We start from the raw sequence: 55,925 nt of genomic DNA, 5'->3' as shown, positions 1-55,925 counted from the left end.
GGCTGAGAAGAGAGACAGCAAGTACACGAGAAATCATGACCAATCTCCGATAGTGCTTTATCTTTCATAAATTAGCTCAGATTAAGTTGATTAAGACTCACTGAAAAAGGGTATTTGTTGATACTTTACGCGATGTGCAACTAATTTGCCCTCCTCACGCAGTGGGGCGAAGCCCTCCCAACCCTTCTCCTTGGGGAGAAGCGATTATCTTAAAAGTCAAGCGAATCAGGCAGACGAGTCAGAGAAACTAGGCAGATTAGAGAGATGACCCTAGCTTCTCCACGATGTCGAGCATCCAAGGGCTGGCGGTCTATCTCTCTACTCTTAAGATACAAGGGTTGGGCAAAACTCTCGCCCCACTGCGTGAGGAGGGCATTTCATATCTGTATTCAGCAATGCCAAAAAAAGTTTGTAGTAACCTTGCCCGATCGCCAATCACGACGAGTATCTTGAAGGCATCGGCTACCACTGTTTACGAAGGTGAGTGCAAATGATCGGGAAATCGGCACTGTTAGAAACGATCGCGGGCAAAAATCGAGGGCTGTTGACGACCGAGCCACAAAAGCAAGCGATTTTATCGGCGATCGCCCAACTTGAAGATCGCAACCCAACTCCGCGACCGATCGAGGCTCTTGACCTGCTCGAAGGAGATTGGCGGCTGATCTACACTACGAGTCGCGGCATTTTAGGCATTGATCAAGTTCCGTTTCTCAAGCTGGGGCAGGTTTATCAATCGATTCGGGCTTTAGAAGCCAAGATCTATAATATTGCCGAGGTGTATGGAGTGCCTTTTTTGGAAGGCATTGTCAGCGTGGCGGCACGGTTTACCCCTGTTTCCGAGAAGCGAGTCGATGTGAAATTTGAGCGATCGATCTTAGGATTTCAGCGCTTTTTAAATTATCAAACGCCCGATCATTTTATTCACCAGATTGAGTCAGGGCAGAAACTGACGGCGATCGAGTTCAATCTTGACAATCGCGATCAGCAAGGCTGGCTCGACACAACCTATCTCGATCGAGATATGCGAATTGGGCGCGGCAATGAGGGAAGCGTCTTTGTTTTGACGAAAGGATAGAAAATTATGCGTCTCTCTCAAGGACAGCTAAATCTGCTCGAAACCTGTCCCCGCAAGTTTCAGCACACTTATTTAGAGCAGTTGGCATCCCCGACCACTCCAGACCAGCAAGAACGGTTGATATTGGGAAGTCGGTTTCACCTGTTGATGCAGCAGAGAGAAATGGGGCTGCCGATCGAGCCATTCATTCAGGAAGATGATCAGCTAAGACAGTGGTTTACGGCGTTTGTAGGAGCGGCTCCAAAAATTCTGTCCCTAAGTGAAGCGAGTCCAGCTTTGCGTCAAAGCGAGCATCAACGCACCCTAGAATTTGAGGGGCATTTGATTACAGTTGTTTATGACTTGCTGATTTTAACTGAGCAACAGGCACAGATTCTAGATTGGAAAACGTATCCAAAGCCTCAAAAATCTGGACGGTTGGCAGAAAACTGGCAGACGAGGCTCTATCCGTTTGTGATGGCGGAAACGAGTCATTACCAGCCTGAGCAAATTTCGATCACCTACTGGTTTTTTCAATCGAGAGACGCTGATCAAACCGAACCCCAAAGTCTACGATTTGCTTACGACAGTGCCCAACACCGCAAGATTCGGCACGATCTGACTCGACTCCTTCAGCAGTTAACAGGCTGGCTCGATCTCTACAAAACCACCGGAGAACCGTTTCCTCAAATTCCTCAAACTCCAACCTGTGACGACTGTGGATTTGCGCTGCGGTGTCAGCGAGCAGTAGATTCAACGGGAGGAGCGATCGACACAACCAAATTTCCCGATCTCGCCGACATTAAAGAAATTCCTCTTTGAAATCTCTTATGACATCTTTAGATTCAGAAGTTTATGCTTCTCCAGTTGACATCCGAGACATGGAGATTGACGACCTTGCCACCGTTTATCACTTAGGCGAAGAATTATTTACCAGCGAACTTTATCCCTACATCTATCGCACTTGGGATCAGTGGGAAGTCATCGGGCTTTACAACACCGATCCCGAATATTGTCTGGTGGCTGAAATCGACGAACAGCTTGCCGGATTTGTGTTGGGCACCATCATCAACAAATCCACGTTGGTCTATGGCTACATCATTTGGTTAGGAGTTGCGCCCCACTATCAACGGCGTGGGGTGGCAGACAAATTAGTCGATAAGCTAGTAGAACGCATGATCGATGATGGGGCGCGCTTTATGATGGTAGACACCGATCCCGAAAATCTTCCAGCCCTCAAATTCTTCACCCGCAAAGGGTTTGGCAATATGCGGCAGCACGTCTTTTTGTCGATGAATCTGAGCGAACACGACTATTACGGCAGGCTGATCGCCTATGAGCGAGAAAAGGCAGATCGGGCAATTTGGAAGCGTCCTCGTCGTCGCCCCAACGCAAAATCTTAAAGGAGCTAGATGTCTGAGTTATCCGATCGCACCAATGCTCAAAAACCTTCTTGGATGTTGCCGCCAGAGGTGCCGCCCAAAGAATTTGTGGCAGCGATCGCGGCACATCTTCCCCAAATTAAGAGTGATTATGTGGCGCAACTGCTGTGGAGTCGAGGCATCCGTGATTTTGATCAGATATCGGGTTATTTGAATCCTGACGACTATCAGCCTGTCAGCCCGTTTGAGTTTGGGCAAGAAATGCGTTGGGCAGTTGAGCGACTGCAAACCGCGCGCCAAAATGGGGAAACGATCGCGATTTGGGGCGATTTTGATGCCGATGGAGTCACCGCAACCGCCGTTTTGTGGGATGGGTTAGGACAGTTTTTCACTCAAAATCAGCAGCTTTTTTACTACATTCCCAATCGGCTCACCGAGTCTCACGGGCTGTCTCAAATGGGAATATCCCTTCTGAAAGAGAAAGGCTGTCGCTTGATTGTGACCTGCGATACGGGCAGCACGAATCTTGACGAAATCGACTACGCCAACCGTTTAGGAATCGATGTGATCATAACGGATCACCACACATTACCCGTCAGCCGTCCTCCGGTTCGGGCGATCGTCAATTCTCGTTATTTTTCAAAAGATCACCCGCTTGCGAGTCTTTCAGGCGTTGCGGTCGCCTACAAACTGATCGAGGCGCTGTACGAGACGTTGCCAGACGTGCCTCGTGAGCCGTTGGATCATTTGCTGGATTTAGTGGCGATCGGACTCATTGCCGATCTCGTCGAACTCAAAGGAGACTGTCGATATCTAGCACAAAAGGGCATTCAGCAGCTTCAGACTCACTCGCAGCGCAAACTCAGTGAGCAAACTCGTCCGGGCATCACCCGACTGCTAGAACTGTGCAAGCGATCGGGCGATCGAGCCACCGATATCTCCTTCGGGCTGGGTCCTAGAATCAATGCTGTCAGCCGCATTCAGGGCGATGCTCATTTTTGCGTCGAGTTGCTCACCAGTCGAGATGTCCAGCGCTGTCGAGAACTCGCGGAGGCAACCGAGTTAGCCAATTCTCGCCGCAAAGCATTGCAAAAAGACGTTGCCCAACAGGTTGCCGCTAAATTGGCGCATCTTGACCTCTCGACAACCAGCGTGATTGTCCTAGCGGATGATCAGTGGAGCGCTGGAGTTTTAGGACTGGTCGCGGGACAAATTGCTCAAGAATATGGGCGACCCACCATTTTGTTGACGACTGAGCAAACCGATTTGGTTCAAACATCTATCCTTGCTCGTGGATCTGCCCGATCGGTGAACAAAATCGATCTCTACCAACTCGTCAAAGATCAAGAGCATCTCCTGCATCGATTTGGGGGACACCCCTTCGCTGCGGGGTTGAGTCTTAAAGTCGAAGATCTGCCCCTTTTTACTCAGGCGATCAATCAGCGACTGCGGCAGCAGATGGGCGGTGTTGAGGCGATCGCGCCTTCCATTCAGGTCGATCTAGTCGTCACCGTCCAAGAATTGAGCACAAACATCTATCAAGAACTCCGACTCCTTGAACCCTGCGGCATGGGAAATCCAATTCCCAAACTGTTGATCAAAAACTGCTGGTTTGAGGTTGGCAAACATCGCAACACTCAAGATTGGAAAGGGCAGAAAGTTCGCTACATTCAAACTCGATTCGCCATTTTAGATGATTCTGTATCGGTCGGATTTCCGGGCGTTTGGTGGGGGCACTACAGCCATGAGATTCCTCAAGGACGATGTGACGCGATCGTCGAACTTGAAAACAATACCTATCGAAAACAGTATGAAGTTCGGCTAGTGGCTGTTCGTCCCTGTGCTGACTCGATCCAAAGCCGCGCTACACAGATTGATTGGATCGTCGATTGGCGGCAGGGCAGTCCTTCCGAACCATCGGATTGTCTCAAAATCTCAACCTGTCCCACGAGTTGGAACGAGCTACAGGCTTGGTTTCGTCGCGCCATTCGAGAACAAAAGAGTTTAGCGATCGCCTATCCACTCCCCAAACTGTCTCCACCGAGTGAAATCTGGCAAACCCTGATCGGCATCGCCAAGTATCTCAGCCGAACTGAGAAAACTGCCACACGCCAGCAACTCTACAAACAACTAGAAATTGGCGACTTAGCTTTAAAGAATGGGTTCCTTGCCCTGAAGTTTCTCGGCTTTGAGGTAACTTATTCAGACTACGGCTTTCAGGTGATTTGGGAGAATGTAGAGGACTCGATCGCGTCAGAGACACAAGCTAAAAGGGCAACTGAAACCTTCTTTGCAGCAATTCAAGAAGAACAGTTTCAGCGTCACTATTTCTATCAAGTGCCGTTATCGACGATTCAAAACGTGGCATATCAAACGACCTTCAGAGATTAAACTGATCTTAGAGAGACATGGCTCAGAGTGTGTGGAGGAGCCATTCAGACAGAAATAGCTAACATTCAATCAGCTAGCTTTACGTAAAACTGCACGGCTCGAAGTCGGGGTTGGCATAGACTCTCGAAACCCGCGTCGCGTCACCACCCATTCAGTGTTTCCAAGGAGGTGATCATAGATCGCAGTGATGGCAATCACATTCTTAAACACGCAATAAAACGGGATAAACAAGCAGTAGAGAACAAAATCTCGGAATGGGTTCTTCACAACTTTATTTCTGACTCGCCAAGCCACAAGCGTCTGACAAGGACCGCTCAACAGCGTTAGCACCGTCGTCGCCCACACATATCCTTGTGGAATCGCGGGCGGCTCTGTGTGAGTCAACGCCAAACTGAACAACATCGGAAAGATCTGAAGCGCCACAAAATGAAACCCCGCGCTATAGATCAGCAGCATTGACCAATAGGTTTTTTGCCACCCATCTAGCTTGTGAGAGCGCAGCAGAGGAAGCTGATGTTTAAGCGTCACTTCGAGCCAACCCTGTGCCCACCGCTTGCGCTGAAACCAGAACGATCGAAGGTCGATCGGGGCAAGCTCTGTCGTGATGATTCCGGGGTCATGGACAATATTGTGCCCTCTCAGCAGCGTTCGCAGAGTGGCATCAATATCCTCAGTCATCATCGTGGGCGAAAAGCGAATGCGCCTCAACACAGCCGTTCGCCAATAGCCGTTTGAGCCGCAAAACATTCCCGTGTCAGCTAATAGAGACTTAGCGGGGTGACTGACCCCATACATACACTCAAATTCAACGGCAATCATGCGAGTCAGAAAGCTCGTGCGACTGTTGCGAATGACGTTGCGCCCCTGCACAACCGCGTAGCGATTGCTAGCCAGCCAACTCCAGGCACGACGAAAACAATCTGAATTTGGGCGATGGTCAGCATCTAAGATGCCAGTTACTTCACCCGTGACAATTTTCAGCGCGGCATTCAGGTTTTCTGCCTTAGAGCGACTGCCTTCAACCGGAAGCAGCCGTAACTCTGGGTGTTGCTCTGCTAGCCGTTCTAGCTCATCTTCGATCGGCAGCCTCATCGGGCTGTTGTAAGCCAAAACCACTTCTAGCCCCGCTTCAGGACGATCAACGTGATTGAGAATATAGCTGAGCGTGCTGAGAATAATGTGCTGTTCGTTGGGCAAATAAGCCACCACAATCAGCGAACATCTGGGCAACGGGCGTTTTGGCTCAGGCAGATCCTCTCGCTGCATAGCATAGGGGCGAGGCATCCGCAAAAAACGTTGCAGCGCTCCTAGCCTGGGCTTTTGCTTGCGCGGAGACGAATAGGCGATCGCCGTTGTCATCGCTTCACCAATCACCACCACCGAAGTCACGAAATAGAGAATCGGGATCAGAAGATGCAGAGGCAGCAGGTTCCATCCACTCTTCAAGATGCAGTAGTAAAGAATGGTCGGCAGTCCAATCACCACTACATGAGTGAAGATTACTTTGTCAAGAACAGAACCAAAAACAACGATGGGCTTGTGCAGCAGTCCCTTCCTCATAATTTTTTAACTATTAACGAGTCCATATAGATAGAAACCATGCACAAGCAGCCTTGTCAAACATTGAGCGGCGATCGAGCCGTCAAAATCCACGCTCTGAGCGTGTCAAATCCTTGTGTAGTCCATCCAATAGCAGATGAGCAAGACTACCCAAGAATACAACAATCTTTGGAGATCTTTGTCTGATGCGGCAAGCAACCTAAACGAGTTCTTGGCTATGATCGTCTTCAGTTTGATAGAAATCGATTACGGAAATAAATTAAAAAATTGGCTCTGCGGTTTCGTGTGTGACGACCTGCAAAGCCTATTTAAAGTCGCATTGAGCTATCCGATTCAGGCAATCTCAACCAGTTGAATTTCAAAGACCAAATCTTCGCCCGCCAAAGGATGATTTGCATCCAAGGTGACTTCTGAATCAGAAATGTCAGTGATGACGACCGGAATCGCTTCACCCGAAGGCTGCTGAATTTGAAGCTGCTGCCCCACTTCTGGATCTAATTCGGGTGGCATTTGGTCGCGCTCGATCACCAGTACCATCTCTTCTCGATGCGGACCATACGCCTGCTCGATCGGAATGGTCTCTATTTTGGAATCACCGGGACTCATTCCTACAACAGCGACCTCAAAACCGGGAATGATGTTTCCTTCCCCGATCGTAAACTCTAAGGGTTCGCCATCCGTAGACGAATCAAAAACTGTGCCGTCATCTAGCTTGCCCGTATAGTGAACCCGAACGGTATCACCTTGCTGTGCCTGTGCCATGCGTTCGCTCCTGAATGTGATTGCGATTGATTTTCCACGATAGAGGAGATGGGCGATCGTTACCCAGTTCCTTCAGTGGGATTAGAACACTTTTCACTCTAGTAGACAGAGTGAAAGACGGACGCGATCTAAACATTTCTGTAATCTCTACCCTTCCAAAAGGCGTTAGGATCGTGGATTAAATAAAACTGAATTCTCCCTCACCCCAACCCTCTCCCTAAGAAGAGGGAGCAAACGTCTAGTTCCCCTTCTCCCTAGGGAGAAGGGTTAGGGGATGAGGGTAACCCCGTTTTGCAACAACTGACCTTATTTAATTCACAATCCTTAGGGTTGGCTTTCACAAACCCCGCTCGCTGCTCATGTCCTTCGATTTTCTGTCTTTCCTTCTTCCATTTAGGGGAGAACTTGCCGCTTTAAGTGCTGCCTTGATTTGGGCAAGTGCGTCTGTTATCTATATCGGAGTTGGACGGCAGCTTTCTCCTCTGATTCTAAATTTCACGAAAGGATGGATCGCGGTTGTCCTTCTGCTCTTCACGCTCCTCCTGCGAGGGCAACTTCTACCCTCGATCAGCGCGACTCACTGGGGTCTGCTGCTCTTAAGCGGAATCTTGGGCATTGGCTTTGGAGACACCGCTTACTTCAACGCGCTCAACTGCATCGGGGCGAGACGAACGCTATTACTCGAAACGCTTGCCCCCTCACTGTCTGCCTTACTCGCCCTGCTATTTTTGCAGGAACGTCTCTCGGCAAGTGCCGGATGGGGAATCGGACTCACCCTTGCTGGCGTATTCTGGGTAGTCGCTGAACGGGTTCCTACGGCTCATCCTCATTTTCGTCCTTGGCGAGGTCTTGGGTTCGGGTTGCTAGCCGCACTGGGGCAATCGATCGGAGCGGTGCTGTCAAGAGCCGCCTTGAGCGGAACCGAAATTGACCCCCTTTGGAGCACGCTCATTCGACTGGTAGGAGGCACGATCGTGCTGGCAATATGGGTTGCAGTTCGGCAGTCTCCTAGAGAGATGTTAAAACCTGTGCAGTCTCGCCGTTTGTTTACGGTCGTTGCGGGCACTGCCTTCATCAGCACTTACTTAGGAATCTGGCTACAGCAGATTTCGTTGAAGTATGCGGCGACAGGAGTGGCACAAGCTTTGACGAATACCAGTCCGCTTTTTATTCTACCGATCGCGCTCTGGATGGGTGAAAAAGTGAGTCTCAGAGCTATCTTAGGCGTTGCTATCTCTCTCGTTGGAGTTTGGCTGTTGTTTAACAGAGCATAAGTCATCTGTCACACAGACCTCTGCCGATAGTCAGGAGACTCGCGAATAGCCTTCAGGTTGTACAGCAAAGTTAAGCACTTCTTGAACCATTATTTTCTCCATTTATCAGATTTTAGGGTGAGCTAAACTGCAGGTATGGTATGAGAACTGAGGATCTGAGTCTAGGGAATCTAAATCTTCCTGATGGACGCTATTTGCGATTGTCCATGTTTTTTGAATGCCATCCAGAGTTATAAAATCCTTGACGATGCGTAAAAACACCTAGCCCTGAGATGTCGTCGGTGCTGCTTCGGTATTCATGCTCATGGAACCCCGTCCGTTGACTGGTATTTGTATAGAAGGCACTTCAACTCAGGTCTGGACGGGATCGCTGAGAAGGAAGACTACCCGCCGAACCCCATATTTCAACAAGTCAAAACAGCTATATCAAGGAGCGTTGTTGCAATGCAGCTACTCTTACTGCTTCCTATTTCCTTTTACTGTCTCTTGATGCCGATCCTATTTGTGAACTGGCTAAGTCTTTTCCAGGAAGACACAGAATTAACCAAGAGAGAAAAACAGCTTTCGATGAGGGTGATTGCGATCGCCACGCTTCTATGGCCGATCGTGATTCCATTTGCTTATCTAGAACTTCTAGGCAAATTTCAAAAATCAGCAAGGACGACTCTTCTTTATAAAAAAATGCTGGAAGCTACGACCAATTCGCATCCCTGTTAACAGGCAACTATTTCTAAAAAGTAGGCAGAGTTTCTCAAACTTGTATGGTCAAAAGACTCTGCATAATTCTATAAAAAAACGCGTCAAAGCCAAAGACCCTCGCTTTGAAAAGCTGCCAACTGCGAAGCTCTTCTCAGGTTCTGGCTCAAAGCATTATTAAAAATGATGGCTGTGATTCTATATACATTTCTAAGGGAACGTCCAGAGGATCAATCCGCACTGTTATAATTTCAAAGGGCTGTTAAGTTAGTCAACAATTGATGACCCACTGAAATCAACCGTGATTTTGTCTTCAAAGTATCAGAGATTTACGAGCTAGCTATCGTAGATTGATCACTAATCAGCTTCGAGGCAATCTATTGTGGCTGACCAGCTTAAAACGTTCTGAGTGTAATTTTGAGTGGGTAGCCTAATCTGGATGCAGGATTGACCAGTATAAACTGGTGGATCACTCTATTCAAAGCGGAGGAACCAACCTTATTTTGGGGCGAATCTCAGAGAGTTTGAGAGAGACACCTTCCAGTCTTAGCCCGTCAGCTAACTCCGTCGGCAATGGGAGGAGCGCCCAAGACTTAGGCTTACTATGAGCAACGGTCATTGGGGTCTCCTGGTTAACCTCTTAGCGTCGCTTATTCAAGAAACGCTGGAGGCAAAACCCCTGACCCACCTCTCGCAAACCCTGATCTTGAGAGGTTTTTATCGTGAATATTCTATCCATGCTTGTGCGTCTTCAAAGCACGCTAGGTCGTAGTGACTTAGTGAATCAAATGGTGCTTTTACCACAAGCGCAATCGCCTCAGACTAGCTCTGAGCAAGACATCAATTTGGTGGTGGGCTATTCGGGTTCTCCCCGCAGTCAAGCCGCGCTCGACCTTACGTTATGGATTGCTCACCAAACTCGGTTAGCGACGAGAAAACAAGTCACAGTTCAGGTTGTCTATGTCGTTGATAATCGATCGAGCCATCCGCGATCGAGGGTTGCTGCAACAACAGATCCGACGCAGCGATGGGCACGATCCCACGATCAGCCCACTCTCTTAGATGTGGCTCTTCATGATTGCGCTCGTCCAAGAACCGCACTGGCTGAATTGCCTGATCTCGTTGAGGTAGCCAGTCCTAGTCTTGAGATGGGTATGGCAGACGTGTTTGAACACGCCGATCGAATTCTCTGGCAGGCTCGTTGTTTAGCCGATGAGTGGCGCGGTTCTCTCAAAACCCACCTACGGTTTGGCTCTGTTGACGAAGAGTTAACCAGTGTCGTTCAAGCTGAGTCAGCGTCTCTGCTGATTTTGGGCTGTGAATCTGCCAAGCATCCACTCGTGCAGCAACTAGGAAAGACGTTTCTCTGCCCTGTGTTGGGCATTCCCTCTGCCCTGGATGAGGACTCATTGAGTTGTTAGTTAGTCTCAGAGATCGAGCATCGGTGACATTCTTGCTGACGCTCGATCGCTGATTTTAATTTTCAACTTGATAGGGAGTCTCTTGATTCATCAATCTGAGACGCTCATTGAGTTGCGATTTTTCCTGGCACTTTTGAGCGATCGCCTCCAAAACTCGTGCAGCAATTTGAGTCGCTGGCTCATCTGCTAGAGTTATGACTCGCACATCTGCCTGAGAATAGAGTGGGTGACGGTGCTCTAAGAGCATTTGCAGTTTTTCCTTAAACTTGGCGTTCTGATCTTGAAGAAGTGGACGACTGGTATCGTGCTGTAGCCGTTGATGTAATTGCTCGATCGAAACGTCAAGCCACACAACAATTCCGTGACGTAAATAGCTCCAGTTTTCGCGCGTTAAAACAATTCCGCCGCCTGTGGCAATTGCTAATCGAGTGTGATGTGACAACTGAGATAAAACCTGCGTTTCTAACTGCCGGAAGGTTTCTTCTCCAGATTCGGCAAAAATTTGAGTGATTGGCTGTCTTGCTGCTTGCTCAATCACGGTATCAGTGTCAAAAAACTGGTAGTTGAGTTGTTCTGCTAGTAAGCGCCCGATCGTGGTTTTACCAGCTCCCATCATGCCGATGAAATAAAGATTGACTCCTTTTAACAAGAGATTTTCCTAAATGAATAAGTTCTCTGTCATCACACTAGCGTTAAGTCGTCTCGCTGTGAGCAGCCTTATGAATCTGTATCTAGATTGGTTAAGAACTCTTAACAAAAGAACCATCTCATAAAGTAACGCGATGTGAGACTTTTCTGAAACATCCGAACAGATTTTACCCTCATCCTAGATCGATTCAGCAACGCCCTTGTTTGAACTGGAGCGATCGAGCTCATAAACAATTTATACGCTTGAGAAAGGCAGCTTGACATCATTAGAAAAATATGCGGACTTTTTGAGCCATTTTCTTAAGGCGATGGTAGACTCTGGTTGTTTCATAAGGTCTAAACTTTAAGAAGACACCGTTAATTTTTGTTGTGAACTGAATCGCTCCATGGTTTATAATCCCTCGTTACGTGAAGAGCCTCGTGATCAGCGAGCTGCTGTGATTCCCGTCCAGCAAGAATCCTCGATTCTCGACTGGCTCGAAAAGTCGGGTCGTCTGCTGGCTCGTGAAGTTCAAGAAGTCGAAGTGGGTGTCACCGAAGACGTTGATGACATCAATCAGTTCATTTCGGAAGACGATAACTCCTTCGATTTGGACGATGATGACGATGATTTAGATGCAGAAGACTAGAGTGAGTGGGCAATCTTTGTAGAGAAGGGAAAAGCCCCTCTTTACAAAGGCAAATAATGAGCAAACTCTTCAACTCTTTTCCGAAGAGTGTTGCTGCGGTGGTGTGGTGTAATGTGCGGAGTGAAGTGAGAATCTCGTGGACGCTAAATTATTTACAGATCGATCATTCAGTTTCTCAGGAACGCGGCTCTTTTTGTTTCTGACGATCGGACTGACTGTTGCTGCTATTGCGCTGGATGCAGTTGCAGGACGACCTTTTCATCAGGTGGCATCTCTGACTCTACCGCTCTGGGCAAGTGCGTTAGCAACGGCAGGAGTCGGGTTTTGGGCAGTGCCTTTGCTAAAAGCCTTAAAAGCAGGGCAAGTCATTCGTGAAGACGGACCGCAGTCTCATCTCAAGAAGGCAGGAACCCCGACGATGGGTGGAGCCTTTTTTGTTCCCGTCGCGGTGGCGTTTGCACTCGTCTTATCGGGGTTTTCAGCCAACGTAGTCGCTGTGTCAGCGTTGACTCTGGCTTATGCCTTGGTTGGATTCATAGATGACTGGCAAATCATTCGTTACAAATCCAATAAGGGCATTTCTCCCCGCTTAAAACTGGGGCTGCAAGTCTTCTTCGCAGTCGCGTTTTGCGTTTGGCTCTACGTCAGCCATCCCGTCAGCATTACAACGCTGGCACTTCCATTAGGCTTAACCCTTCCCCTCGGAGTCTTATTCTGGGTGCTTGCTGCCTTCACTCTGGTCGCTGAGAGCAACGCTACAAACCTAACGGACGGAATGGATGGTTTGGCGGGTGGAACGGTTGCGATCGCGCTCCTCGGTCTAGGTGCCTTAATCGGAACCAGTTCCCCTGATTTGATGATCTTCTGCGTCTCAATGAGTGGCGGCTGTTTAGGGTTCTTAGTACACAACCGCAACCCGGCTCGTGTGTTTATGGGCGACACCGGATCGTTAGCGCTAGGCGGCGGATTAGCAGCAGTCGCTCTGATCACAAACTCTCTATTCGCGCTGCTGATCTTGAGCGGGTTGTTTTTCTTAGAAACCCTGTCTGTAATTGCTCAGGTTGGCTATTATAAAGCCACAAAAGACTCGAATGGTATTGGCAAGCGATTGTTCAAAATGTCGCCTTTCCACAATCACTTAGAGTTGACAGGCTGGACAGAAACTCAAGTTGTCGGCTGGTTTTATGTGATCGCCGCCGTTCTTGCCGTTCTGGGTCTGACGATTCGTTAGTCTTTGCTGCGATTTGCCAAATTCTTAACCAGTTGACCGTTTTGCCGTAAACTTTGATAAGATTGTAAATCGTCACCCGGAGAGATGGCTGAGTGGTCGAAAGCGGCAGATTGCTAATCTGTTGATGGATTTAGGTCTATCCGAGGGTTCGAATCCCTCTCTCTCCGTTTTCAATCATTAGTAGGCGCTAGATGTCCTAAACATCTAGCGCTTTACTCTTTCACAACTAAGTTATCGACTTCCCTACTCTTTAGAGAGCAATTAGTTTAAGATGAGCCTCATTTAGACTGATGAGACGTTGAGGAATCTAGATTCAAATGACTAAATTGGCTTCAGCGAAGGGTTCAAACCCTGGTGCGGCGATCGCTCTCGCAGCAGTGACGATCGCAGTTGGGTTTTTAACGGCTGCCTGTCAAGAAGCTGCCCCTCCTACTGCTCAAGGGACGGCTTCTCCGGGTGCAGCGGCGACGGCTGCCGCTGATACAAAAGGCTTAAAGCTTGGCTCTCTGCTTCCGGCGACGGGTGATTTAGGCTCGATCGGGCAGCAAATGATCGCCACTGTGCCGCTGCTGGTAGACACCGTAAATAAGTGCGGCGGCGTAAATGGAGAACCTGTCACCCTGACTTCGGTGGATGACCAGACTGAGCCATCGGCAGGCACCGAAGGCATGACAAAACTCGCAGAAGTCGATAAAGTTGCCGGAGTCGTGGGATCGTTTGCGAGTAGTGTTTCAACGGCTGCGCTGCCGATCGCTATTCGCAACAAAGTCGTTTTAATCTCTCCAGGCAGCACCAGTCCTGTCTTCACTCAACAGGCAAAAGAAGGCAAGTTTCAAGGCTATTGGGCACGAACGGCTCCTCCAGACACCTATCAAGCACAGGCTTTGGCAAAACTAGCCATTGAGCGGGGCTTTAAAACGGCAGGAACGGTAGTCATCAATAATGACTACGGCGTTGGCTTTGAGAAAGAATTTAAGCAAGCCTTTGAGAAACTCGGCGGCACGATCACCAACAACAGCAAGCCGACGCGCTATGACCCCAAAGCCACTACGTTTACCACAGAAGCCAGTGCCGCTTTTGCTGGAAAGCCTCAAGCCGTGGCTGCGGTTCTCTACGCCGAAACGGGCGGTTTGATTGTGAAGTCAGCCTTTGAGCAAGGCGCGAGTAAAGGCACTCAACTTCTATTAACCGATGGGGTCTATTCGCCCGATTTTGTCGCAAAGGTGGGCAAAACTAGCGATGGTAAATCAATTTTAGCGGGCGCGATCGGCACCGTTCCGGGTGCAAACGGCAAAGCCCTCGACGCATTTGCCAAGCTCTGGAAGGAGAAACAAAATCGACCTCTCGCACCCTATGCGGCTCACTCTTGGGATGCGGCAGCGATCTTAGTGTTGGCTGCCCAGTCTGCAAAATCCAACACGGGAGACGGCATTAAGAGCAAGCTGCGCGAAGTCACGAATGCACCGGGCACCGAAGTCACTGACGTTTGCCAAGGATTAGACTTGCTCCGCAAAGGTCAAAAGATTAACTATCAAGGCGCAAGTGGCAATGTCGATATTGATGAAAACGGCGATGTGGTCGGTAACTACGACGTTTGGACGGTGAAAGATGACGGATCGCTAGGAGTGATTGGTAAAGTGAGTCCGCAGTAAAAAGCGAGTGATGACTGACAACATTTCATCATTCGTCAGTCATCGTTCTACCCGAAGAAGACATCAATTGATTTAACCAATTCTCGACTTGAGACTGAAGGCGGTAAGAAGATAAAGAGGCTTCGATCGTCTCCAACCCATCCATTTTGTCTAGTGCGCGGTGATAATCTGCGATCGCGTAATTCCAGTCACCTGCTAGATGATGGGTGCGCCCTCGTGCTCCATAGATGTGACCTTCTAAAACGGTTGTGTTGGCACCCGTCGAGAGAAATTGAGTCATCTGCAAGGCGTGGTCGAAATTCTCGATCGCTTGAAGATACATTTCTAATTCTCGGAAGGTCACGCCCTGATTGATCCAAGCTCGGACGTTTGTGGGATCAAGATCGATCGCAGTTTCATAATCCGCGATCGCTTCTGCCAATCGCCCTTGAGCGGCGTAGTAGTTAGCCCGGTTATTATAGGCACTCGCCGATCGAGCATCTAGCTTAATCGCGTGATTGTAGTCGCCTAAGGCGGCGGCAACCTGTCCACTTTGAAAATAGACTAAGCCTCGATTGTTGTAGTCGATCGCACTCTGAGAATTGCGCTCAATCAGCAGATTAAAGCCCTCAATGGCGGTTTGGTAGTTTCCACGACGGGCTTCGGTGAGCGATCGTTGACGCAGCAGGCGATCTTGCTCGGCGGGTTCTAGCCAAGCTGATCTTCGGCTGGTCAGAGTGTCTAGAGAACCCTTGCGATTAGGCTGTTTGCGACGATTGCAGCGTAAACTTCCCTCAGACGCATGACGAGGAACATAGGCACTTCCACTCTTGAGATAGCTGGGACGAAACGGCTGAAGAGATGAGCTGTGGCGACTTAACAAAGTATGGGCGTTCATGCAGTCCTCATTGGGCTTGTGGGTTTAAGCTTATAAACTCTCTGACCAACATTTTTCTGTCTAAGTGTTACGAATCGGTACATCTAGGGTCAGATTTTGGATTGGCTGACGTTTTTGATGGGTTGGATGTAGGTCACTTCAAGCTGAGTTATCCACATTTCTGAAAGACAGGAGCATTGAGCGATCAGCAGAGAGGCTTACCGTAAAAGGTCTTCACCGTCAGACGCAGATAGTCGGGAAACAGGTCCCAGCTTTACAAAAGCTTTGTACCCTCTTAATATCCCCTCAGAGGGAAAGGGCTAGCCTGTTGCGATCGCTCAGCTTTTGTTGAGAGAAGTCAAGCTAAAGCACAGTAGCCTCTTAGAAGTTGATAAAATGCAATCCTGTTCTGCGATCGTGCCAGCTTTAATCTGGTTTCTATAAACGGCTTATGACGACCTCATTTTCCTATCCCAATACGACCGATTTGGCTTCAGATGATTATTTGGTGGTGGGTCTAGCGACTTGCTTTATCAAAGACGATAACGAGGTTCATCAAGTCAAAATCGTTGAACCAATTCCGTCGGCGGCATTAGAAGCGATCGTGAAGGGCATCCCGACGTCTTATGAAATGGCGATCGCGACCACAATGGGCACAGTGATTGCTGGAGACACGCCTCAATTGCCTGATGGGTTTCCGATCGAGGCTCAGTTTTGCGACGATTTTGTCTACCGAGCCACCGCTGCCGCCCGAACTTATAAAGCAAAGCCAGTCGCTCAGACTCACATCTCTGTAGGCAGCAATCGCAACGATTTTAATCACTCCACTGAACGCAAGCGGGTTTTAAACTCAGAGCGCATCGTCAGAACCGAAGACAACGTGAAGCAACACGAACACACCCATAAGGTGCTGTAGAGACGTTTCGCTGAAATGTCTCCGTCTAAGTTTCAAATCAAGCATGATGCAATCTCCAAAAAATCCATCTGCTATAGAATAGTACAAAAGTACTCAAACTTCAACTATCATTCCAAACTCTTAGAGGATTCGACTCATGCTAAAGCTTTATGGTACAGGGCGCAGTCGTGCCTCGATCGTTCAGTGGTATCTCGAAGAATTAGCCATTCCCTACCAGTTCATCGTGTTGGATCTGCAAGCGGGAGATCTGTCACAGCCGACCTTTAAAGCAATTAATCCCTTTAGTAAAGTTCCGGCGATCGTCGATGGCGACTTTACTCTCTGGGAGTCGGGCGCAATTCTCATGTATCTCGCTGAGAAGTATGGCAAAGAATTTGATGTAGAGAGACGAGCCACGATCGCGCAGTGGGTTTTGTTTGCCAACTCCACGCTGGCGACGGGTGTCTTTGTCGAAGCCAACCGAGAAAAGGAAACGCCGCGCCTCATGCAACCTCTCAGCGAACTGTTTGAACGTCAGCCGTTTGTGTTGGGTGAGCAGTTCAGTGTGGCAGATGTGGCGGTGGGTTCTCTGCTGTCCTATATTCCGATGATGTTAAAGCTTGACTTGAGCAGCTATCCCGGTGTGACGAGTTACATGCAGCGCATGGCAGAGCGTCCGGCTTTTGCTAAGGCGATCGGGGGTCGCAGCTAGAATCTAGAGGTCATTTGGTTGATTGATGGAGTTAATCGGGTAAAAACTCATCGCCCACAACTTCCACCAACTCATAAGGGCACTGGTGAGGAAATGTCTCTGACGATAGCCCAGTCTCTGCTTTTGCTTGCTTGACCGCTTGGAGATAGCATTCATCAAAAATACTTTCAAGAAAAGGCTGAAGGCTAGGCGAGTCGTCGATCGCCTGGTGAATGCGTCTACGATGCTCAATCATGCTTCCTTCCCAACTGCCACTTCTGCGATCGATCTGAAATTGCCACTTGAGCAGATGAACCAACACAACAATCAGGTTGCTCTTCAGACTTCTTCGCTCACTCCTCCCCATATCCTCGATTTCCTCGACCAGATTCTCCCAGTCCACACTGGCATAGTCACGACTCCGCAGTTTTTCTAGAGTCGTCTCGATCCATCTCAGGTAATCGGTTTCATACTGGGTTTTAAGAGCAGCCTCTAGAGGAGTCATGGCAGTTTCCATTGGAGACCTCTTTATTAAAAAGCAAGATTCGTCAAAAAGGGGCAGCGTTGGCTACCCCTTTTTGACGAATAAATTTCGTTTGATATAGAACTATCTAAAACCGACGGCTGCTTGCCAAACGAAAGCCAGCAGCAAAAAGAAAACGGGAATTACAGGCAAAACATTCACCAGGGGATCAAAAATGGCGTAAGCTTCGGGCAGTTTTGCCAAGAGCAGGGCTGCTTCCATGAATCGTTTGTCTCCAACACAGAATTCATAATTGACACCCACTGTAACATGATCAGGGGTCTTAAAATCATGAGGTTGGCGCTAACCAACGAGCAAATTCTGCTTCAAACGTCCCTTTAAAGATTGCGGCTCGAATTCGTTGGGTAAAGCCCACCAATTCTGTAATGTTGTGAATCGAGAGCAAGGTATAAGCTAAAAGCTCTTGGGCGCGGAGTAAGTGACTCAAATAAGCACGAGTGAAATTTTGGCAGGTGTAGCACGAGCAAGACGAATCAAGCGGCGTAAAGTCTTCTCTAAATCTAGCGTTTTTGACATTCCAGCGATCGCCGCCCACTAAAGCAGAGCCATGACGCGCCAGCCGAGTTGGAATCACACAATCAAATAGATCAATTCCAGCCGCGATCGCTCTCACCATTTCTCGATAGGTGCCAACGCCCATCAAATAGCGCGGTTTGTCTTGCGGCAAAAGAGGAGCTGTTGCCTGCACCACTTGGTCGATAACTTCGGGCGCTTCCCCAACGCTGACTCCTCCGATCGCATAGCCCGGTAACTCTAAGTCGACCAACATTCGCACCGCTTCGGCTCGAAGATCTAAATATTCGCCGCCTTGCACGATTCCGAACAGCGCCTGATCTAATCGTCCGTGTGCCTGAATGCAGCGCTTCAACCAATCGTAGGTGCGATCGGTCGCTTTTTCAACCGCATCACGTCCCACGCCTGGCGGCGGACATTCATCAAACGCCATGATCACATCTGCCCCCAAAGCATTTTGAATCTGAATCGCTCGCTCTGGGGTCAGGTGAATCATCTGCCCATCGCGAGGAGACCGAAACGTCACCCCCTCATCGGTAATCGATCGCATCTCGCTCAAGCTAAACACCTGAAACCCGCCCGAATCGGTCAACATTGGACCCGACCAACCCATAAAGCGATGCAAGCCTCCTGCCCGTTTGACGATGTCTTCTCCGGGTTGCAGGTGAAGATGATAGGTATTTGATAGCACCATCTGCGCTCCCGTCTCTTTTAACTGAGCAGGAGTCACGGTTTTGACGTTCGCCAAAGTGCCCACAGGCATAAATCGGGGCGTTTCAACGATTCCGTGAGGGGTCGAGAAGATTCCGGCTCGTGCGTGGGTGTGACTGCAACGAGCTTGACACTGAAAAGAAAAATTACTCAAAACGGACTGAATCTCACGATCGACAGAGTTTCTATTCTAAAGGGAGGCAGCACGATAGAACCTACGATCGCTTTAGAATGCGTCATCTTCGTCAATTTGCACATCCCAATTTGCAGAAAGCACTTCGGCAACCATCGCCTCTAGTGCAGCCGCGTTGATGCTTCGACCTGGATTCTGCAACGGGTTAGAGAGCGGAATCAACCTCAGTTGACGGCTATCTTGAATCAAATCAAAATAAGTCTCCTGCTCTGGTGACTGGCTTAACTCCAGATAATCAAAGCTGCGGACATTGATATAGAGCGCATGATTAGCAATCAAGGTCGCTCTCTCAGCGTCGGCAAAAACCTCTAAGAGACACCCTTCTCCCTGGGTCGTGATCGCGCCATCTTGGGTGTGAATGTAGCGAACTCGATTCAGGTCTGTCAGCAGACGGTGCATGTCTCGTTTGTCAACGATCGTGCCTGTGTCGATGATGCAGGGGGCTGGAAGCCCTGTATTGCGGGAAGATTGGTCATGACTCATAGCTGGAAAGCCCTTGGTTTTGCTGACCCTGACTTGAGAACTCTCTATAGTCATTATGGCTGGAAAAACCGATATGCAACTTTAAACAGAGTGTGAAGAGTTTAAATTCTATGAAGTAGCAGAGGTGAAAAATGGGGTCAGTTATCAAGCGGTTCCTTCAGCAAATCACCGCAGGAGTTGCCTTCTACACTTGTATTCCGGTGCCAACTGCCTGGACTTTAGAGTTTCGCGGCATCGCCCGGATCGCCCCGCTCATCGGCTTGTTAATCGGGGGACTTTTAGGACTTTTGGATTGGGGACTGCATTGGGCAGGAATGCCGACGCTAACTCGCAGCGCGATCGTAGTCGCCGCTTGGGTCGCCATCACTGGAGGCTTGCACCTCGATGGCGCGATGGATAGCGCCGATGGATTAGCCGTGACCGACCCAACTCGTCGTCTACAAGTTATGGTTGACAGCGCAACCGGGGCATTTGGCGCAATGGCAGCAGTTGTCTTATTGCTGCTCAAAACGGCTGCTTTGAGTGAGCTACCGATCGATCGAGCCTTTCTATTGATGGCAGCCGCCAGTTGGGGGCGCTGGGGACAACTCGTGGCGATCGCTCGATTCCCTTATCTCAAACCCACGGGCAAAGGGGCATTTCACAAAGCTGCGATTCAATCTCTCTGGGAGGCGTTTCCGACTCTGTTGCTGTTGGTTGTAGTAAGTGTATTTTTTTGGCACGATCGCCCACTTCGCGCAGCAGTCGCGATCGTGGGAGGACTGGCGATCGCAATTCTCACCGGAGCCTGGTTTAATCGCAAGCTGGGCGGACAAACTGGAGATACTTACGGCGCGATCGTCGAATGGACAGAAGCTCTGTTTCTCTGTTTACTGACGGTGACTTTCCGGTAGTGGGTGCAGCGAAGCACCGCAGACCTTACAAAATTGGGCATTTGAGTCATGAGACGACAGCCCACACGCTGGACAACTAATCTGAACCTGGTCAGCCGTTTTAACCAGCCGTTTGATCAAATCTCCCAACTGCCACGGAATCAAAACCACTCCCGTGAGCAGCATCAAGACGGTTAACAGACGACCCATTTGTGAGTTTGGGGTGATGTCTCCCAGCCCAGCCGTCGTAATCGTAGAAACCGAGAAATAAACCGCATCCAAAAATGTGCCAAACTCTTGAGAATTGAGCGGATGTTCAACCTGATAGATCAAGCCTGAATAAACAAAAATAATTGAGAAGAGAGTGAAAAATATTCGGGTAAGAATAACGCTATCTTCGCTGCTGATATAACCAAAAATGGTGCCACCCTCGACGAAACGAATTAGACGGAGAATGCGAAACCAGCGAAATATTCTCAGAAACCCGATGTTTGTAGAGCCTAGCAGAAAGGGCACGATCGCCAGCAAGTCTACGATCGAGTAAAGACCCAAAAGATATTTTATTCTTTGTTCTGCAACCCAAAATCGCAGCAAATACTCGATCACAAAAATGACAAGAATTCCGTCCTCTAAGACATTTAGCTGCTGCCTCAGAGAGACTGGGATTCTGTAAGTTTCCACTACAAAAATTGCCGAGGAAACTAGAACTAATCCTGTGATAAAAAGATTAATTCCTCTCCCTAACGGAGACTCAATATCTTCTAAATAGAACGCAATCTTTTCTCGCAAAGACATAGATTTTGGATGCCAGTTCTTGAATACCTTATCGCAGCTCACCAAAATTCAATCCTCTGATTGCTTGATAGGCTCCATCATTCGCGTCACAATAGATGTAAAGTTTCATATCCGATTCTCAAAATGACCAGAGAGACGACACCCAGAATGAGTTCCCGACTCTATGACTATGATTTGGCGATCGTGGGGGGCGGTGTCGTAGGGGCAACTCTTGCCTGTGCGTTAAAAGATTCAGGCTTAACAGTCGTGTTGATTGAAGCTGAAGCCCGATCGATCGCAACTGCCAGAGGGCAAGCCTACAATATTTCTCCTCTCTCTAGTCGCATCTTTAACGGCATTGGCATTTGGAATCAGATTCGCCCTCAGCTTGAAACCTATACAAAGATTCACCTCTCAGATGCCGATTGCCCGAATGTGGTGCAGTTTGTGCCTCAAGATTTAGGTGCCCAAACGTTGGGATATGTTGCCGAGCATCAAGTTTTGATCGCCGCCCTTCAAGAGTCTCTGCGGCAAAGTTCTCATGTTACTTGGCTATGTCCTGCAACAGTGGTGAAAACTGACATTCAACCCGACGGGGCAACGCTAGAAATAGTGGCAGATGGAGAAGCCAAACAAATTTGGACTCGATTAGTCGTCGCTGCCGATGGTGCACGATCGCCGCTTCGTCAACAAGCCAAAATTCGCACTCACGGCTGGCAATATTGGCAGTCTTGCGTAGTGGCGACCATCAAACCTGAGAAATCTCACAATCACACCGCCTACGAGCGATTTTGGTCAAGCGGTCCGTTTGCCATTTTGCCGTTGACGGGCGATCGATGTCGAATTGTCTGGACGGCTCCCCGCGCTGAGGCGGACGCGATCGTAGCTCTAGACGACGATCAGTTTCTCAAAGAACTCACTCAGCGCTATGGCGATCACATGGGCAAGTTGGCACTAGAGGGCGATCGCTACGTGTTTCCAGTGCGGTTGATGCACAGCACTCGCTATGTGTTGCCTCGACTGGCGCTGATCGGCGATGCGGCTCACTGTTGCCATCCCGTTGGCGGACAGGGCATCAATATGGGCATTCGAGATGCAGCAGCTCTGGCGCAGGTTCTGCAAACTGCCCATCAGCAAGGCGAAGATATTGCCACGCTCAAAGTCCTAAAACGCTACGAACGCTGGCGCAAGTGGGAGAACCTGATTATTCTGGGCTTCACAGACCTTCTCGATCGCACCTTCTCAAATAATGTTTTTCCGATCGTATTAGTCCGTCGTCTGGGTCTGTGGGTTCTGCAAACCGTGTTGCCTGCCAAATCATTTGCTCTCAGACTGATGACGGGCTTAACCGGGCGCGTTCCTAAACTCGCTCAGAAACAAGCCTCTTTTCATCCCTAATCGCTAAAAAAAGATCATGAAACCTAAAGCCGTCGTCCTCCTCTCTGGTGGATTAGATTCTGCAACGTCAGCCGCCCAAGCGATCGCAGATGGTTTTGACATAATTGCGCTGTCATTAAACTACGGACAACGGCACGATCGAGAGTTAACTGCCGCCAAGCACGTCGCCGCCTATTTGAAGATTCAAGACCATTTTGTGATGGAGGTAAATCTGGCACAGTGGGGCGGTTCTGCTCTAACCGACCAAGCGTTAGATGTCCCTACCGATGGCACTCAGTCTGGAGGCATTCCCATCACGTATGTACCGGGGCGAAACACGGTATTTATCGCGATCGCGCTTTCTCTCGCAGAGGCAAAAGGCGCAAACGCTATTTATTTGGGCATCAACGCCATTGACTATTCGGGCTACCCCGACTGTCGCCCCGACTATCTAGACGCTTTTCAGCACCTAGCAACCCTCTCTTCAAAAGTAGGATTGGAAGGAAAAGCCCCAAAATTAGTCGCGCCTTTAGTAACAGACTCAAAAGTCGATATCGTCCGTCGGGCATTGCAGTTAGGAGTGCCGATAGAACTCACTTGGTCATGCTATCAAGGCGGCGAGACCCCTTGCGGAGTTTGTGACTCGTGTCGGATTCGCGATCGCGCCCTAATGGATGCAGGTTGCCCAGCCTTAGCGACTCCAACAGGACAAGCTTTTTACAAATCAGAACGCTCTGAGCGGAGTTGTTAAGAGATTGCTCAAGCTGTAAAGCAATTGGGTGAGTAAAAATCGAGCAATTTGTTAACAAAGCTGACTACGTTGATGATTCTCTCTGCGCTTATAAATAGATGATCTGTAGGGATGTGAAACACAATATCCCCGTAGACCCATTAAGCTAGGTTCGAGGTCTAAGTTCCCTGCTCTATGCAACTTGCTCCGCTCTATCCGCTCATCCATCGCATTCTCAAACCGAGCTTTCCTAATTGCTTGTGGACAGGAGATCAAAAGGCTCCCAAAATTGCCCTCACCTTTGATGACGGACCTTATCCTCCCTACACGTCCTCCTTGTTGAATGTGCTCGATCGCTATCAGATTCCCGCTAGTTTCTTCTGGCTAGGCATTTGCGTTGACCGATCGCCTGCCCTCGCGCAAGCCATTCACCAAAAAGGATATTGGATTGGATTGCACGGCTACGATCACCGCTCATTTGCTACTCTGTCTCCCACCCAACTCAAGCAAGACTTAGAGCGAACCAAAGACGCGATCGCAACCGCCTGTCAACGTTCATCTCCAACATTGATCGATGTTCGCCCTCCCAACGGGCTGTTTACACCCCAAACATTGCGCTTATTGAATCAATGGGGTTACCGTCCAGTCATGTGGAGCGTAATTCCAGAAGACTGGGTGCACCCCGGCGCTGCGATCGTGGTGCAACGAGTCTTAGACCAGGTTCAAAATGGCTCAATTATCGTCTTGCACGATGGATGCTATGGCGGACGAGATGTTGCGGAAACGGTCGATCGATTAGTTCCTGCACTGCTCGATCGAGGATACGAATTTGTGACCGTCAATCAGCTATGGGCAACTGTGAGGATTGACCGACGATCATCTATCTCATGAGTTGACTAATCCTAAGCTCTGGGTAGATCAAAGCTTGAGACTGTCAAATCTTGATAGCCTCATCGCAGGAGAAACAGTGGTGGCTTACAGCTTTCAAAAGCCTTAACTTGTAGTGGTCTTGGTTCAGTCGTCTCGACTGAAACCACTCTAAAGAACGCCCCATAATTCGACCTTGTTAACCCTAAATGATTAAAAAGATCATCTAACTTAATATATAGCTTAGAGCTAAGTCTTTAAATTTGGGCTAACGTAGCAATACAGAGATGTAGCAAACCGTCTGATATTCAAGTGCAATTTGGATGTGGTAGTTGAACGAGATTTAGCACTAGCTAGTCTCAGTCATCTCCGCGTCTGACTTTCAGAAGCAACCGTTCAGTTCAGACCTTTGTGTCAACTGCTAAACAGTGCTGACGCTGCCCCCAGTGATGAAAGTTCCCGACTGCTTTAGTTGCCAAAAGATATATGAGCAGACCAAATTTCGTCTTCTTTTCCTAACTTCGCAGATTAAAGCAGATAAAAAGGGTGCAACTTTTGTGAGAAAAGCTACAATCGGGAAGACATTAAAACATTCAGCAATAATGACCTGTGCGTTGGTATCTCTACCCAGTGTTGCTTTCGCACGGATGCAGCGTGCTTTGAACTTCGCATGGTCACTAACGCCTCTTTTAAATTAGAGAGTCATCTCTAGAAAGGGCGCGTTTACTAATGGCAAAAAGCCCCTGGCTTCATCTGTAACCAGATTGAACGATCTACCGTTCTCCGGTGCCTAAATTTTTTCGCTTTCACCACTTTAAGGAGCATGAGGAACACGGTATGACCCAGACCAACAACGTACTCGAAGCACTCAGTCTTGGTACCCCCTCTGATGAACCCCTTGACACTGAAGTCGAGCTTTATGACGATGATGACCAAGACGAACCGGACTCTCCGGCAGATGATGACACTACCAAAACAGGCAAGGCTCGTGCTGCCCGCCGTCGAGCACAAGCCAAGAAAAAGCACTACACCGAAGACTCGATTCGTTTGTATCTGCAAGAAATTGGTCGAATCCGTCTGCTGAGAGCCGATGAAGAAATTGAGCTAGCGCGTAAAATCGCAGACCTGCTAGAGCTAGAGCGCATTCGAGTCAGGCTGACAGAAAAGTTGAGCCGTGAGCCTCAAGACAAAGAGTGGGCAAGCGAAGTTAATATGCCGCTAACGGCGTTCCGACACCGCTTACATTTGGGTCGTCGTGCAAAAGACAAGATGGTGCAGTCTAATCTGCGTCTTGTTGTGTCGATCGCCAAAAAATATATGAACCGGGGTCTTTCCTTTCAAGACCTGATTCAGGAAGGCAGCTTAGGGTTGATTCGTGCAGCAGAAAAGTTTGACCACGAAAAAGGCTATAAGTTCTCGACCTATGCGACCTGGTGGATTCGTCAGGCAATCACTAGAGCGATCGCTGACCAATCACGCACGATTCGCCTTCCGGTTCACTTATACGAGACCATTTCTCGGATTAAAAAGACTACCAAACTGCTCTCTCAGGAAATGGGTCGCAAACCTACAGAAGAAGAGATTGCTACTCGGATGGAGATGACGATCGAGAAGCTACGCTTTATCGCAAAGTCCGCTCAATTACCGATTTCGTTAGAGACCCCGATCGGAAAGGAAGAAGATTCCCGTTTAGGTGACTTTATTGAGTCAGACGGCGAAACCCCTGAAGATCAAGTCTCCAAAAACCTTCTTAGGGAAGACCTCGAAGGCGTTTTAGCTACCCTCAGCCCTCGCGAGAAAGATGTGTTAAGACTGCGCTATGGCTTAGATGATGGTCGAATGAAAACCTTGGAAGAGATTGGACAAATCTTTAACGTTACTCGTGAAAGGATTCGTCAGATCGAAGCAAAGGCGCTTCGTAAACTGCGTCATCCTAACCGCAACAGCGTTTTGAAAGAATACATTCGGTGATCCAAATTATTTGACAGGTGGAGCGTAGACAACATGCTCCTAAGATAGATTTGAAGAGGCTCAGAGGTAAAACTCTGAGTCTTTTTATAGTTGCCTTCAATCAGGAACGACAAAAGTACGGACACCTAGTGAGGTGCCCGCCAGATTAGCTTTCAAGGTTAACCAAAACTTAAGAAGCAGCAATTACAGTAGACCTAAGAAGCGCAGTGTGCCTTCACCAGAAAAATATTCGGTCGCGAGTGCAGCAACAAACCCAATCATGGCAAAGCGACCATTCCATAGCTCGGCTTGAGGAGTAAAACCAAACTTCCAAGCGTTGCGGTCTTCAGAAGCGACAGGAGTCGTTATTTTTTTTGTGTCTTGCATGGTGGGTACTCTGGAGTGCATTAGCTGTTCACAATGTAACCTAATATTACGTTTAATGTCAAAGTATTAAGTGGGACAAAATCTTTCTTCTTTATAAGCAAAGTTTATGAGACCGGACTTTTGGTACCGAAACTAAACCCTACGCCAGAAATATGGGGCTATGATGGGAACTATTGATTGATATTTGTTAAAAATTATCAATGATTGTTTCCCCGTCTGGTTTGTCAAAGTTTAAAGAATCGCTGACTGAGAAAGTGTTTTTCGGTCAAAAACCTTCGGCAGAGTTGATTGCAATCTTGCTGGTCTACTTTGTACAAGGAGTTTTAGGATTGGCACGGTTAGCCGTTAGCTTTTTCTTGAAGGATGAGTTAGGGCTGAGTCCGGCGGAGGTATCTGCTCTGCTGGGAATCGTGGCACTGCCCTGGATGATTAAGCCGCTATTTGGCTTCATTTCTGATGGGTTGCCGATCTTCGGCTATCGGCGACGACCTTATCTGGTTCTTGCAGGAGTCTTAGGTGCGTTGTCCTGGGTCATGTTGGCTACGATCGTGCACAGCCCTTGGGCAGCAACCCTGACGATCGCGCTGGGTTCTCTGTCGATTGCGGTCAGCGATGTCATTGTCGATTCGCTGGTGGTAGAGCGGGCGCGGTCAGAATCTGTCAGTGGGGCAGGATCACTGCAAGCTCTCTGCTGGGGCGCGTCTGCGGTCGGCGGATTGGTGACAGCCTATCTCAGTGGCTGGCTGCTGACAAAATTTGATACTCGGACAGTATTTGAAATTACGGCATTCTTTCCGTTGATTATGTCTGCGGTGGCGTGGCTGATTGCCGAATCTCCAGTGACCGAAAAGTCGGACTGGTCGATCGTGCGAACTCAGATGGGGCAATTAAAGCAAGCCATTACCCAAAAAGCGATCTGGATGCCCACCGCTTTTTTGTTCCTTTGGCAAGCAACGCCCACGGCAGAATCTGCTTTTTTCTACTTCTCGACCAATGAACTGGGGTTTGAGCCTGAGTTTCTAGGGCGAGTGCGGCTTGTAACTAGCGTTGCAGCGCTGGTCGGCATCTGGATCTATCAAAGATTTCTCAAAACCGTGCCGTTTCGGGTGATTTGTGGATGGTCGATCGTGCTCTCGTCTGCTTTGGGCATGACGATGTTGCTGCTGGTTACTCACGCCAATCGAGCGATCGGAATCGACGATCGCTGGTTCAGCTTAGGTGACAGTTTAGTGCTAACCGTGATGGGTCAAATCGCGTTCATGCCCGTTTTGGTATTGGCTGCACGGCTTTGTCCACCCGGAGTCGAAGCGACGTTATTTGCACTGCTGATGTCAGTTGTCAACTTGGCTGGGTTAGTATCTTACGAATCTGGGGCAGTGTTGACTCATTTGCTAGGAGTGAACGAAACCAATTTTGATAAATTGTGGCTACTCGTACTAATCACAAACCTCAGCACACTGCTGCCTCTCATCTTTCTGGGCTGGCTACCTGGAGCCTCCGAAGCACTTCCAGAACAGAAGTCTTCAATCCTGACTGTAGAGACTGATTCGACTGCTAAACCTTTGGGGCTTTTACCAGACTTAGTTACAGATGTAGCAGACACTTAATCTGTTCAATTTTGTGACTTAAAGAAACAGTACGTCTGTTTAACACTTTCAACTCACAGTAGACAGCCAAAAATTAACGCTCTGAATCACAAGTAGTTATGCAAAGTTTTCAGCTTGGTGAACACGCGTCTACGGTTCCAATTACGCCCTACAACACGCAGGAGTGGCAAAAAGGATATCGCTCTCTCAATCAAGAATATGATTACTGGATTGATGAAGTAGAAGGACAAATTCCACCAGAATTAAGCGGCACTCTATTTCGGAATGGACCAGGACTTTTGGATATAAACGGACAGCGAATTCAACATCCGTTTGATGGAGATGGAATGGTGTGCGCGATCGCCATTAAAGATGGACGGGCACATTTTCGCAATCGCTTTGTCCGCACTGAAGGATATGTTGCAGAACAGAAAGCGGGACGCATTCTCTATCGAGGCGTGTTTGGGACGCAAAAGTCGGGAGGCTGGCTAGCAAACGCTTTTGATACCAAAATTAAAAATATTGCAAATACCCAAATCCTTTACTGGGGTGGAAAGCTACTTGCCCTTTGGGAAGCGGCGGAGCCTCATCGCCTCGACCCACGAACGTTAGAGACATTAGGGCAAGAATATTTTGACGGAGCCTTGCAGCCTGGTGCCCCGTTTGCAGCCCATCCTTGGATTGATCCGGCTTCTCAGTTTGATGGCGGTGCGCCGTGTTTAGTCAACTTCTCGATCAAAGCAGGATTGTCTTTTACGATCAATATCTACGAGTTAGATTTGGCAGGAAAGATTGTCCGTCAGCACAACCATCCGGTGCCGGGGTTTGCTTTCATTCACGACTTCGCGATTACGCCCAACTATTGCATCTTTTTTCAGAATCCCGTCGCATTTAACCCAGTGCCGTTTTTGATGGGAACCCGATCGCCCGGTGAATGCATCAAGTTTCAGCCCGACAAGCCAACGCGTGTGATTGTGATTCCTCGTGATGCTGCGTCCCGCCCCAAGCCGATCATTCTCGAAACTCAGTCGGGATTTGTCTTTCACCATGCCAACGCGTATGAGCAAGACGGCGAGATTGTGATGGACTCGATTTGCTACGAGAATTTGCCCTCTGTCGAATCGGGCGCTGACTATCGCGAAACTGATTTTAATGCTCTCACCCCTGGTCAGTTATGGCGGTTTCGCATAAATCTAGAGACGAAGGCGATCGAGCGTCAGTTAATTGAGCCTCGCTGCTGTGAGTTTCCCTTTATTCATCCTGCGTTGGCGGGGCGAAAGCATCGCTATATCTACGTGGGAGCCGCTCACACCCTCGAAGGAAATGCTCCGCTTCAGGCGATTTTAAAGGTCGATGTCGAGTCGGGCGATCGTCAGATTTGGAGCGATGCACCCAATGGCTATGTAGGCGAACCTGTGTTTGTGCCTCGTGCGGCGAGTGAGTCAGGACTCTACACCAAAGTTGAAGGCGATGAAGACGATGGCTGGCTGTTTACGATGGTGTATGACAGTGAGCACGATCGCACCGATGTTGTCATTCTAGATGCCAAAGATTTAGAGAAAGGCGCGATCGCTCGTCTCCATCTAAAACATCACGTCCCTTATGGGCTGCATGGTAGCTTTACACCGCATTACTTTGAGTCGTAGATTGAGCGAAGACGGGATTTTGCTACTTGATCGACAGAGCAACCTTAAGGGCTTGATCTAGAATTTCGGTTGCTTTCGATCGATTTGCAACCCGGTCTTTTGCGATGTATTGAGCAGCGATCGCAGTCAACGCTTGACTCTTGTATTGCTTGTTTTGCGTTGCTTGGGCAACTTGTAGCGCTTGCTCAAACTGTCCTTGTTGAGCAAACGATCGAGCGAAGGCAGGCATCAACCAGTCTAAATAAGCAGGATTATTGGAAAGCGGTTTTACAGACTTTGCAACTCTCAGTGCCTGCTCTGGTTTTCCTGCCTCAGCGTAAGCAAGCGCAACGTCAGGCAAAACACCTTGAACGTCCTCTCGTTGGGCAATTTTCAGCGCTTGGTCATATTGCTTGTTTGCTAGGTAATATCTGACTATTTCAGTTAGGATCAAGTTTTTTGCCGTTGAGAGCGATCGAGCTAATTTCACTGCCTGATCGACATCCCCAGACTCAACGTAGTGCATCGCGATCGCTTGAAAGACTTGCTCACGATCAACCCGCGTTTTAATTCGATTTGCCAACTCACGGGCGGTCTGAAGCTGTCCGTTTTTGACATATCCGACGCGACTTGTGCAAACGCATTATTGAGAAATGGAGACGGTTTTAATGCCTGTGCTGTTGATTGTGCAGTCGCTAAAATCGCCTTGGCTTGGCTAGCTTGTCCCACGGCTGCATATTGAATTGCGGCTTGGCTTAACAAATAGACTTTCTCTGCTGGAAACTGGGTTGATCGGAGCGCTCGAATTTCAGGTAGAACTTGATTGAACAGCGCGATCGCTTGCGGTTTTTGTCCATTCACAATGAGCAAGTCTGTTATTTGAAGCGTTTGTGTAACATTCCAAGCCGTATCTTCTGATTGGGTTTTTGGATTGGTGCGGATGCTGTCGAGAACTTGCTTGGTTGCTGAAGACAAAAATTCTGATTGTCCTGTGCTTTGGAGTGCAAAGGCAATTGCCATCAAAGTTTGCCGACGACTTCGGAGATCTGGATTGCGTTGAGCAACCGTGAGCGCTTTGTCTATAATCTGCTTGGCTCGATCGGGCTTTTGATCGTCTTTATAAGATTTAGCGATTCTCACCATCGCGATCGGGGTAAACCAATTATCACCTCTCTGGGTAATTTGCAGCGCAAAATCGTAGTAACCCGCTTCCGCATAGTCAACCGCTCTGTTGAGCAATGATTCTTCTGGTGAAGTCGCGCTGAGGGCGCAGTTGGCGATCGTTTGAGCATGAGCAATTTGGAATGCTCTCGTGAGAAGTTGTTGACCTTTTTCGGACTGACCTGCCAGGATATAACCGTTTGCAACTCGCATCAAAGGCGCAGCTTTATAACAATCGTTTTGCATTCCTTCGGTGAGAGATAGCGCTTGGTCTAAAACTTTTGCAGCCCCAGAACGATTCACTGCGGCGTATTGAAAGGCAATTTCGGCGACGAAAGGAGCTTGGGCATCGGTCTTTTCTTGGCTAAATCCTGGCTTGCTTGAACCTGAAATAGCCAGCATCACGATCGCTAACAATGTGCCTCGTCTGATCCCTAGCGCCATGTCTCTTTCCTCAAGTTGAACGTGCCGTCATAATTGGGATGACGCAAAATCAAGCGATAGGTTCAGGCTAGATATCAAGATTTACTCAAGCTTTGTGGATACTATTGAGCAAGCCGCCCTGTTGATGCGGCTCTGGCTTGTTCTCAATCGTCAAAGTAGATCTTTTCAGTGCCCAAAATCTGATGATCGTCGTGCCCTTTGCCCGCGATTAGCACACCATCTCCGGCTTTGTCTTGCAGATGATCCAGAGGTGGAAGCAGAAGTGGATGAACTGTGGAACTTCGTGCGATGCTACAGGGTCATTGGACTATTTATCAATCGAGTGGCGTTTGGACTCATGATCTAGACCTCAACAACACGTCTAAGACACGATCAGGAAACGGAAGTTCAATCTTTCCTGCTGACTTAGCTTGAACTACGATCGGGATCAGCAACCGAGTCAGCTCTGCCGAATATCGCTTGTTGAAGCAGTCGAGATACTAAGGTTGATTCGTTAAACAGTGGAGCATAGGGTATCCAGCGCAAGCAATTAAACTAAGGCTCCCCCTGCCAGTCTAGCTAACAGGGGGAGCACAAAACGATCAATCTACGCAGTCAACCGCACACCGGAAATCGGCGGCGGGTTGCCTAGCAATTGCTCAGGCGTTAACGTCGTGAAGCTGTAGCTCTGCCAATCGTTGGTCACGAACTTAAACTTTCCACCGCCAACGCCGCCATTGTTGCTCCAGTCAGACGCAAAAGGAGCGTCCACAGAGCGCCAGTAGTCAGCCCCACCACTCGCGATGTAGCGGGCTTGAGGACGATCGTCTGAACCGTTCGCGTTGTCCAGGATCAGCCGACCCTGGAAGACTGAGTACACCCCAGCAATATCGGTAGGGTTCATCGTCGCACGTTGTCCCGGCCAGAAGTGGAAGTTAAATCCGTTCCCGGCTATAACGCTGATACCGCCGCCGTTACTGGATTCATCTTTAGTGGTGACCCCAGTTACAACGTTGTTACCGAAGTCAGAGTTGAACGCCCCGCCTTGAATGCCAGAAAGCTGAGTCTGTGTCCACTGCATAGTGGACTTACTGAGAATCCACAATTGGTCATTGCGGAGTTGAACGCGGGTATTGGGGGCTTGCTCAGGGCGGAATCCCTTGGCAGCGTAAAGTTGCCCCCAAGCCGTGACCGCATTCCAGTCAGTGCGCGGTTTGTTGCCCCAAGCCGGTTGAGCCGCCGAGTTATACCAGGAGTAATAGCTAGGAACTCCATCAGGATAGGCCTCGTTCGGGCTGTTGGGGATGGAATCGTAAGGAGCTAAGTCAACTGGGATAGTAGGAACAGGCGGAGTCTGAATTCCACCAATAGCAGCAGCAGGAACGAAATCAGTCACCCCATCAGGACGCGTCCACCGGAGAGTGGAGATAGCATCCCCACCGCTCTCGTAGTACTCCATCTTCACGTTGTACTTCTGCCCTGCCTGAAGAACGATCGTGCCGCTATTGTCTGTGCCCGCGTGATCTGTCCAGTTATTGACCAACTGCTGACCATTGACCCAAAGCCTTACGCCATCATCAGAGGTGGTAGTGAAGGTATAGCTACCTGTCGTCGTGGCTTGGATCTGCCCAGTCCATCGGGCAGAGAAATTATCGTTTGCTACCTTCGCGTCAGGGGAACGCGATCCCCAGTTGAAGTTGATGAACTGATCGTTTCTGCTCAGCAGAAGGCTACCAGGGTCAAGGGTTTTTCCCTGAAAGTATTGAGCTTGGAACGCTGTCGAAAGTTCAGTGGCAACGGCAGCGGCAGGAGTAGAAGCAGCAGCAGGAACGAAATCAGTCACCCCATCAGGGCGCGTCCACCGGAGAGTGGAGATAGCATCCCCACCGCTCTCGTAGTACTCCATCTTCACGTTGTACTTCTGCCCTGCCTGAAGAACGATCGTGCCGCTATTGTCTGTGCCCGCGTGATCTGTCCAGTTATTGACCAACTGCTGACCATTGACCCACAACCTTACGCCATCGTCAGAGGTGGTAGTGAAGGTATAGCTACCTGTCGTCGTGGCTTGGATCTGCCCAGTCCATCGGGCAGAGAAATTATCGTTTGCTACCTTCGCGTCAGGGGAACGCGATCCCCAGTTGAAGTTGATGAACTGATCGTTTCTGCTCAGCAGAAGGCTACCGGGGTCAAGGGTTTTTCCCTGAAAGTATTGAGCTTGGAACGCTGTCGAAAGTTCAGTGGGCATAAAAAAGGGGCAAGTTTACAGAAGCGATCCCGTCAAAACTCAGTCAAGAATAGGCACAGGAGAAGTAGCCAACAAGAACGACACAGACGGCTCTGTGTTTTGTGCAGCACAACTCTGAGCCACTTCTGCGAGTCCAAAGTTACGCCCTGATTATACACAAAAAATTCGATGCGTTATGTATAATTAGGGTATAGTACAAAATCAAAAGATTAAAATGAGCTTTTATTTCGCTAAGGATGCAAAATTTGGTCATGTTCCAGACGTGTTGTTATTGCTTAAAAAATCTGCTGAGGTAAAGGGTTGCCCTAACTCATTCGGTTAACCGTGTGGTTTTAGAGCCAGTTCACTGCCCGAAGTGCGATGGCATTGATGTGATCAAACACGGCACGGCGGCAGGGAAGCTGCGCTATCGGTGCCAGAAGTCCGACTGCAACCGAAGCACATTTATCCGAGCAGTGACACTGCCTACTCACCGGAGGTAAAGCAACAAACCAATGAGATGGCGATTAAAGGAAGTGGTATCCGAGATACGGCACGCGTGCTAATCTTCAGCACGCGTGCCGTGATGGAAACCTCAAAAAAGGTTCAGCGTTAGAGTCGGTGAATGCAGCGGTATTAACAGAGCTAGAACCAACGCACACCGTCTCCGGCTTTGTCTTGCAGATGATCCAGAGGTGGAAGCAGAAGTGGATGAACTGTGGAGCTTCCTGCGTTCAAAGGATCAACAACGCTGGTTGGGGTGGACAGTGGACCATGCTATGGGTGAAGTATTGACGGATGGATTAGTAGACCATCAGAACGAAGCGTTGATTGCGTTAAAGCGCTGTTGGAGCCATTCGGAATTATGCAATTCTACAGCGATGGTTGGGGAGCTACAGAACGACACATCCCACCTGTATTTCACACGGCTGGAAAACGCACCACTCAGAAGATTGAGCGAAACCATTTAACGTTGCGAACGCGGATTAAGCGATTGGCTCGCAAAACGATTTGTTTTTCTAAATCGATCGTGATGCCTAATCTAGAGATAGCGCTTGGTCTAAAATGACGGCACCAGAACGATTCACCGCGGCGTATTGAAAGGCAACTTCAGCGACGAAAAGAGCTTGGGCATCGGTCTTGTCTCTGCTTAATCCTGGCTTGCTTGAACCTGAAATAGCCAGCATCACGATCGCCAACAATAGTCCCGGTTTAATCCCGCGCATCATGTCTTTCTCCTCAATTTTTAAGCAGTCGCCATAACTGGAATGACGCAGGATTAAATAATTAGTCGAGTCTAGACCCAAACTTTACTCAAAATTCATACCTGCCATTTAGCAAATCGTTCGGTCAAGGCGGCTCTGGCTTGCTCTCGATCGTCAAAGTGAATCTTCTCGGTGCCCAAAATCTGATAATCTTCGTGCCCTTTGCCCACGATTAGCACTCCGTCTCCAGGTTTGGCTTGCAAAATTGCAGTGCGAATGGCGGTGGCTCGATCGCTCAACACAAGAGCCTGTACAGAATCGTGTATTCCCTCAACGACATCCGCTAAAATTTGGGCTGGGTCTTCAGTTCGAGGATTGTCGGAGGTGACGATAACTTGATCTGCCAACGTCGCAGCAATGTTGCCCATCTTGGGACGCTTTGTACGATCGCGATCGCCACCACACCCAAACACACAGATCATCTGCCCCAGAATAAAGGGTCTTGCCGCTTTGAGCATATTCTCTAAACTATCGGGCGTGTGGGCATAGTCTACGATCACGCTGATGTCTTGGTCGGGCTTGACCTGCACTTGCTCCATGCGTCCGGGCACTCCTGTAAATTCTGGGAGCGCATTGACCATTGACTTTAAGTTTAATCCTAAATGCAATCCTGCTCCGATCGCTGCCAGCATATTTGCTAAATTAAACTGCCCGACGAGCGGCGATCGAAATGCCATGTCTCCTTGTGGAGTGTGCAGCATTCCGCTCACATTGTCTGCACCATAGATTAGATCACTCGTCCATAAATCTGCTTTTTGCTGCGTGCTGTAGCTCCACACCTGTTGCGGGTTGAGTTGCTGAATTAATTGCTGTCCGTAGGGATCATCCAGATTAATGATGGCTCGACCTTTGAGATAATCGGCGTTGAACAACAGCGCTTTTGCCTGAAAGTAGTCTTCCATGTCTTTGTGAAAGTCTAGATGGTCTTGCGTCAAGTTCGTAAACACGGACACCTCAAAGGGACAACCCATCACACGACCCTGTGCCAACGCATGAGAACTGACTTCCATTACGCCCACTTCAGCGCCTGCGGCGATCGCGTCTGCAAGTTGACGCTGTAAATCAATGGCAAACGGCGTAGTGTGAAGGGCGACTTGCTGAAAGCCTTGCCAACGAGTGTAGAGCGTTCCAAATAGCGCGGTGGGTCGCTGACTTTTTTCTAACAAAAACTCGATCAGGTGAGTCGTCGTGGTTTTGCCATTGGTTCCGGTCACGCCAACCAAGCTGAGTTTCTCACCCGGAGATTCGTAGAACGCAGATGCGATCGCGGCACACGCCTGACTCATATCCGTTGCTGAAATCACGAGGGGCGGTGTTTGAGAGTTGGATATTAATGCCCTCGCTTTAGCAGCCGCTTGAGGAGAGACGATCGCCGCAATTGCTCCTGCCGCGATCGCGCTTTGCCAAAAGTCTCCCCCGTCTACACGGGTTCCGGGCATCCCGATAAATAAGTCTCCTGGCTGACACGCGAGAGAGTTTGTTGTCAACCCTTTGACCTCTGCGCTTAAAGCGGGATGATCGGCGAACGGCTCAATGCCAGAAATCGTTGACAACAAATCGTTTAGCTGCATTCGTTCACTCCTTGCCTCAATAGTCTGCGCCTGCTTTTATCAAGCTCACGACTCAAATTTCTGTAACAGGCTTTCTAATTGTTGAACTGTAGCGCGAGGAGAAGGGCGAGGCAAGAGTCGGGGCGTAGGAGACGCGACATAAAGCACCGGAATCTCATATTGATAGGTCTGAAACCAGTCGCCGCGAGTCGTGATGTCGCGGATTTCAAGCTCGATCGCCACCGCACGAATCTGTTCTAACTTTTCTTGTAACCCTTCACACAGATGGCATCCTGGCTTGCTGTAGAGAATTAGTTTCATCAATGCCTGACCTTCTGATAGAGGAATCGCCACTCGATCGTTTCTAACCTGGAATATTCACCCTTAAAGAGCCGGGGATATTTACCCCACTGATTCATCATGTCAGAGGTTACTCTAACCAGCAGACAAATTGAACGATCGCTGTCACAGCAAATTCAAGCCATTTATAAAGACCAGCTAGGAGTGCGCCCGGAGAAAGTAGTCTGTCATTTTTTTGATCAAAAACTGGCGATCGTCCTCGAAAAAGTCACGACTCCCTCTGAGCAGCTTTTATTATCAAACGATCGAGTCGAGTCTGCAAAGAAGATGCGATCGCACTTAGATGCCGCCCTTAAACCTCGCCTGATTGAGTTAATCGAAGAGATCTCTGGCGCTGCGGTCAAAACTCTACTCAGCGACACTGATCTCACCTATGACGTGTCTGGCATGATTGTCGTGTTGGGTGATGTGCCTCCTGTTCAGAATGTCGAATCGGTTCCTAAAAGTAGACAGACTTAAGTAAACATAAAATGCCGGAGATGCCCTCACTCACCCCAGCCCTCTCCCGCAGGAGAGGGAGCCAGAATCTAGTTCCTCTTCTCCTTCGGGAGAAGGGGTTAGGGGATGAGGGTCTTCAGTTTAATTGTGCCTACCTACTAAGTTTAAAAAGAAAGGTGAGCAGGTTTCAGATCTGATGACTGCTATCCAATCACAACAGTGCGATTTCCATAGACTAAGATGCGATTTTGCAGGTGCGATCGGACGGCTCTTGCCAGCACCACTCGCTCTAAATCTTTGCCTTTGCGAATTAGATCATTGACATCATCTCGATGGCTGACCTGCACAACATCTTGCTCAATAATCGGACCTTCGTCGAGGTCTGCGGTCACATAGTGAGCAGTCGCTCCGATGATTTTAACGCCCCGCTCATAGGCTCTCTGATAGGGGTTTGCCCCCGCAAATGCAGGCAAAAACGAGTGATGGATATTGATAATATTGGGGAATTGAGCCACAAATTCTGGACTGAGCACCTGCATATATTTTGCCAGCACCACTAGATCGATTTTGTGTTGCTGCAAAAGCTCGATCTGCTTCACTTCCTGTTTGAGTTTTGTTTCTTTTGTAATCGGAATGTGTTGAAAGTCGATATTAAATTGAGTCGCGATCGCGCTCAAATTTTCGTGATTGCTGATAATTAACGGAATCTCGGCGGCAAATTCTTTTGCCTGCTGTCGCCAAATCAAATCAAACAAACAGTGATCTTGGCGACTCACCCAAATTGCAATGCGAGGCACTGCATCAGAAAAGTGAATCTGCCATTTTGCATTCAAGGGCTGCGCGATCGCTCTAAAGGCAGGTTCGATTACGTCACGAGGCAAATTAAACCCGTCTAACTGCCACTCAATGCGAGCGAGAAACAACCCAGCCAAAAAGTCAGTGTGCTGATCAGCGTGAATGATATTGCCCCCGTTTGAGTAGACAAAGTTCGCGATTTTGGCGACCAGCCCCTTTTGATCGGGGCAAGAGATGAGGAGGGTTGCAGTCGGGCTAACCAGCATAGTTTGGTCTAGAGGTGAATCTGGCTGAGAATAATGCGGAGACGATCGTAGTCATCTTTGAGCAACAGACTCAGGGTGCGTCCTGCTTGCACCAGCCAGGGACGATCGGCTTTTCGCAGTTGATAGACTTCGCGAATCGTCGCGGCTGTCAGCGCATCAACGGGTGCGCCATTCACGTCGAGCAGGGTTCTCAAAAAGTCTAGCTGTTCGCTAAAGGCAATCACCTCATCGGGATCACAGCCATAAACAGCTTGGTGAATCTGAGGCGGACGAGGCGGAAGATGTTGATAGAACGCGGCTGACCCGTTGCGCTTTTCAGGATTGGGACGATAACCGACGATCGCCGCCCGAAACTCAGTTTTGAGCATGGCAAAGATTTGGGGCTGCTGCTCTCGCAAATCTTCGAGCGATAACCCCAACGCTCTGGCTCGATGAACCGAGTCGATCGGGCTAGTAGTCGCGTGATAAACGACCGCGTAGATGAGATTTTTTGACTCTTCATCGACGGCTTTGACCCAGCTTCCAAACGGCGGCATCACCGGAAAACTCAAGTTCTCTGGCTCTAAACACTGTGCCAAAAATTCGGTAGTTGAAGTCTCAATGACTTCTGCAATGTAGTTAGACGGACGGTTTTGAGCCGCAAACTGAGGCAGAGGAAGACGCATAAACGGAAAAGGTTATTTGGCTTTTTTCTTGCCTGCGGTCGGTTCAAGAACGACGATTTCAGACATCCGAAAGGTGACGAGCTTGTCCCAGATGCCGCCCTCAAACAGCACGGCAGCTTTACCATCGGTCACTCTTTGCACTAACCCTGTAAACCCGTAATAAGTATCGTTGATGTTGGTCACGCGGACGGCTGAACCTGGCAGAATCATAGTCATTTCTCAAAAGAACGGCTATCTGTAGTGTACTAGGAGTCATTCAAGATTGAGCATTGGCGATCTGAGATGAATGAATCGAAACTCACCAATGATCGATTAAAACTTTAGTCGTTGACGGAAGTTAGACACCGATTCGACCAATCCGATCGCCAAAAAATTCATCAACAGTGCCGCATTGCCAAAACTTAGCCAGGGAAGCGGGATTCCGGTGACCGGAGACAAATTAATCGTCATGCCCACATTCACGACGACCTGAAAGACGATCATCGAGAAAACTCCGATCGCCAATAAAGAGCCGAAATCATCTTTGGCGTTTTGGGCAATGATCAGCAGTCGGAAACAAATTAGCAAAAAGGTCAGCAAAACTGCCACCGAGCCAATAAAGCCGAGTTCTTCCCCGATCGCGGTAAAGATAAAATCGGTGTGTTGCTCAGGAATAAAGTTGAGTTGAGTTTGGGTTCCTTTATAAAGTCCTCGCCCCCAGAATTCACCTGCCCCGATCGCAATGCGTGACTGAATCAGGTGATAGCCGCCGCCCAGAGGATCTTGATCCGGGTTCATAAACATGGTGATGCGCTGTTTTTGGTAGTCCTTCAGCACGTATTGCCAGAGAACTCGCCCCAAACCACCCGCGATCAGATTAATCACCACCGGAACGAGCGTTCCGTATGTTTTCCAGGGCAGCGTTTTCCAAGCAGTCCAGCCGATGAAGGCAACCCAAAGAGCGATAATGAAAATGCCGATGCCCCAAATTGGCAGCAGCACGTTAAACAAAATCGCCGAGATGACCGGAGAGACAAGCAGCAGCAGCCATCCTGGATTGGCATTGCCCCAGTAAAGCATTCCGATCGTAATCGAACCAAACACGAGCGAAGTCCCTAAGTTTGGTTCTAAAAACACAAGAACCCACGGCACTGCGGCAATCACCAACACTTTAACCATCATCGGAATTGTGGATGCCGATCGCTCATGAAGCAGAGCCGCGATCGTGATGATCATGCCCAATTTGGCAAATTCAGACGGCTGCACGTTAAAGCCGAAGATGTTGATCCAACGCTGTGCCCCCAACTCTTCTCGCCCGACAAACATCACCAGCAACAGCGAGGCATTGGTGATGCCATAAATAATCCACTTCCACTGCAACAGTTGGTCATAGCGCCAGCGAGCAATCAGCAAGGCAAGCACCAGCCCGACGCTGCCCGTAATCCAGTGTCGCCACCAGTCTGCCCAGCCTGCATTTAGCTCGACGCTGCGAATCATGATGCCGCCGAGAATAGTGAGCGCAACTGGGGCAGCAAACAGCCACCAGTCAACTGCCTGCCAGGGCTGCAACCAATGCTTAAAGCGAGCGGGCAAAACGGATTTTCGGAACATAGTCGAGGATAAAGAACTAGGTCAGCGCTGCAATTGACACTTTAGCAGCAATCTGCTCAGCGATCGCTCTGAGCGCCTTTGCCGAGGCAGAATCAGGATTGCCTGCCACGATCGGCACTCCGCTATCGCCCCCTTCTCGCAGCGGAATTTCTAACGGCACACAGCCCAAAAGCGGGACGTTGAGTTCCTTGGCGGTTTTTTCGCCACCCGCAGAGCCAAAAATGTCATAGTGGCGATCGGGCATATCCGGCGGAATGAAATAGCTCATGTTCTCGACAATGCCCAGCACTTTCACACCGAGTTGCTGAAACATTTTTAAGCCGCGACGCGAATCGAGCAAGGCGACCGTTTGAGGAGTCGTCACAATCACCACACCTGCCATCGGGACGGCTTGAGCCATCGTGAGTTGAGCGTCCCCGGTGCCGGGAGGCATATCGACAATCAGATAATCCAGTTCGCCCCACTCAACCTGATAGAGAAATTGACGAATCACGCCGTTTAGCATCGGACCTCGCCAGATCACAGGCTGATCTTTGTCGATCAAAAAGCCCATCGAAACAAGCTTGACTCCGTGATTAAAGGCGGGTTCGATGATTTCACCTTGAGCGCCTTGACGCACAGTTACACCCACGCCCTCTAACCCCAACATGGTCGGCGCATTAGGACCGTAGATGTCTGCGTCGATTAACCCAACTTTTGCACCTGCTTGAGCGAGGGCAACCGCGACATTCACCGCAACACTACTTTTTCCGACTCCGCCTTTGCCGCTCGAAACCGCGACGATATTTTTAACCCCGGCGATTCCGGTGCGATCGGGCAGCGATTTTTGCTGCGGAGTCTCAGCCGTCACTTCGACCTCAATCTTGTTGACCCCTGGCAGAGTTTTGATCGCCCGTTCGCAATCTTCGACAATAAACTGACGCAATGGGCAAGCAGGAGTCGTCAACACAAGGGTAAAGCTGACGTTGCCATCCTCGATCTTGACATTGCGAATCATATTCAACTCCACCAAGCTTTTGCGAAGTTCGGGGTCTTGAACGGGTTTAAGAACTTCTAAAACAGAACTAGCATTCAGCGTATCAAGCATTGTGTTCTCCACACTAGGAGCGGCGATCGGACGTTAGCAGCAATCTCGATCTTACCGCTATGGTGAGTCGTCCTCCCTGATTCGGGAGATTGCTTAGAAATCAAAACAGCCGCGATCGGGTGAAGAATCTTCAGCGATCGGGTGCTCGACTGCCTGTGCCAACTCCGAGGCAACCCGCGCCGCGTATGGCTTTGTGAACGACCAAATCAACGGAGACAGCCACCCTTGCAGCGTCACCGAATAGGAGACACACGTTCCTAAAACAGATGATTTAATTTCATAGGTGACTCGTTCTTCGATCCCTGGTAGTGCCAAAATGCGGACGCTCAGAAGCGATTTATCATCAACCCGTTCGACAAAAATCCGAATCGGAAACGGACCTAACCGAGTCATCGCTTCATAAATCAGTCCCGGTTTTGCCACGAGTCCGCGAGGCACGTTGGTGCTTGACAACAGCGGATGCCAAGACACATCGGCTAAATCAATGATTTTCTTCCACAAGTCGTCAACCGAGGCAGTGCTGATCGTCTGATAGGTTCTCGCCAGCGTGTATTGCAGTCGTCGCCGTTTGCGATGAATAAATTTAAGCGGGATAAATGGGAAATTCAGCATGACGATCGTTCTCCTGCAACTCAACAGGGAGTTTCTATCCTAGATGGATGAGCAATCAAAGCGACATCCTCCTCAAGACTTCTGTTTACTCTCTAACCGATGAGAAGTTTAATCTGTATCGTTATCGTCTAAAATCTGAGGCATAAAGTCGAAAATCTTTCGTCAGTCTACGAGCTTTTCACAAATTTACAGAAATTAACAGTCGCGCAAACTCCGTTTTCTCTAGGAAAAGCCCGTTCTCACTGAGGTTGGGAGGGTTGGATGATGCCACTATTCACGATAGGCTAGAGAAGTCTGCTGATTGGGGAGAGCCACAAGGCGTTAGTCGCTTGTATCGACGAGATAAACGTCAGCTTCGTCGCGATCGCCTTCTCAATACGCGGGGATAAGGTGCTACACGTTGCCAACCTCTATTTGACTTAATTTTCCAGGGATCGCAAGTTATGACAGCTTTTTCCACCTCTGAAGCCACCACCACTCAGGCGTTTCCCCCTTCCGACTCGCGCGATCGCGTCAGCCAATGGTTCAAAACTCTGCAAGATAAGATCTGCCAGGGCTTAGAACAGGTTGATGGCGAAGGCACCTTTCAGCAAGATAGCTGGGAGCGGGCAGAAGGCGGCGGTGGTCGATCGCGGGTGATGAAAGAAGGCAACGTCTTCGAGCAAGGCGGAGTCAACTTTTCTGAGGTGTGGGGGAAAGATTTGCCTCCCTCAATTTTGGTGCAGCGTCCTGAAGCGGCGGGACACAGCTTCTATGCAACGGGAACGTCGATCGTGCTGCATCCCCGCAACCCCTTTGTGCCGACGGTGCACTTAAACTATCGCTATTTTGAGGCAGGTCCGGTCTGGTGGTTTGGCGGCGGCATTGACCTCACGCCCTACTATCCGTTTGCCGAAGATGCCGCGCACTTTCACAACACGCTCAAGCAAGCCTGTGACGCTCACCACCCAGAATATTACCCCGCGTTTAAGCTCTGGTGTGATGAATATTTCTATCTCAAACATCGTCAAGAAACGCGCGGAGTCGGTGGCATTTTCTTTGACTACCAAGATAGTCAAGGCGTTCTCTATCCGATTTCTTATCCGGGTTCTCAAATCGACACCAAGGCGGCAAACCACAGCAAAGAAGTGGGCGCGATTAAAGGGCGCAACTGGGAGAACTTGTTCTCTTTTGTGCAGGGCTGCGGCGATGCTTTTCTTCCGGCTTATGTGCCGATCGTTGAGCGTCGCAACGGCTTAGACTACACCGAGCATCAGCGCAATTTCCAACTCTACCGACGCGGGCGCTATGTTGAATTTAACCTGGTGTACGATCGGGGCACCATTTTCGGCTTGCAAACCAACGGACGCACCGAGTCGATTTTGATGTCTCTTCCGCCCCTAGTTCGCTGGGAGTATGGCTTTCAGCCTGAACCGGGAAGCCCCGAAGCAGAACTTTATGACACCTTCTTAAAGCCGCAAGACTGGGCGAACTGGTCAGCAAACCCCAAGGCATAACCTGCACGGCTTACCCTTCGTTTTTGCGCTTCTCACTGTTTTATGAATGTCTCGATCGTTGACTGCGTTAGAAACCTTAGATAGGTGGGTATCACTAAACTCGATGCGCTTCGTCCGAACCTCATAATCGGACAGCACTCACCGATATCTACCGCATGAGGAACGTCAATGGTTTACATGGAGCAGAAGACAATTGACATGGAGCAAACAACGCACACCCATCAAGACGGCACGACTGTTATTGTCCTTCAGCCTACGGGGCGGCTTGACATCGCGACCGCGTGGCAGTTTCGCTTAAAGCTCCAAGAATGTATCGCTAAACTTAGCCGTCACATTGTCGTCAATTTGGGGCAGGTCAATTTTATTGATAGCTCTGGCTTAACGTCGCTGGTTGCTGGAATGCGCGATGCCGATAAGGTCAGAGGCAGCTTTCGGATTTGTAACGTTCACCCGGAAGCCAAACTTGTCTTTGAAGTGACCATGATGGACTCGGTGTTTGAGATTTTTGAAACCGAGTCAGAAGCCTTAGAAGGAGCGCCGAGAGGAGTCGCAAGTTAGTCAGGTATTCTAATAGTCTTTTCGCTTGGTAAATTCGTAAGCGCCCAAGATCGCTCCCCAAAGGGCTTTGCCTGTGTTGGGGTCGATGCCTTTGTCATGGCTGAAAAATTTCCCAGGGCTGACTTCAAACCCCAATGAGACTTGGCGGGTTTCACCTTGATAAGAAAAGCAGCAGCGAGCATCGGCAGGAGGCGACGCGTGGAAGCGATCGCCCTGCAAACTTTGCTCGTAAGTTACTTGAAGAATGCAGCCAGGTAAGAGTTCTATCTGGTCTTCAGTCAGGTTTCCTAACCGATCTGGGTTCTGCCCTGCACCCCGAAATGCAGCAGGATTTTTGAAGCTGTAGTATTGCACGTTTAAAGGAAATTTAGCACGATCGTCTGCCGATCGGATGCGTAACAGCCGCTGGCGGTAGGCTTGATCTAGCTGCAACACGTTTGCTTGTTCGGCAAACACGGTGCAACTATCGTTTGTGAATAGATTAACCGGGCGATGCCACGCTCTTAGATGAACAAACCAGATGGGATCAGCGATCGCTTGCTCTCGATTGTCAAATTCGCCGCACAGGTCACGCGCTAGGGTACTAACTAAATTCATAAAGTGGTACGATCGGGACAAAATTTACAATACTGCATCCTTGCCGTTTCAGATTTCTCCATCTTCGATCGATGACCCTACTTATTTGACGCATCGCCGCTGGATGACTCGCGCGTTAGAACTTGCAGAAGAGGCAGGCAGCGCAGGAGATGTGCCTGTCGGTGCGGTGATTGTGAACGCAGATGGACAGACGCTTGCAGAAGCCCAGAATCGGCGGGAGCGTGATCACGATCCGACTGCCCATGCAGAAGTTCTCGCCCTTAGAGCAGCCGGACAGACGTTAAAAAACTGGCATCTGAATGACTGTACGCTCTATGTGACGTTAGAACCCTGCCCCATGTGTGCAGGTGCGCTGATCTTAGCTCGATTGGGTTTGCTGGTTTACGGGGCAGATGATTTGAAGGCGGGAGCAGTCCGATCGGTGCTTAATGTGCCAGATAGTGCGGCTTCTAACCATCAACTGGCTGTGCTGGGCGGCATTTTAGAATCGGCGTGTCGTCAGCAGTTGCAGGATTGGTTTCACGATCGACGCAGGCGATTGTCGAACAAAAGCATTCATTAAGTCTATTTAGAGAGTAGCTTAAGCTAAACGGTTATCGCTCAAGAGAGCCTGACACCCTTACTTAAGAGGTCGAGTTCGTCTCCCCAGCGAGTGGAGAGATGAATCTCAGCCGAAGCCTTGCATTACTTCTTTTCGCTGACTTCTGCGTCAGGGAAGCAAACTTTTGTGCCCCCTAAACCACAATATCCGCCGGGGTTTTTGGCGAGATATTGCTGATGATAGGCTTCAGCATAGTAGAACTCAGGTGCGTCGAGAATTTCGGTCGAAACTTCTCCATAGCCTTCTTTCGTCAACGCTTTTTGATAGGCATCGCGAGATGCTTCTGCCAAAGCGCGCTGCTCATCAGAATAGACGTAGATGCCCGATCGATACTGAGTGCCAACATCGTTGCCCTGACGCATTCCCTGAGTCGGGTTATGGCTTTCCCAGAAGACTTTCAGCAACTCTTCATAGCTGACCACACTGGGATCAAAGACCACTAGAACGACTTCGTTATGTCCCGTTTTACCTGAACAGACTTCTTGGTAAGTTGGGTTGGGAGTCGCGCCTGCCGCATATCCTACTGCGGTTGTGAAGACCCCTTTTTGCTGCCAAAACTTGCGCTCTGCGCCCCAAAAGCACCCAAACCCCAACACTGCCGTCTGCATCCCAGCCGGAAACGGAGGCTGAAGGGGGTTGCCGTTGACATAGTGGCTTGAGGGCACGGGCATCTTTTCCGCCCGTCCAGTTAGGGCTTCTTCAGGGGTGGGCAAGCTCTGCTTTTTGCCAAGTCCAAATAATGCCATGCGTTTTAACTCTTATTTTTGAGATGAATCTTTACGTTATTCCATCGTAGCGTATCCCTCAGCCTGCTTCAGGTGTTGGGAACCGTCCAATTATTTGATGATTGGCACACAATTCCCTCTCCGCGTATAACATTCTTTTTAGGGGTCGTCTGTCGTCCCCATCGCGGCAGTCTTCCTATGTCTGAGCTATGAAACATTCCATCTCTAGGGCACCCTTTCAGATCAAGTGGGGAACGATCGGCGCGATCGGACTTTTATCCATCGCGGCGGGTCTAGTGATCAGTGGGGCGTGGCTGAGTGTGGAATTTATTCTTGATCCCCGATCGGTGATTTGGCTGAATCATTATCTTCCCGATGGGGCAAAAATTCCGATCGTGGGGTCAGCCGAGTTACGAACCCTGGCAGAGTTACAGGAAGCATTGAGAAAAACCGGACGCACGATCGGCAACCCGATTCTGCTAGACAGCAATCTGAAATCGGCTAAAAATTCCTCTGATCTGCTGTTGCCTGTGCTGACTCGCCAAGAGAACTGTGACCTAGACTGCGATCGTGTAACTGAGCTAAGAGTCTATCGCCCCGTTTTGGCGAGCGATAGTCGAGGTAAACCAGAGTATCTTCAACTGATTAGTCAGCTTCCGATCAGTGGAATCGACGAGACATTTGTGCTAACACCGTTTGCAGAGGCTGAGGGCGACGATCAAGGCTCAACCCGCGCACTGCCGTTAACCACGCTACAGCGATTTGAAGAAAGGGCACCTGGGCAAGGCATTTGGCTCAACTTGAGTGGTCAGCAATCGCAGGGAGACAAATCTGCCGCTTATGGAGAAATCGTTCACTACAACCCTGGTCAAACTTACCTCAACGTTTTGTTGCGATGGACTAGCCCGATCGGAGAGGCTCCCGTTTGGCAAAAACGAGCCAGGGGAATGCTGTCTACGCTGGTGGTGAATCAATCGATCGGGCTAGAACCCAATTTTGCTGCCTATCAGGTGAGAGCACGCAAATTTACCCCTGATCCCCTACAGCTTCTTCCGGTTTCGCTCACCGACCCTGCTTTAGAAAATGGTGCGTTTGTCGATGCCCTTTTTCTAGCAAGAAATGGTTTATGGTCAACCGCTTTAGAGTTTTTACGATCGGTGAAGAAACGCCAACCTCCGTCAGAATGGTCGGCGGCGGCTCAAGCGCAAATGGATCTTGTAGAACGCCACGCTCAAGTCACTCAATTGCAGGCTTCGCAGCCTTGGGTGAGTGGCAGTCAACAGGTGTTAGTCAACCTGATTGATGGACGTTGGGCAAAAGCTACACAAGTGCTGCAAACATCGCCCGACGATCGAGACGAGATCACCAATCTATTGAAGAGTGATTCGGGGCGGCTGTGGAAGCGTGTCAGTGCCTTGTTGAAAGTGAATCCTATTCGGCAAGATGTGCAGACCTGGGGAGCGCTGATTTTGATGGCGCAACAAGACAAAGTTAACGCGATCGCGTGGTTAAAGAAACAACCGCAAGAGGCTGCGACAAGTCGTGCCCAGATCGTCAAATTGTTAAATCAAGTCGATGGCACTTTAGATACCAGTCTAAGCAACTTGAACGAGAAACCAAAGTCTCCAGCCATGCAGGAAAAGAAAGCCACCCCATAGGATTGTCAATAAAACAGTTTTTTTAGCAGCAATAACGTGAAACAATCACCCGTTCTAAATGCCGGAGGGGGGGATAATAACCATTTTTGCGGTCTGTTTTCTGCACCTTCTTGAGAATTAGTTGCAGAAAGAGCTTGACAAGGTTCACCAAACCGTAATAAGACGATTAAGGGTTATTGTCTCATCGAACAGATAAGAACGATAATTATTATCACTCGCAGTTTTGTTTGACTTCTGATCGAGTCGATGCAGGAGTTGCCGTGATCCATTCATTCATCCTGGTGCGAGGCTAGACGATTATGACGAATCTCTTTTTCAAAGCTTTCTGGCTAAATCCTGCGATCGTGGTAGCCAGCCTGACGATTTCGTCAATGGCAAAAGCGGCTGATGTTCCCGTCATCCAGGCTCAGACTGCGCCGATTCAGCTTGCCCAAACCGAGACAATGCTTGCAGGGGCTGAGATCGCCAATCCCAGTGAGACGGGGTTATCTCAAGTCACCTCTGTGTCTCAACTGTCAGATGTGCGCCCCACTGACTGGGCATTTCAAGCACTGCAATCTCTCGTTGAACGCTATGGCTGCATCGCGGGATATCCCGATAAAACCTATCGTGGCAACCGTGCTATGACCCGCTATGAGTTTGCAGCCGGGTTGAATGCGTGTCTCGATCGCGTCAACGAGCTGATCGCCGCATCTACCGCAGATCTAGTCAAGAAAGAAGATCTGGCAATCCTGCAAAAACTGCAAGAAGAATTTGCCGCCGAATTGGCTACCCTGCGCGGTCGTGTCGATGCGCTAGAAGCCAGAACAACCACCTTAGAAAAACAACAGTTCTCAACAACTACTAAACTCAATGCAGAAGCAGTCTTTGCCCTGACTGGAATTGCTACTGGACAGGGGGCGACGGGTCAAGATCTCCCTAGAAATACGATTGCAGCGAATCGAGTTCGTCTGAACTTTGAGTCCAGCTTTACGGGCAAAGACTTGCTCAGGACTCGACTTCAAGCTACCAACCTGAATGCGTTTTCCGCTACGACCGGGACTCCAGAGGGAGACTTCCGCTTTGCAGGCGGCACCTTTGCTAATACCAACAATAATCAGGTCGCCATCGACCAACTTCTCTACGCATTTCCGTTGGGTGAAAACACGATGGTTGCAATTGATGCCAACAATGGGGCGATCGACGACTACACCGACACCCTCAACCCCTATTTTGACGGAGATGGTCGCTCTGGGGCGCTGACCCAAATGGGAACCCGCAACCCTATCTATCTGCTGGTCAACAATGGCACGGGCGCAGGGATTCGGCAGAGCTTTGGCAAACAGCTAGAACTGAGCTTGGGCTACTTCGCTAACAATGCGTCCAGTCCAGCCGACAAAAATGGGCTTTTTAACGGCGGCTATGGAGCCTCGGCCCAGCTAACCGTCAAACCCACTGATGCGTTGAAGTTTGGCTTGACTTACATTCATGCCTACAATAATGACTTTGCGTTTGGCGGTGGTGTAGGCAGCAATCGCGCAAATCTGCGATCGGCGCTGCTCAATAATCCCAATTTGCCAGCCGCCTTAGCGCCCTTTGCTGGGTTGAACGTTCCTACTTCCAGCAATGCCTTTGGCGTGGGAGCCTCTTTTCAACTCAATCCAAAGATTGTGATCAACGGTTCTGTAGGATACACTCAAACGCGCACGCTCTCTTCCCTGGGGGGTGCTTTACCGAGAGGAACCCTAGATATCTGGAACTGGACAGTGGGCGTTGCTTTTCCTGACCTGTTTAAGAAGGGGAATATTGCTGGAATAATTGTGGGGATGGAACCTAAAGTGACGGGCGTTAGCTCAAATTTGAGCGCGGCGATTGGACGCGATCGTGATACCTCTCTGCATGTCGAGGGCTTTTACCAGTTTCAGTTGACCGACAACATTGCGGTGACCCCTGGACTGGTCTGGCTCACCAACCCCGATCACAACCGCAACAACAACGATATTGTGATTGGAGTTGTCCGGACAACTTTCACCTTCTGAGAATCGAGTTACTACAACTGGCTTACTTCAACGATAGGGGGACATTTCTGAGTGTCCCTTTCCTAGCTTTTGCAAACGGTCAATCGTTCTGGATTTCCAAGTTCAGCACGTAGCACCCTAGCTGAGTCTGATCCGCCCAGAGTTCGTATTCTAATCTCAACTGCTCAGGGATGGGGTAGCCATCAAGATGCAGGCTGCGGGTGTAGTTGTGAAGTTTGATCTGGCTGCCCTGTCTAATTTGACTACCCTGAAGCCAATAGCGACTGATGCCATAAACGCCGCGCTCCCAGTGGTGACGATAGCTGAGCTTGCCATCACCCTGCATGGTCATCGTGATGCGATAGGGAGAAATTTCTAACCACAGCAATCGAGGGGTGGGAAGCAGATCAGTTGAGTTAGGTTCTGGATCGCTCTGCTCTCGGCTAATCGCAACTTTAGGCTCCGTCAACAGCAGATGAAACCGTTCTTGATCTCGTTGATAAATCGTGGCGATCGCCTGCACATCAGACCAGACAGACAAATCTGTAGACACGATCGAGCGAGAAGCGAGTCTGCGATGGTGAGTCAGCATGGGATGGTAGGATAGCCTACGCAGTGCGATGTCAGTCTAGCCGAACCCCATGCCAACTCCACCCTCGATCGCTTTAAAGATTACGGATCAACAGCATGAGTTAATCATTAAAAGCACACAACAAGCACTGCACGGGCGAATTCGGGTGCCGGGTGACAAATCGATTTCTCATCGATCGCTGATGTTGGGCGCTCTTGCCGAGGGCGAAACGGTGATTCATGGATTGCTGCTAGGCGAAGATCCTCGCAGCACGGCAGCGTGTTTTCGGGCAATGGGGGCGACGATTTCAGAACTCAATGCCGAAGAAGTGCGGGTGCAGGGCATCGGGTTGGGCAATCTGCAAGAACCTGAAGATGTTCTCAATACGGGGAACTCTGGAACCACGACTCGGCTGATGCTGGGGATCTTAGCGTCGCATCCAGGGAAGTTTTTTACGGTGACGGGCGATCGCTCGATTCGATCTCGCCCGATGTCTCGTGTGGTTAAACCATTGCAGCAGATGGGCGCACAGATTTGGGGGCGCAACAACAATTCGCTGGCACCGTTGGCGATTCAAGGACAGAATTTAAAGCCGATTCACTATCAGTCTCCGATCGCCTCTGCTCAAGTCAAATCGTGCATTCTGCTAGCCGGACTGATGATTGAAGGACAGACGATCGTCACCGAACCCGCTCTTTCACGCGACCACAGCGAACGGATGCTTAAAGCATTTGGGGCAGAACTGAGCGTTGATCCCGAAACCAACAGCGTCACCATTACCGGACAATCTCGACTTAAAGGACAAACTGTGATCGTTCCGGGAGATATTAGCTCGGCGGCGTTTTGGCTCGTGGCAGGGGCGATCGTTCCCGGTTCTGATTTGACGATCGAGAACGTTGGCGTGAACCCGACTCGCACCGGAGTGTTAGAAGCTTTAGAACAGATGGGCGCAGACATCACGTTAGAAAATCAGCGTCACGTTGCCGGAGAGCCTGTTGCCGATCTGCGAGTGCGTCACAGCAAACTCAAAGCCTGCACGATCGCTGGAGATTTAATTCCTCGTTTAATCGACGAAATTCCGATTTTGGCAGTCGCCGCTACGTTTGCAGAAGGAACGACTGTGATTCGAGACGCTGAAGAGTTGCGGGTTAAAGAGAGCGATCGCATCACCATCACCGCGACTCAACTGAATCTTATGGGAGCCAGCATCACCGAGCTACCCGACGGCATGGAGATTGTCGGCGGTAAAGTTCTCAAAGGGGCTGAAGTCGATAGTCATACCGACCATCGAATTGCGATGAGTTTAGCGATCGCGGCTCTCAACGCCACAGGCACCACGACGATTCATCGCGCCGAAGCCGCTGCGATTTCCTATCCTGATTTCACCGCAACGTTGCAGCAAGTGACCCATTAGAGAATTTGGTTGATGCAAGAGTTTTAGTCGCGATCGCTAACCCATCAAAATCACGTTATCAATGACGTGAATAATCCCATTATCGGCTTCGATATCAGGAGCAATCACCGTCGCATTCTTCACCTCGAAGCCGTCAGTGAAGTTTAATGTGATCGGCGATCCTTCGAGCGACGTGACAAAATCGAGCTTTTCTAAGTCGGCTTTTGTATATTTGCCAGATACGACGTGAAAAGTTAAGATTCGGGCAAGTTGAGGAATGTTTTGCACGAGAGTCTGAATGGTTCCGGGCGGCAGTTTAGCAAACGCATCATCTGTCGGCGCAAACACCGTAAACGGACCCGGACTCTTGAGCGCGTCAACCAAATTAGCGGCTTTAACCGCTGTCACCAATGTGGTAAAAGACCCTGCACCAACGGCAATGTCAACAATATCAGCCATAGTAAATATAAGATTGAGATTCTACAAAAGACTGTGAGAAAAGCGTTGCACAGAGAAAGTGAAGGTGCCAGTCTACGATCGCTGCAATATCGAAACCTGCAACAACTTGGCAATGGCTCCAACAAAAAACTAAACCATGCAACGCTAATTGGAAGGGAGCGTAAGCTCTTATGGATTATCATATCTACAAAATCCATAGTAAAAAAGCATTGTTATCAATAATTTCAATAGACTTTTTACTATGAACTAGCTATCCATCTCCAGGAGACCTTTGCTTTGCAGAACGCCACCCTCCATCAACTTAAAGTCTTTGAAGCGGTTGCTCGTCACAGCAGTTTTACCCGTGCCGCCGAAGAACTGTTTCTCACTCAGCCAACAGTTTCGATGCAGGTCAAACAGTTATCAAAAACGGTTGGTCTGCCATTATTTGAGCAAGTTGGCAAACGGCTTTACCTGACTCCTGCGGGTAAAGAATTGTTTGCGACCTGTCGAGACTTATTCGCTCGGCTCTCTCAGTTTGAGATCGCGATCGCTGACCTCAAAGGTTTAAAGCAAGGCTGTCTGCGAATTGCTGTGGTGACGACTGCAAAATATGTGATTCCGCGAATTCTCGGTCCGTTTTGTCAACGCTATCCCGGCATTGATATCTCTCTAACCGTTACCAATCATCAATATGTGTTGGATAGTCTGAACGAAAACCGAGACGATTTATATATTCTCAGCCAGTTGCCCGAAGACTCAGATGCAGTGGCGCATCCCTTTATGGAAAACCCATTGGTGGTGTTGGCACCGCGCACTCACCCGCTTGTCAATGAGAAGAATATTCCTCTGAAGCGGATTTCTGAGGAGCCTTTCATCATGCGAGAACCGGGTTCTGGAACTCGCAAGACGGTGCAAAAGCTGTTTGACTCTGAGGGGATGTCGATGAAAGTCAAACTCGATTTGGGCAGCAATGAAGCGATTAAGCAAGCGATCGTAGGGGGTTTAGGAATTTCGGTGCTTTCTAAACACACCCTGGCGCTGGAAGGACTGAATAATCAATTGGCGATTTTAGATGTAGAAGGCTTTCCGATCGAGCATCATTGGTATGTCGTCCATTCATCCGGAAAACAGCTATCGGCGATCGCGCAGGCTTTCTTTGACTACTTGTTAACTGAAGCGAAGCAAGTCTCTGAAGAAACCGCGTTTCAAAAGCTACTCTGAGAAGTGCTTAATGTCTTCTTCGCTTCGATGCTGCCCCGCCCTGAACTGAAGTTCGGGCTAGCAGAGAAAAGTCCGTTGAAACGGACTAAGAGCCAGTCTTAGCCAGTTCTTGAGTCCGTTTCAACGGACTTTCCACCATTAGCCCAAACTTCGGTTCAGGGCGGATAAATGCAATGAACGATCGCGTCTCAGACATCATTCAACTTTTATCAGTCGGGTAGTTTGTATTGCCCGACAATTCGCTTTGCGTAGTCTGGAACGTGTTGCTCTAGCTTCTCTGGGTAGTTGCGTTTGACGTATAGATAATTGCGGGTGAAATGAGAATCAATCGAGAAGCGCGCATATTCTAATCCTTTCGGACCAATCTTTTCGATCACCACGCCCATGAGTTTTGCCGCCCACATCGGCAGCGTTACGCCTTTATCGTAAGCTGGAATACTTTGCTGAACGGCGTTTTTACGATCGCCCTGTGACATGACGGGCTGTGTTTCGATTTGGTCTTGCATCAAGTCAAGCATTTCTTGACCTCGATCGTTTCTCACGACAATCCACTGCCAGCCAAACGGCGCTCCCATATATCCCACGACGAGATCGGAGAGGGAGTTTACATAATCAAAGCAGCTTAGACACGAGGGCGCAAACACGTCTTTAAGCTCGTTGGTTTTTAAGCCAAAGAAGGGCACTAACTCAGTTGAGCCATCTTCGTGCTTAAAATGCACTCGAAAGTCTTGCATAAACTCGTAGTAGACGACGGTATCGGGCGATCGGCTCGTGGTGTCTAAAAATTTCTGCAATCCAGCGCGAGTCACATTATCGGTGCAAGGAGTGCCCAAGACGTAGAGTTTCTCAAGTCCTAACTGTTTTTCAACGGCTCGAAGGGCTTGAATCTGACAGCCCACTCCGATCGCTAACAGCCGCTTCATTCCTGACTGCTCGATTTCTTCTAAAACAGATAGATTTGGCGAGAGCGTTGGTTTATTAACTCGTGCCGCAAGAATGTCTTCAGGTGTGCGAGCAATCACAGGTTTAGGCTGAAAGCGATCGTCGTCGCTATTCTGCACACACACAACTCCTTCGACCATGCCGCGATTGAGCATTTCGATGGCGATCGAACTCACAATTCCCGTCCACTGTGCCCCCGGAATCGGTTCTTTTTTCCGCGCTGCCATCATGTCTTGATGAACGCCAAAATACCAATCGTCCTGGTTTTCTAAATCACGACTGCGCCCGTGAACGGTTTCTTCTAGCTCGGCAATCTGCTGATTGAGAAACGCACACGCATCTTTGACGTAGTGAATATAGTAAGTGTCACACAGCCCACACTCGCTGCACAGTTCTTTGGCGGGGCGGCGGCTAGACGATTTGAGGGCTTTTGCCTTTTTGTGGGGATGCGCCAGTGTCATAAGAGGGCGGATTTTATAAAAGGTCACTATTGATCACAATAGCTCAATGCTGTCGCCTGAAATAGTCTCTGGTTGCTATCTTGAACAGAGTGACGTTTATCGAGTGCGGCTGATGCAACCTGACAGCAACAAATCTTCTAGTGTTTGGGACTATAAGCCGTGGTGGTGTCAACCCTGGTCAATTTTGCTCACCGGAGTGACGTTGATTAGCGGCAGTTGGATTGTATTTAAAACGATTTGGATCACGGTGCTGGTGGCGATTCCGCTTTTGGCGTGGATGGGATTTTTTCTGTTGGTTTACCCGCGATCGATGGCTGAAAGTGGAGTGTTGCAGATGAAGAACGAGAGCGATCGGGTTTGATTTAAAGTTCGATCAGATGAAATTTTTAGCAAATAAAAGCTTTTTTTATTAAACCAAGGCGTTTTTTGTCTGAGATCGTTGATTTTTTTCAAAAAACTTGAAAGCGGAATAAAAATATGAGTATTTTGGCTACCAACATAAAGCGGGACAGATTGAACGAAGCCTTAAGTTTTGAGGGAGCTACTGTCCCGGCTTAAATTGGTAGCCGTATTTTTTATCGCTTCCTTGATCTCGTTTTTAAATACAAGAGTTTGCTTATGCGATCGTTGATTTTTTAATCGGCTTTCATCTGCCTCAAAACGGTCAATATTTTCCGTCGTAGATTCATAGGTAGTCGGGATAGTGCGAGTCTGATTTGGGCTTTAATGGATGACGCTGATTTTCCTTGAGAAATGAGCGATTGACCTTCTTAAGTGTCTCCGATTTGAATGAGGCGAAGTCCGAGCAGAAGCTTGGTTTCTAATGTCTTCTTCACGAAGTCTACCGTGTACACACAGTCTTTCGATCAGTCATTGCTGAGACTCTCGCCCCCTAAATCCCCCATGCTGAGGGACTTTGAGATGGAACGGAGTTTTAGAGGTCAAGCCATTGATCTGGTTCAAAGTCCCACCTGATCGCAGGGCTAGTTTATTGAAGAAAGGAAAATAGACGATGGAGGTCATGCGCCACTGCCCGAATTCCTCTCGTAATCGAGTCAAAGCCGTTCAATCGCA

Annotated in this window: 58 protein-coding genes, 1 tRNA gene, 2 pseudogenes and 1 riboswitch; of the genes and pseudogenes, 34 read left to right on the top strand and 27 right to left on the bottom strand. The window is 49.3% G+C overall.

The window, feature by feature from the left end; translation table 11 throughout:
• The first annotated feature begins 490 nt into the window (after nt 1-490).
• The 4 genes from A8707_RS03635 to recJ are packed head-to-tail and all read left to right on the top strand — an operon-like array spanning nt 491 to nt 4,827.
• Nucleotides 491-1,075, top strand: a complete 585-nt coding sequence (locus A8707_RS03635; protein WP_068815208.1) for a PAP/fibrillin family protein — start codon at nt 491-493, stop codon at nt 1,073-1,075.
• A gap of 6 nt (nt 1,076-1,081) precedes the next feature.
• Nucleotides 1,082-1,876: a PD-(D/E)XK nuclease family protein gene (locus A8707_RS03630; RefSeq protein ID WP_068815206.1), complete on the top strand. Its 795-nt coding sequence runs from the start codon at nt 1,082-1,084 to the stop codon at nt 1,874-1,876.
• Between the two features lie 8 nt (nt 1,877-1,884).
• Nucleotides 1,885-2,457 carry a GNAT family N-acetyltransferase gene (locus A8707_RS03625; protein WP_068815202.1) on the top strand — a complete coding sequence of 191 codons (573 nt, stop codon included), beginning with the start codon at nt 1,885-1,887 and terminating at the stop codon, nt 2,455-2,457.
• A 9-nt stretch (nt 2,458-2,466) separates the two neighbouring features.
• Nucleotides 2,467-4,827, top strand: coding sequence for a single-stranded-DNA-specific exonuclease RecJ (recJ, locus tag A8707_RS03620; protein WP_068815201.1), 2,361 nt, complete (start codon nt 2,467-2,469; stop codon nt 4,825-4,827).
• Between the two features lie 69 nt (nt 4,828-4,896).
• Here recJ and A8707_RS03615 read toward each other — a convergent pair whose 3' ends face one another.
• Together A8707_RS03615 and A8707_RS03605 are read right to left on the bottom strand one after the other, a co-directional pair.
• Complete coding sequence (locus A8707_RS03615; RefSeq protein ID WP_068815199.1) at nt 4,897-6,387, bottom strand: glycosyltransferase family 2 protein; 1,491 nt, start codon at nt 6,385-6,387, stop codon at nt 4,897-4,899.
• A gap of 333 nt (nt 6,388-6,720) precedes the next feature.
• Nucleotides 6,721-7,128, bottom strand: a pseudogene (locus tag A8707_RS03605) (FKBP-type peptidyl-prolyl cis-trans isomerase); the annotation flags it as partial.
• A gap of 380 nt (nt 7,129-7,508) precedes the next feature.
• On the opposite strand from A8707_RS03605, the gene A8707_RS03600 reads away from it, so the two are divergent.
• The 3 genes from A8707_RS03600 (at nt 7,509) to A8707_RS03590 (ending at nt 10,540) form a co-directional block, all read left to right on the top strand.
• Entirely contained in the window at nt 7,509-8,423 is a 915-nt protein-coding gene (locus A8707_RS03600; protein ID WP_068815193.1) for a DMT family transporter, read from the top strand.
• Between the two features lie 444 nt (nt 8,424-8,867).
• Nucleotides 8,868-9,140 carry a hypothetical protein gene (locus A8707_RS28885; protein WP_197484603.1) on the top strand — a complete coding sequence of 91 codons (273 nt, stop codon included), beginning with the start codon at nt 8,868-8,870 and terminating at the stop codon, nt 9,138-9,140.
• Nucleotides 9,141-9,571: 431 nt separating this feature from the next.
• Nucleotides 9,572-9,704: riboswitch (cyclic di-AMP (ydaO/yuaA leader) on the top strand.
• Nucleotides 9,705-9,841: 137 nt separating this feature from the next.
• Nucleotides 9,842-10,540 carry a universal stress protein gene (locus tag A8707_RS03590; protein ID WP_231947916.1) on the top strand — a complete coding sequence of 233 codons (699 nt, stop codon included), beginning with the start codon at nt 9,842-9,844 and terminating at the stop codon, nt 10,538-10,540.
• A 55-nt stretch (nt 10,541-10,595) separates the two neighbouring features.
• Here A8707_RS03590 and A8707_RS03585 read toward each other — a convergent pair whose 3' ends face one another.
• Entirely contained in the window at nt 10,596-11,189 is a 594-nt protein-coding gene (locus A8707_RS03585; RefSeq protein ID WP_068815189.1) for a shikimate kinase, read from the bottom strand.
• Nucleotides 11,190-11,574: 385 nt separating this feature from the next.
• On the opposite strand from A8707_RS03585, the gene A8707_RS03580 reads away from it, so the two are divergent.
• From A8707_RS03580 to A8707_RS03565, 4 genes are all read left to right on the top strand, one after another.
• Complete coding sequence (locus tag A8707_RS03580; protein ID WP_068815188.1) at nt 11,575-11,817, top strand: DUF3134 domain-containing protein; 243 nt, start codon at nt 11,575-11,577, stop codon at nt 11,815-11,817.
• A 136-nt stretch (nt 11,818-11,953) separates the two neighbouring features.
• Nucleotides 11,954-13,048 carry a phospho-N-acetylmuramoyl-pentapeptide-transferase gene (mraY, locus tag A8707_RS03575; RefSeq protein WP_068815187.1) on the top strand — a complete coding sequence of 365 codons (1,095 nt, stop codon included), beginning with the start codon at nt 11,954-11,956 and terminating at the stop codon, nt 13,046-13,048.
• Nucleotides 13,049-13,126: 78 nt separating this feature from the next.
• A tRNA-Ser gene (locus tag A8707_RS03570) sits at nt 13,127-13,215 on the top strand.
• A 150-nt stretch (nt 13,216-13,365) separates the two neighbouring features.
• Nucleotides 13,366-14,700: an ABC transporter substrate-binding protein gene (locus tag A8707_RS03565; protein WP_068815185.1), complete on the top strand. Its 1,335-nt coding sequence runs from the start codon at nt 13,366-13,368 to the stop codon at nt 14,698-14,700.
• A gap of 28 nt (nt 14,701-14,728) precedes the next feature.
• On the opposite strand, the gene A8707_RS03560 is transcribed toward A8707_RS03565, so the two are convergent.
• Complete coding sequence (locus A8707_RS03560; protein ID WP_068815183.1) at nt 14,729-15,577, bottom strand: tetratricopeptide repeat protein; 849 nt, start codon at nt 15,575-15,577, stop codon at nt 14,729-14,731.
• Between the two features lie 430 nt (nt 15,578-16,007).
• Between A8707_RS03560 and A8707_RS03555 the strand changes: the two genes are divergently transcribed.
• Together A8707_RS03555 and A8707_RS03550 are read left to right on the top strand one after the other, a co-directional pair.
• Entirely contained in the window at nt 16,008-16,472 is a 465-nt protein-coding gene (locus A8707_RS03555; RefSeq protein ID WP_068815181.1) for a hypothetical protein, read from the top strand.
• Between the two features lie 136 nt (nt 16,473-16,608).
• Complete coding sequence (locus A8707_RS03550; RefSeq protein WP_068815180.1) at nt 16,609-17,163, top strand: glutathione S-transferase family protein; 555 nt, start codon at nt 16,609-16,611, stop codon at nt 17,161-17,163.
• A 31-nt stretch (nt 17,164-17,194) separates the two neighbouring features.
• On the opposite strand, the gene A8707_RS03545 is transcribed toward A8707_RS03550, so the two are convergent.
• The 4 genes from A8707_RS03545 to A8707_RS03530 all read right to left on the bottom strand — a co-directional run bounded on the left by A8707_RS03545 (nt 17,195) and on the right by A8707_RS03530 (nt 19,640).
• The gene (locus tag A8707_RS03545; RefSeq protein ID WP_156518342.1) at nt 17,195-17,659 is read right to left on the bottom strand and encodes a DUF29 domain-containing protein; all 465 of its coding nucleotides are present in this window, start codon (nt 17,657-17,659) and stop codon (nt 17,195-17,197) included.
• A 90-nt stretch (nt 17,660-17,749) separates the two neighbouring features.
• Complete coding sequence (locus A8707_RS03540) at nt 17,750-17,887, bottom strand: photosystem II reaction center protein K (RefSeq protein ID WP_068815178.1); 138 nt, start codon at nt 17,885-17,887, stop codon at nt 17,750-17,752.
• Between the two features lie 67 nt (nt 17,888-17,954).
• The gene (gene tgt / locus A8707_RS03535) at nt 17,955-19,064 is read right to left on the bottom strand and encodes a tRNA guanosine(34) transglycosylase Tgt (RefSeq protein ID WP_082906208.1); all 1,110 of its coding nucleotides are present in this window, start codon (nt 19,062-19,064) and stop codon (nt 17,955-17,957) included.
• A 72-nt stretch (nt 19,065-19,136) separates the two neighbouring features.
• The gene (locus A8707_RS03530) at nt 19,137-19,640 is read right to left on the bottom strand and encodes a hypothetical protein (protein WP_231947915.1); all 504 of its coding nucleotides are present in this window, start codon (nt 19,638-19,640) and stop codon (nt 19,137-19,139) included.
• Nucleotides 19,641-19,717: 77 nt separating this feature from the next.
• Between A8707_RS03530 and cobS the strand changes: the two genes are divergently transcribed.
• Nucleotides 19,718-20,479, top strand: a complete 762-nt coding sequence (gene cobS, locus A8707_RS03525; RefSeq protein WP_068815173.1) for an adenosylcobinamide-GDP ribazoletransferase — start codon at nt 19,718-19,720, stop codon at nt 20,477-20,479.
• Here cobS and A8707_RS03520 read toward each other — a convergent pair.
• The gene (locus A8707_RS03520; protein ID WP_068815172.1) at nt 20,456-21,253 is read right to left on the bottom strand and encodes an ion transporter; all 798 of its coding nucleotides are present in this window, start codon (nt 21,251-21,253) and stop codon (nt 20,456-20,458) included. The two genes, cobS and A8707_RS03520, sit on opposite strands and share 24 nt — an antisense overlap.
• Nucleotides 21,254-21,376: 123 nt before the next feature.
• Here A8707_RS03520 and A8707_RS03515 point away from each other — a divergent pair, with 123 nt between their 5' ends.
• The 4 genes from A8707_RS03515 to rpoD all read left to right on the top strand — a co-directional run bounded on the left by A8707_RS03515 (nt 21,377) and on the right by rpoD (nt 26,177).
• A complete protein-coding gene (locus tag A8707_RS03515) occupies nt 21,377-22,630 on the top strand; it encodes an FAD-dependent hydroxylase (protein WP_068815171.1) in 1,254 nt (417 codons plus the stop codon).
• A gap of 16 nt (nt 22,631-22,646) precedes the next feature.
• A complete protein-coding gene (gene queC / locus A8707_RS03510; RefSeq protein WP_068815170.1) occupies nt 22,647-23,360 on the top strand; it encodes a 7-cyano-7-deazaguanine synthase QueC in 714 nt (237 codons plus the stop codon).
• Nucleotides 23,361-23,534: 174 nt separating this feature from the next.
• A complete protein-coding gene (locus tag A8707_RS03505; protein ID WP_068815168.1) occupies nt 23,535-24,230 on the top strand; it encodes a polysaccharide deacetylase family protein in 696 nt (231 codons plus the stop codon).
• A gap of 813 nt (nt 24,231-25,043) precedes the next feature.
• Nucleotides 25,044-26,177 carry an RNA polymerase sigma factor RpoD gene (gene rpoD, locus A8707_RS03495; protein ID WP_068815166.1) on the top strand — a complete coding sequence of 378 codons (1,134 nt, stop codon included), beginning with the start codon at nt 25,044-25,046 and terminating at the stop codon, nt 26,175-26,177.
• 183 nt (nt 26,178-26,360) lie between these two features.
• On the opposite strand, the gene A8707_RS03490 is transcribed toward rpoD, so the two are convergent.
• Nucleotides 26,361-26,543, bottom strand: coding sequence for a chlorophyll a/b-binding protein (locus A8707_RS03490; RefSeq protein WP_068815164.1), 183 nt, complete (start codon nt 26,541-26,543; stop codon nt 26,361-26,363).
• A gap of 200 nt (nt 26,544-26,743) precedes the next feature.
• Between A8707_RS03490 and A8707_RS03485 the strand changes: the two genes are divergently transcribed.
• Together A8707_RS03485 and A8707_RS03480 are read left to right on the top strand one after the other, a co-directional pair.
• Nucleotides 26,744-28,150: a folate/biopterin family MFS transporter gene (locus tag A8707_RS03485; RefSeq protein WP_068815162.1), complete on the top strand. Its 1,407-nt coding sequence runs from the start codon at nt 26,744-26,746 to the stop codon at nt 28,148-28,150.
• A gap of 98 nt (nt 28,151-28,248) precedes the next feature.
• Nucleotides 28,249-29,775, top strand: a complete 1,527-nt coding sequence (locus tag A8707_RS03480; RefSeq protein WP_068815160.1) for a carotenoid oxygenase family protein — start codon at nt 28,249-28,251, stop codon at nt 29,773-29,775.
• A 22-nt stretch (nt 29,776-29,797) separates the two neighbouring features.
• On the opposite strand, the gene A8707_RS03475 is transcribed toward A8707_RS03480, so the two are convergent.
• Both A8707_RS03475 and A8707_RS03470 read right to left on the bottom strand, forming a co-directional pair.
• The gene (locus A8707_RS03475; RefSeq protein ID WP_068815158.1) at nt 29,798-30,280 is read right to left on the bottom strand and encodes a tetratricopeptide repeat protein; all 483 of its coding nucleotides are present in this window, start codon (nt 30,278-30,280) and stop codon (nt 29,798-29,800) included.
• Nucleotides 30,241-31,359, bottom strand: coding sequence for a hypothetical protein (locus A8707_RS03470; RefSeq protein WP_068815157.1), 1,119 nt, complete (start codon nt 31,357-31,359; stop codon nt 30,241-30,243). The genes A8707_RS03475 and A8707_RS03470 overlap by 40 nt, the downstream gene beginning before the upstream one ends.
• A gap of 94 nt (nt 31,360-31,453) precedes the next feature.
• On the opposite strand from A8707_RS03470, the gene A8707_RS03465 reads away from it, so the two are divergent.
• A complete protein-coding gene (locus tag A8707_RS03465; RefSeq protein WP_068815156.1) occupies nt 31,454-31,705 on the top strand; it encodes a hypothetical protein in 252 nt (83 codons plus the stop codon).
• A 240-nt stretch (nt 31,706-31,945) separates the two neighbouring features.
• Here the strand turns inward: A8707_RS03465 and A8707_RS03460 are convergent, their stop codons facing one another.
• A complete protein-coding gene (locus A8707_RS03460) occupies nt 31,946-33,583 on the bottom strand; it encodes a PA14 domain-containing protein (protein WP_068815153.1) in 1,638 nt (545 codons plus the stop codon).
• Nucleotides 33,584-33,909: 326 nt separating this feature from the next.
• Between A8707_RS03460 and A8707_RS30840 the strand changes: the two genes are divergently transcribed.
• From A8707_RS30840 to A8707_RS30830, 3 genes are all read left to right on the top strand, one after another.
• Nucleotides 33,910-34,065 carry an IS1/IS1595 family N-terminal zinc-binding domain-containing protein gene (locus A8707_RS30840; RefSeq protein ID WP_156518340.1) on the top strand — a complete coding sequence of 52 codons (156 nt, stop codon included), beginning with the start codon at nt 33,910-33,912 and terminating at the stop codon, nt 34,063-34,065.
• Between the two features lie 17 nt (nt 34,066-34,082).
• Nucleotides 34,083-34,178, top strand: a complete 96-nt coding sequence (locus tag A8707_RS30835) for a hypothetical protein (protein WP_197484602.1) — start codon at nt 34,083-34,085, stop codon at nt 34,176-34,178.
• Between the two features lie 249 nt (nt 34,179-34,427).
• Nucleotides 34,428-34,631 carry an IS1 family transposase gene (locus A8707_RS30830; protein WP_082906206.1) on the top strand — a complete coding sequence of 68 codons (204 nt, stop codon included), beginning with the start codon at nt 34,428-34,430 and terminating at the stop codon, nt 34,629-34,631.
• Here the strand turns inward: A8707_RS30830 and A8707_RS03445 are convergent.
• The 3 genes from A8707_RS03445 to A8707_RS03435 all read right to left on the bottom strand — a co-directional run bounded on the left by A8707_RS03445 (nt 34,600) and on the right by A8707_RS03435 (nt 36,731).
• The gene (locus A8707_RS03445; RefSeq protein WP_068815151.1) at nt 34,600-34,791 is read right to left on the bottom strand and encodes a hypothetical protein; all 192 of its coding nucleotides are present in this window, start codon (nt 34,789-34,791) and stop codon (nt 34,600-34,602) included. The two genes, A8707_RS30830 and A8707_RS03445, sit on opposite strands and share 32 nt — an antisense overlap.
• Before the next feature lie 92 nt (nt 34,792-34,883).
• The gene (locus A8707_RS03440) at nt 34,884-36,398 is read right to left on the bottom strand and encodes a UDP-N-acetylmuramoyl-L-alanyl-D-glutamate--2,6-diaminopimelate ligase (RefSeq protein WP_068815149.1); all 1,515 of its coding nucleotides are present in this window, start codon (nt 36,396-36,398) and stop codon (nt 34,884-34,886) included.
• A 45-nt stretch (nt 36,399-36,443) separates the two neighbouring features.
• Complete coding sequence (locus A8707_RS03435; protein WP_331711669.1) at nt 36,444-36,731, bottom strand: glutaredoxin family protein; 288 nt, start codon at nt 36,729-36,731, stop codon at nt 36,444-36,446.
• A 66-nt stretch (nt 36,732-36,797) separates the two neighbouring features.
• On the opposite strand from A8707_RS03435, the gene A8707_RS03430 reads away from it, so the two are divergent.
• On the top strand, nt 36,798-37,196 hold the full coding sequence (locus A8707_RS03430; RefSeq protein WP_068815145.1) for a Na-translocating system protein MpsC family protein: 399 nt from the start codon (nt 36,798-36,800) through the stop codon (nt 37,194-37,196).
• Nucleotides 37,197-37,378: 182 nt separating this feature from the next.
• Here the strand turns inward: A8707_RS03430 and purU are convergent, their stop codons facing one another.
• From purU to A8707_RS03400, 6 genes and pseudogenes are all read right to left on the bottom strand, one after another.
• Nucleotides 37,379-38,236, bottom strand: a complete 858-nt coding sequence (gene purU / locus A8707_RS03425) for a formyltetrahydrofolate deformylase (RefSeq protein WP_331711668.1) — start codon at nt 38,234-38,236, stop codon at nt 37,379-37,381.
• Nucleotides 38,237-38,244: 8 nt separating this feature from the next.
• Nucleotides 38,245-38,901, bottom strand: a complete 657-nt coding sequence (locus A8707_RS03420) for an HAS-barrel domain-containing protein (protein ID WP_068815143.1) — start codon at nt 38,899-38,901, stop codon at nt 38,245-38,247.
• Between the two features lie 12 nt (nt 38,902-38,913).
• A pseudogene (locus tag A8707_RS03415) lies at nt 38,914-39,108 on the bottom strand (NAD(P)H dehydrogenase subunit NdhS); the annotation flags it as partial.
• A 105-nt stretch (nt 39,109-39,213) separates the two neighbouring features.
• Nucleotides 39,214-40,491 (bottom strand): rod shape-determining protein RodA, encoded by a 1,278-nt coding sequence (rodA, locus tag A8707_RS03410; protein ID WP_068815139.1) that lies wholly within the window; start codon nt 40,489-40,491, stop codon nt 39,214-39,216.
• Between the two features lie 16 nt (nt 40,492-40,507).
• Entirely contained in the window at nt 40,508-41,578 is a 1,071-nt protein-coding gene (locus A8707_RS03405) for an Mrp/NBP35 family ATP-binding protein (RefSeq protein ID WP_068815137.1), read from the bottom strand.
• 93 nt (nt 41,579-41,671) lie between these two features.
• A complete protein-coding gene (locus tag A8707_RS03400; RefSeq protein WP_068815135.1) occupies nt 41,672-42,190 on the bottom strand; it encodes a polyketide cyclase / dehydrase and lipid transport in 519 nt (172 codons plus the stop codon).
• Between the two features lie 257 nt (nt 42,191-42,447).
• Here A8707_RS03400 and A8707_RS30130 point away from each other — a divergent pair, with 257 nt between their 5' ends.
• From A8707_RS30130 to A8707_RS03390, 3 genes are all read left to right on the top strand, one after another.
• Nucleotides 42,448-42,579, top strand: coding sequence for a hypothetical protein (locus tag A8707_RS30130; RefSeq protein WP_269452657.1), 132 nt, complete (start codon nt 42,448-42,450; stop codon nt 42,577-42,579).
• Between the two features lie 54 nt (nt 42,580-42,633).
• Entirely contained in the window at nt 42,634-43,686 is a 1,053-nt protein-coding gene (gene hemF, locus A8707_RS03395; protein WP_068815133.1) for an oxygen-dependent coproporphyrinogen oxidase, read from the top strand.
• A 198-nt stretch (nt 43,687-43,884) separates the two neighbouring features.
• Nucleotides 43,885-44,244 carry an STAS domain-containing protein gene (locus A8707_RS03390; protein WP_197484601.1) on the top strand — a complete coding sequence of 120 codons (360 nt, stop codon included), beginning with the start codon at nt 43,885-43,887 and terminating at the stop codon, nt 44,242-44,244.
• Nucleotides 44,245-44,253: 9 nt separating this feature from the next.
• Here the strand turns inward: A8707_RS03390 and A8707_RS03385 are convergent, their stop codons facing one another.
• Nucleotides 44,254-44,841, bottom strand: coding sequence for a chromophore lyase CpcT/CpeT (locus A8707_RS03385; RefSeq protein WP_068815129.1), 588 nt, complete (start codon nt 44,839-44,841; stop codon nt 44,254-44,256).
• Nucleotides 44,842-44,881: 40 nt separating this feature from the next.
• On the opposite strand from A8707_RS03385, the gene tadA reads away from it, so the two are divergent.
• The gene (tadA, locus tag A8707_RS03380; protein ID WP_068815127.1) at nt 44,882-45,403 is read left to right on the top strand and encodes a tRNA adenosine(34) deaminase TadA; all 522 of its coding nucleotides are present in this window, start codon (nt 44,882-44,884) and stop codon (nt 45,401-45,403) included.
• Between the two features lie 122 nt (nt 45,404-45,525).
• On the opposite strand, the gene msrA is transcribed toward tadA, so the two are convergent.
• The gene (gene msrA / locus A8707_RS03375) at nt 45,526-46,188 is read right to left on the bottom strand and encodes a peptide-methionine (S)-S-oxide reductase MsrA (protein ID WP_068815123.1); all 663 of its coding nucleotides are present in this window, start codon (nt 46,186-46,188) and stop codon (nt 45,526-45,528) included.
• A 188-nt stretch (nt 46,189-46,376) separates the two neighbouring features.
• Between msrA and A8707_RS03370 the strand changes: the two genes are divergently transcribed.
• Together A8707_RS03370 and A8707_RS03365 are read left to right on the top strand one after the other, a co-directional pair.
• Nucleotides 46,377-47,825 carry a hypothetical protein gene (locus A8707_RS03370; protein ID WP_068815122.1) on the top strand — a complete coding sequence of 483 codons (1,449 nt, stop codon included), beginning with the start codon at nt 46,377-46,379 and terminating at the stop codon, nt 47,823-47,825.
• 299 nt (nt 47,826-48,124) lie between these two features.
• Nucleotides 48,125-49,843, top strand: coding sequence for an iron uptake porin (locus A8707_RS03365; RefSeq protein ID WP_068815121.1), 1,719 nt, complete (start codon nt 48,125-48,127; stop codon nt 49,841-49,843).
• A gap of 79 nt (nt 49,844-49,922) precedes the next feature.
• Here the strand turns inward: A8707_RS03365 and A8707_RS03360 are convergent, their stop codons facing one another.
• A complete protein-coding gene (locus A8707_RS03360; protein ID WP_068815119.1) occupies nt 49,923-50,414 on the bottom strand; it encodes a hypothetical protein in 492 nt (163 codons plus the stop codon).
• 49 nt (nt 50,415-50,463) lie between these two features.
• Between A8707_RS03360 and aroA the strand changes: the two genes are divergently transcribed.
• Nucleotides 50,464-51,807 carry a 3-phosphoshikimate 1-carboxyvinyltransferase gene (aroA, locus tag A8707_RS03355; RefSeq protein ID WP_068815118.1) on the top strand — a complete coding sequence of 448 codons (1,344 nt, stop codon included), beginning with the start codon at nt 50,464-50,466 and terminating at the stop codon, nt 51,805-51,807.
• A gap of 36 nt (nt 51,808-51,843) precedes the next feature.
• Here the strand turns inward: aroA and A8707_RS03350 are convergent, their stop codons facing one another.
• A complete protein-coding gene (locus A8707_RS03350) occupies nt 51,844-52,245 on the bottom strand; it encodes a fasciclin domain-containing protein (RefSeq protein ID WP_068815116.1) in 402 nt (133 codons plus the stop codon).
• A 276-nt stretch (nt 52,246-52,521) separates the two neighbouring features.
• On the opposite strand from A8707_RS03350, the gene A8707_RS03345 reads away from it, so the two are divergent.
• Nucleotides 52,522-53,448, top strand: a complete 927-nt coding sequence (locus tag A8707_RS03345) for a LysR family transcriptional regulator (protein ID WP_068815114.1) — start codon at nt 52,522-52,524, stop codon at nt 53,446-53,448.
• 209 nt (nt 53,449-53,657) lie between these two features.
• On the opposite strand, the gene A8707_RS03340 is transcribed toward A8707_RS03345, so the two are convergent.
• Entirely contained in the window at nt 53,658-54,851 is a 1,194-nt protein-coding gene (locus tag A8707_RS03340; RefSeq protein ID WP_068815112.1) for a Coenzyme F420 hydrogenase/dehydrogenase, beta subunit C-terminal domain, read from the bottom strand.
• Nucleotides 54,852-54,897: 46 nt separating this feature from the next.
• Between A8707_RS03340 and A8707_RS03335 the strand changes: the two genes are divergently transcribed.
• Nucleotides 54,898-55,212 (top strand): DUF6737 family protein, encoded by a 315-nt coding sequence (locus A8707_RS03335; RefSeq protein WP_331711667.1) that lies wholly within the window; start codon nt 54,898-54,900, stop codon nt 55,210-55,212.
• The last annotated feature ends 713 nt before the right edge of the window (nt 55,213-55,925 follow it).

This window comes from Phormidesmis priestleyi BC1401 (assembly GCF_001650195.1).
Classification (GTDB): domain Bacteria; phylum Cyanobacteriota; class Cyanobacteriia; order Leptolyngbyales; family Leptolyngbyaceae; genus Phormidesmis_A; species Phormidesmis_A priestleyi_B.
Note: the sequence above shows the minus strand (reverse complement) of the source record. Positions and strands in the feature narration are given on the sequence as shown.

Bases quoted from the DNA above. Each gene is read 5' to 3' on its own strand.
- A8707_RS03635 (WP_068815208.1), top strand. From the start codon at position 491: ATGATCGGGAAATCGGCACTGTTAGAAACGATCGCGGGCAAAAATCGA.
- A8707_RS03630 (WP_068815206.1), top strand. From the start codon at position 1,082: ATGCGTCTCTCTCAAGGACAGCTAAATCTGCTCGAAACCTGTCCCCGC.
- A8707_RS03625 (WP_068815202.1), top strand. From the start codon at position 1,885: ATGACATCTTTAGATTCAGAAGTTTATGCTTCTCCAGTTGACATCCGA.
- recJ (WP_068815201.1), top strand. From the start codon at position 2,467: ATGTCTGAGTTATCCGATCGCACCAATGCTCAAAAACCTTCTTGGATG.
- A8707_RS03615 (WP_068815199.1), bottom strand. From the start codon at position 6,387: ATGAGGAAGGGACTGCTGCACAAGCCCATCGTTGTTTTTGGTTCTGTT.
- A8707_RS03600 (WP_068815193.1), top strand. From the start codon at position 7,509: ATGTCCTTCGATTTTCTGTCTTTCCTTCTTCCATTTAGGGGAGAACTT.
- A8707_RS28885 (WP_197484603.1), top strand. From the start codon at position 8,868: ATGCAGCTACTCTTACTGCTTCCTATTTCCTTTTACTGTCTCTTGATG.
- A8707_RS03580 (WP_068815188.1), top strand. From the start codon at position 11,575: ATGGTTTATAATCCCTCGTTACGTGAAGAGCCTCGTGATCAGCGAGCT.
- A8707_RS03565 (WP_068815185.1), top strand. From the start codon at position 13,366: ATGACTAAATTGGCTTCAGCGAAGGGTTCAAACCCTGGTGCGGCGATC.
- A8707_RS03560 (WP_068815183.1), bottom strand. From the start codon at position 15,577: ATGAACGCCCATACTTTGTTAAGTCGCCACAGCTCATCTCTTCAGCCG.
- A8707_RS03555 (WP_068815181.1), top strand. From the start codon at position 16,008: ATGACGACCTCATTTTCCTATCCCAATACGACCGATTTGGCTTCAGAT.
- A8707_RS03550 (WP_068815180.1), top strand. From the start codon at position 16,609: ATGCTAAAGCTTTATGGTACAGGGCGCAGTCGTGCCTCGATCGTTCAG.
- A8707_RS03545 (WP_156518342.1), bottom strand. From the start codon at position 17,659: ATGGAAACTGCCATGACTCCTCTAGAGGCTGCTCTTAAAACCCAGTAT.
- A8707_RS03540 (WP_068815178.1), bottom strand. From the start codon at position 17,887: ATGGAAGCAGCCCTGCTCTTGGCAAAACTGCCCGAAGCTTACGCCATT.
- A8707_RS03530 (WP_231947915.1), bottom strand. From the start codon at position 19,640: ATGACTATAGAGAGTTCTCAAGTCAGGGTCAGCAAAACCAAGGGCTTT.
- cobS (WP_068815173.1), top strand. From the start codon at position 19,718: ATGGGGTCAGTTATCAAGCGGTTCCTTCAGCAAATCACCGCAGGAGTT.
- A8707_RS03520 (WP_068815172.1), bottom strand. From the start codon at position 21,253: ATGTCTTTGCGAGAAAAGATTGCGTTCTATTTAGAAGATATTGAGTCT.
- A8707_RS03515 (WP_068815171.1), top strand. From the start codon at position 21,377: ATGACCAGAGAGACGACACCCAGAATGAGTTCCCGACTCTATGACTAT.
- queC (WP_068815170.1), top strand. From the start codon at position 22,647: ATGAAACCTAAAGCCGTCGTCCTCCTCTCTGGTGGATTAGATTCTGCA.
- A8707_RS03505 (WP_068815168.1), top strand. From the start codon at position 23,535: ATGCAACTTGCTCCGCTCTATCCGCTCATCCATCGCATTCTCAAACCG.
- rpoD (WP_068815166.1), top strand. From the start codon at position 25,044: ATGACCCAGACCAACAACGTACTCGAAGCACTCAGTCTTGGTACCCCC.
- A8707_RS03490 (WP_068815164.1), bottom strand. From the start codon at position 26,543: ATGCAAGACACAAAAAAAATAACGACTCCTGTCGCTTCTGAAGACCGC.
- A8707_RS03485 (WP_068815162.1), top strand. From the start codon at position 26,744: ATGATTGTTTCCCCGTCTGGTTTGTCAAAGTTTAAAGAATCGCTGACT.
- A8707_RS03480 (WP_068815160.1), top strand. From the start codon at position 28,249: ATGCAAAGTTTTCAGCTTGGTGAACACGCGTCTACGGTTCCAATTACG.
- A8707_RS03475 (WP_068815158.1), bottom strand. From the start codon at position 30,280: ATGCACTACGTTGAGTCTGGGGATGTCGATCAGGCAGTGAAATTAGCT.
- A8707_RS03470 (WP_068815157.1), bottom strand. From the start codon at position 31,359: ATGGCGCTAGGGATCAGACGAGGCACATTGTTAGCGATCGTGATGCTG.
- A8707_RS03460 (WP_068815153.1), bottom strand. From the start codon at position 33,583: ATGCCCACTGAACTTTCGACAGCGTTCCAAGCTCAATACTTTCAGGGA.
- A8707_RS30835 (WP_197484602.1), top strand. From the start codon at position 34,083: ATGGCGATTAAAGGAAGTGGTATCCGAGATACGGCACGCGTGCTAATC.
- A8707_RS30830 (WP_082906206.1), top strand. From the start codon at position 34,428: ATGCAATTCTACAGCGATGGTTGGGGAGCTACAGAACGACACATCCCA.
- A8707_RS03445 (WP_068815151.1), bottom strand. From the start codon at position 34,791: ATGATGCGCGGGATTAAACCGGGACTATTGTTGGCGATCGTGATGCTG.
- A8707_RS03440 (WP_068815149.1), bottom strand. From the start codon at position 36,398: ATGCAGCTAAACGATTTGTTGTCAACGATTTCTGGCATTGAGCCGTTC.
- A8707_RS03430 (WP_068815145.1), top strand. From the start codon at position 36,798: ATGTCAGAGGTTACTCTAACCAGCAGACAAATTGAACGATCGCTGTCA.
- purU (WP_331711668.1), bottom strand. From the start codon at position 38,236: ATGCTGGTTAGCCCGACTGCAACCCTCCTCATCTCTTGCCCCGATCAA.
- A8707_RS03420 (WP_068815143.1), bottom strand. From the start codon at position 38,901: ATGCGTCTTCCTCTGCCTCAGTTTGCGGCTCAAAACCGTCCGTCTAAC.
- rodA (WP_068815139.1), bottom strand. From the start codon at position 40,491: ATGTTCCGAAAATCCGTTTTGCCCGCTCGCTTTAAGCATTGGTTGCAG.
- A8707_RS03405 (WP_068815137.1), bottom strand. From the start codon at position 41,578: ATGCTTGATACGCTGAATGCTAGTTCTGTTTTAGAAGTTCTTAAACCC.
- A8707_RS03400 (WP_068815135.1), bottom strand. From the start codon at position 42,190: ATGCTGAATTTCCCATTTATCCCGCTTAAATTTATTCATCGCAAACGG.
- hemF (WP_068815133.1), top strand. From the start codon at position 42,634: ATGACAGCTTTTTCCACCTCTGAAGCCACCACCACTCAGGCGTTTCCC.
- A8707_RS03390 (WP_197484601.1), top strand. From the start codon at position 43,885: ATGGAGCAAACAACGCACACCCATCAAGACGGCACGACTGTTATTGTC.
- A8707_RS03385 (WP_068815129.1), bottom strand. From the start codon at position 44,841: ATGAATTTAGTTAGTACCCTAGCGCGTGACCTGTGCGGCGAATTTGAC.
- msrA (WP_068815123.1), bottom strand. From the start codon at position 46,188: ATGGCATTATTTGGACTTGGCAAAAAGCAGAGCTTGCCCACCCCTGAA.
- A8707_RS03370 (WP_068815122.1), top strand. From the start codon at position 46,377: ATGAAACATTCCATCTCTAGGGCACCCTTTCAGATCAAGTGGGGAACG.
- A8707_RS03365 (WP_068815121.1), top strand. From the start codon at position 48,125: ATGACGAATCTCTTTTTCAAAGCTTTCTGGCTAAATCCTGCGATCGTG.
- A8707_RS03360 (WP_068815119.1), bottom strand. From the start codon at position 50,414: ATGCTGACTCACCATCGCAGACTCGCTTCTCGCTCGATCGTGTCTACA.
- aroA (WP_068815118.1), top strand. From the start codon at position 50,464: ATGCCAACTCCACCCTCGATCGCTTTAAAGATTACGGATCAACAGCAT.
- A8707_RS03350 (WP_068815116.1), bottom strand. From the start codon at position 52,245: ATGGCTGATATTGTTGACATTGCCGTTGGTGCAGGGTCTTTTACCACA.
- A8707_RS03340 (WP_068815112.1), bottom strand. From the start codon at position 54,851: ATGACACTGGCGCATCCCCACAAAAAGGCAAAAGCCCTCAAATCGTCT.
- A8707_RS03335 (WP_331711667.1), top strand. From the start codon at position 54,898: ATGCTGTCGCCTGAAATAGTCTCTGGTTGCTATCTTGAACAGAGTGAC.